At 75.9% G+C, this 57,671-nt stretch carries 40 protein-coding genes and 1 riboswitch (2 of these 41 cut by a window edge); of the genes, 20 read left to right on the top strand and 20 right to left on the bottom strand.

Going from position 1 to position 57,671, the window contains the following annotated elements; genetic code table 11:
* The 6 genes from hppD to AB0N04_RS00800 all read left to right on the top strand — a co-directional run.
* Positions 1 to 1,194, top strand: the 3' portion of a protein-coding gene (gene hppD / locus AB0N04_RS00825) for a 4-hydroxyphenylpyruvate dioxygenase (RefSeq protein WP_360205237.1). 21 nt of this gene lie to the left of the window's left edge; the window shows 1,194 of its 1,215 coding nt (coding positions 22-1,215); its start codon lies off the left edge, out of view; it ends in the stop codon at positions 1,192 to 1,194.
* A 71-nt stretch (positions 1,195 to 1,265) separates the two neighbouring features.
* A complete protein-coding gene (locus tag AB0N04_RS00820) occupies positions 1,266 to 2,468 on the top strand; it encodes a cupin domain-containing protein (RefSeq protein ID WP_360205234.1) in 1,203 nt (400 codons plus the stop codon).
* Positions 2,465 to 3,337: a hypothetical protein gene (locus tag AB0N04_RS00815; protein WP_360205232.1), complete on the top strand. Its 873-nt coding sequence runs from the start codon at positions 2,465 to 2,467 to the stop codon at positions 3,335 to 3,337. Before AB0N04_RS00820 ends, AB0N04_RS00815 begins: the two co-directional genes overlap by 4 nt.
* Positions 3,334 to 4,554 carry a fumarylacetoacetase gene (gene fahA / locus AB0N04_RS00810; protein WP_360205229.1) on the top strand — a complete coding sequence of 407 codons (1,221 nt, stop codon included), beginning with the start codon at positions 3,334 to 3,336 and terminating at the stop codon, positions 4,552 to 4,554. The genes AB0N04_RS00815 and fahA overlap by 4 nt, the downstream gene beginning before the upstream one ends.
* A 288-nt stretch (positions 4,555 to 4,842) precedes the next feature.
* Complete coding sequence (locus AB0N04_RS00805) at positions 4,843 to 5,877, top strand: enoyl-CoA hydratase/isomerase family protein (RefSeq protein ID WP_360205462.1); 1,035 nt, start codon at positions 4,843 to 4,845, stop codon at positions 5,875 to 5,877.
* Between the two features lie 195 nt (positions 5,878 to 6,072).
* Positions 6,073 to 6,852 (top strand): enoyl-CoA hydratase, encoded by a 780-nt coding sequence (locus AB0N04_RS00800; RefSeq protein WP_360205227.1) that lies wholly within the window; start codon positions 6,073 to 6,075, stop codon positions 6,850 to 6,852.
* A 192-nt stretch (positions 6,853 to 7,044) separates the two neighbouring features.
* Here AB0N04_RS00800 and AB0N04_RS00795 read toward each other — a convergent pair whose 3' ends face one another.
* The gene (locus AB0N04_RS00795) at positions 7,045 to 8,859 is read right to left on the bottom strand and encodes an NAD-binding protein (protein WP_360205224.1); all 1,815 of its coding nucleotides are present in this window, start codon (positions 8,857 to 8,859) and stop codon (positions 7,045 to 7,047) included.
* A 187-nt stretch (positions 8,860 to 9,046) separates the two neighbouring features.
* On the opposite strand from AB0N04_RS00795, the gene AB0N04_RS00790 reads away from it, so the two are divergent.
* Positions 9,047 to 9,646, top strand: a complete 600-nt coding sequence (locus tag AB0N04_RS00790) for a DUF308 domain-containing protein (protein WP_360205222.1) — start codon at positions 9,047 to 9,049, stop codon at positions 9,644 to 9,646.
* A gap of 112 nt (positions 9,647 to 9,758) precedes the next feature.
* Here the strand turns inward: AB0N04_RS00790 and AB0N04_RS00785 are convergent, their stop codons facing one another.
* On the bottom strand, positions 9,759 to 10,394 hold the full coding sequence (locus AB0N04_RS00785; RefSeq protein WP_360205219.1) for a DUF6461 domain-containing protein: 636 nt from the start codon (positions 10,392 to 10,394) through the stop codon (positions 9,759 to 9,761).
* Positions 10,395 to 10,544: 150 nt separating this feature from the next.
* Complete coding sequence (locus tag AB0N04_RS00780; protein WP_360205216.1) at positions 10,545 to 12,044, bottom strand: CoA transferase; 1,500 nt, start codon at positions 12,042 to 12,044, stop codon at positions 10,545 to 10,547.
* Positions 12,045 to 12,358: 314 nt separating this feature from the next.
* Between AB0N04_RS00780 and AB0N04_RS00775 the strand changes: the two genes are divergently transcribed.
* A complete protein-coding gene (locus AB0N04_RS00775) occupies positions 12,359 to 12,700 on the top strand; it encodes a DUF5713 family protein (protein WP_360205213.1) in 342 nt (113 codons plus the stop codon).
* A 22-nt stretch (positions 12,701 to 12,722) separates the two neighbouring features.
* On the opposite strand, the gene AB0N04_RS00770 is transcribed toward AB0N04_RS00775, so the two are convergent.
* Entirely contained in the window at positions 12,723 to 13,982 is a 1,260-nt protein-coding gene (locus tag AB0N04_RS00770; RefSeq protein ID WP_360205211.1) for a cytochrome P450, read from the bottom strand.
* A 354-nt stretch (positions 13,983 to 14,336) separates the two neighbouring features.
* Here AB0N04_RS00770 and AB0N04_RS00765 point away from each other — a divergent pair, with 354 nt between their 5' ends.
* Complete coding sequence (locus tag AB0N04_RS00765; RefSeq protein ID WP_360205208.1) at positions 14,337 to 15,209, top strand: hypothetical protein; 873 nt, start codon at positions 14,337 to 14,339, stop codon at positions 15,207 to 15,209.
* Positions 15,210 to 15,473: 264 nt separating this feature from the next.
* Here the strand turns inward: AB0N04_RS00765 and AB0N04_RS00760 are convergent, their stop codons facing one another.
* Entirely contained in the window at positions 15,474 to 15,743 is a 270-nt protein-coding gene (locus AB0N04_RS00760) for a zf-HC2 domain-containing protein (RefSeq protein ID WP_360205205.1), read from the bottom strand.
* Between the two features lie 55 nt (positions 15,744 to 15,798).
* Between AB0N04_RS00760 and AB0N04_RS00755 the strand changes: the two genes are divergently transcribed.
* The 3 genes from AB0N04_RS00755 (at position 15,799) to AB0N04_RS00745 (ending at position 18,435) form a co-directional block, all read left to right on the top strand.
* Positions 15,799 to 16,362 carry a sigma-70 family RNA polymerase sigma factor gene (locus AB0N04_RS00755; RefSeq protein ID WP_360205203.1) on the top strand — a complete coding sequence of 188 codons (564 nt, stop codon included), beginning with the start codon at positions 15,799 to 15,801 and terminating at the stop codon, positions 16,360 to 16,362.
* A gap of 170 nt (positions 16,363 to 16,532) precedes the next feature.
* A complete protein-coding gene (locus tag AB0N04_RS00750) occupies positions 16,533 to 17,342 on the top strand; it encodes a helical backbone metal receptor (protein WP_360205201.1) in 810 nt (269 codons plus the stop codon).
* A gap of 49 nt (positions 17,343 to 17,391) precedes the next feature.
* Complete coding sequence (locus AB0N04_RS00745; protein ID WP_360205198.1) at positions 17,392 to 18,435, top strand: lytic transglycosylase domain-containing protein; 1,044 nt, start codon at positions 17,392 to 17,394, stop codon at positions 18,433 to 18,435.
* 79 nt (positions 18,436 to 18,514) lie between these two features.
* On the opposite strand, the gene AB0N04_RS00740 is transcribed toward AB0N04_RS00745, so the two are convergent.
* The 3 genes from AB0N04_RS00740 to AB0N04_RS00730 all read right to left on the bottom strand — a co-directional run bounded on the left by AB0N04_RS00740 (position 18,515) and on the right by AB0N04_RS00730 (position 24,080).
* Complete coding sequence (locus AB0N04_RS00740) at positions 18,515 to 20,791, bottom strand: hypothetical protein (RefSeq protein WP_360205195.1); 2,277 nt, start codon at positions 20,789 to 20,791, stop codon at positions 18,515 to 18,517.
* A 205-nt stretch (positions 20,792 to 20,996) separates the two neighbouring features.
* Entirely contained in the window at positions 20,997 to 22,586 is a 1,590-nt protein-coding gene (locus tag AB0N04_RS00735; RefSeq protein ID WP_360205460.1) for a lipase maturation factor family protein, read from the bottom strand.
* A 420-nt stretch (positions 22,587 to 23,006) separates the two neighbouring features.
* Entirely contained in the window at positions 23,007 to 24,080 is a 1,074-nt protein-coding gene (locus tag AB0N04_RS00730) for a GAF domain-containing protein (protein ID WP_363362880.1), read from the bottom strand.
* A gap of 425 nt (positions 24,081 to 24,505) precedes the next feature.
* Between AB0N04_RS00730 and AB0N04_RS00725 the strand changes: the two genes are divergently transcribed.
* From AB0N04_RS00725 to AB0N04_RS00705, 5 genes are all read left to right on the top strand, one after another.
* Positions 24,506 to 25,774 carry an acyl-CoA dehydrogenase family protein gene (locus tag AB0N04_RS00725; RefSeq protein WP_360205457.1) on the top strand — a complete coding sequence of 423 codons (1,269 nt, stop codon included), beginning with the start codon at positions 24,506 to 24,508 and terminating at the stop codon, positions 25,772 to 25,774.
* A gap of 451 nt (positions 25,775 to 26,225) precedes the next feature.
* Positions 26,226 to 28,442 (top strand): ATP-binding protein, encoded by a 2,217-nt coding sequence (locus AB0N04_RS00720; protein WP_360205189.1) that lies wholly within the window; start codon positions 26,226 to 26,228, stop codon positions 28,440 to 28,442.
* Entirely contained in the window at positions 28,442 to 28,873 is a 432-nt protein-coding gene (locus AB0N04_RS00715) for a roadblock/LC7 domain-containing protein (protein ID WP_360205186.1), read from the top strand. Before AB0N04_RS00720 ends, AB0N04_RS00715 begins: the two co-directional genes overlap by 1 nt.
* On the top strand, positions 28,870 to 29,250 hold the full coding sequence (locus AB0N04_RS00710) for a DUF742 domain-containing protein (protein ID WP_360205183.1): 381 nt from the start codon (positions 28,870 to 28,872) through the stop codon (positions 29,248 to 29,250). The genes AB0N04_RS00715 and AB0N04_RS00710 overlap by 4 nt, the downstream gene beginning before the upstream one ends.
* Positions 29,251 to 29,346: 96 nt before the next feature.
* On the top strand, positions 29,347 to 29,922 hold the full coding sequence (locus AB0N04_RS00705) for an ATP/GTP-binding protein (protein WP_360205180.1): 576 nt from the start codon (positions 29,347 to 29,349) through the stop codon (positions 29,920 to 29,922).
* Positions 29,923 to 30,013: 91 nt separating this feature from the next.
* Here AB0N04_RS00705 and AB0N04_RS00700 read toward each other — a convergent pair whose 3' ends face one another.
* The 9 genes from AB0N04_RS00700 to AB0N04_RS00660 all read right to left on the bottom strand — a co-directional run bounded on the left by AB0N04_RS00700 (position 30,014) and on the right by AB0N04_RS00660 (position 47,054).
* On the bottom strand, positions 30,014 to 30,502 hold the full coding sequence (locus tag AB0N04_RS00700) for a MarR family transcriptional regulator (RefSeq protein ID WP_360205177.1): 489 nt from the start codon (positions 30,500 to 30,502) through the stop codon (positions 30,014 to 30,016).
* A gap of 98 nt (positions 30,503 to 30,600) precedes the next feature.
* Positions 30,601 to 32,679 (bottom strand): hypothetical protein, encoded by a 2,079-nt coding sequence (locus tag AB0N04_RS00695; RefSeq protein ID WP_360205175.1) that lies wholly within the window; start codon positions 32,677 to 32,679, stop codon positions 30,601 to 30,603.
* Entirely contained in the window at positions 32,676 to 36,431 is a 3,756-nt protein-coding gene (locus tag AB0N04_RS00690) for a DUF5682 family protein (protein ID WP_360205172.1), read from the bottom strand. Before AB0N04_RS00690 ends, AB0N04_RS00695 begins: the two co-directional genes overlap by 4 nt.
* Positions 36,432 to 36,435: 4 nt before the next feature.
* Positions 36,436 to 37,605 carry an AAA family ATPase gene (locus AB0N04_RS00685; protein WP_360205170.1) on the bottom strand — a complete coding sequence of 390 codons (1,170 nt, stop codon included), beginning with the start codon at positions 37,603 to 37,605 and terminating at the stop codon, positions 36,436 to 36,438.
* Positions 37,602 to 42,674, bottom strand: a complete 5,073-nt coding sequence (locus tag AB0N04_RS00680; protein ID WP_360205167.1) for a hypothetical protein — start codon at positions 42,672 to 42,674, stop codon at positions 37,602 to 37,604. Before AB0N04_RS00680 ends, AB0N04_RS00685 begins: the two co-directional genes overlap by 4 nt.
* Positions 42,671 to 43,519, bottom strand: a complete 849-nt coding sequence (locus tag AB0N04_RS00675) for a DUF4132 domain-containing protein (RefSeq protein WP_360205455.1) — start codon at positions 43,517 to 43,519, stop codon at positions 42,671 to 42,673. The genes AB0N04_RS00680 and AB0N04_RS00675 overlap by 4 nt, the downstream gene beginning before the upstream one ends.
* 296 nt (positions 43,520 to 43,815) lie before the next feature.
* Entirely contained in the window at positions 43,816 to 44,910 is a 1,095-nt protein-coding gene (locus tag AB0N04_RS00670) for a PQQ-dependent sugar dehydrogenase (RefSeq protein WP_360205164.1), read from the bottom strand.
* A 155-nt stretch (positions 44,911 to 45,065) separates the two neighbouring features.
* Positions 45,066 to 45,869, bottom strand: a complete 804-nt coding sequence (locus AB0N04_RS00665; protein ID WP_360205162.1) for an ABC transporter ATP-binding protein — start codon at positions 45,867 to 45,869, stop codon at positions 45,066 to 45,068.
* Between the two features lie 177 nt (positions 45,870 to 46,046).
* On the bottom strand, positions 46,047 to 47,054 hold the full coding sequence (locus tag AB0N04_RS00660; protein ID WP_360205159.1) for an iron-siderophore ABC transporter substrate-binding protein: 1,008 nt from the start codon (positions 47,052 to 47,054) through the stop codon (positions 46,047 to 46,049).
* Positions 47,055 to 47,171: 117 nt separating this feature from the next.
* Between AB0N04_RS00660 and fhuB the strand changes: the two genes are divergently transcribed.
* The 3 genes from fhuB to AB0N04_RS00645 all read left to right on the top strand — a co-directional run bounded on the left by fhuB (position 47,172) and on the right by AB0N04_RS00645 (position 51,668).
* A complete protein-coding gene (fhuB, locus tag AB0N04_RS00655; RefSeq protein ID WP_360205157.1) occupies positions 47,172 to 49,358 on the top strand; it encodes a Fe(3+)-hydroxamate ABC transporter permease FhuB in 2,187 nt (728 codons plus the stop codon).
* A gap of 104 nt (positions 49,359 to 49,462) precedes the next feature.
* Positions 49,463 to 50,581: an enterochelin esterase gene (fes, locus tag AB0N04_RS00650; protein WP_360205154.1), complete on the top strand. Its 1,119-nt coding sequence runs from the start codon at positions 49,463 to 49,465 to the stop codon at positions 50,579 to 50,581.
* A 155-nt stretch (positions 50,582 to 50,736) separates the two neighbouring features.
* Positions 50,737 to 50,804: riboswitch (guanidine-III (ykkC-III) riboswitch) on the top strand.
* 12 nt (positions 50,805 to 50,816) lie between these two features.
* The gene (locus AB0N04_RS00645; RefSeq protein WP_360205152.1) at positions 50,817 to 51,668 is read left to right on the top strand and encodes an MBL fold metallo-hydrolase; all 852 of its coding nucleotides are present in this window, start codon (positions 50,817 to 50,819) and stop codon (positions 51,666 to 51,668) included.
* A 64-nt stretch (positions 51,669 to 51,732) separates the two neighbouring features.
* Here the strand turns inward: AB0N04_RS00645 and AB0N04_RS00640 are convergent, their stop codons facing one another.
* The 3 genes in view from AB0N04_RS00640 to AB0N04_RS00630 are tightly spaced (each overlapping or abutting the next) and all read right to left on the bottom strand, a layout consistent with a single transcriptional unit that may run on beyond the window.
* Complete coding sequence (locus AB0N04_RS00640; RefSeq protein ID WP_360205150.1) at positions 51,733 to 53,133, bottom strand: DHA2 family efflux MFS transporter permease subunit; 1,401 nt, start codon at positions 53,131 to 53,133, stop codon at positions 51,733 to 51,735.
* Positions 53,130 to 53,315 (bottom strand): MbtH family protein, encoded by a 186-nt coding sequence (locus AB0N04_RS00635; RefSeq protein WP_360205147.1) that lies wholly within the window; start codon positions 53,313 to 53,315, stop codon positions 53,130 to 53,132. Before AB0N04_RS00635 ends, AB0N04_RS00640 begins: the two co-directional genes overlap by 4 nt.
* A protein-coding gene (locus AB0N04_RS00630) for an amino acid adenylation domain-containing protein (protein ID WP_360205144.1) crosses the window boundary here: on the bottom strand, positions 53,308 to 57,671 show its 3' portion. The gene runs 2,875 nt beyond the window's last position; the window shows 4,364 of its 7,239 coding nt (coding positions 2,876-7,239); its start codon lies off the right edge, out of view — the gene reads right to left on this strand; it ends in the stop codon at positions 53,308 to 53,310. Before AB0N04_RS00630 ends, AB0N04_RS00635 begins: the two co-directional genes overlap by 8 nt.

Genomic DNA, 57,671 nt, shown 5'->3' with positions numbered 1-57,671 from the left:
CTTGAGCTGACCCCCGAGGAGCGCGAGGCCGGCCTCGACGCCGAGCAGCTGCGCCGCCTCGTCGGCCTCGTCGAGCACGACCCGGCCACCGACCCGTTCCCCGTCACGGCCCAGGACGCGGTCGTCTTCGTGGTCGGCAACGCCACCCAGACGGCCCAGTTCTACCAGGCCGTGTTCGGCATGGAGCTGGTCGCCTACTCCGGCCCCGAGACCGGCCGCCGCGACCGCAAGGCCTTCGTGCTCCGCTCCGGCTCCTGCCGCTTCGTGATCAAGGGCGGCGTGCTGCCGGACAGCCCGCTGCTGGACCACCACCGCCGCCACGGCGACGGCGTCGTCGACCTGGCCCTCGAGGTCCCGGACGTCGACAAGTGCATCGAGCACGCCCGCGCGTCCGGCGCCACCGTCCTGGAGGAGCCGAACGACGTCTCGGACGAGAACGGCACCGTGCGCCGCGCGGCCATCGCCACCTACGGCGAGACCCGCCACACCCTGATCGACCGCTCCCGCTACAAGGGCCCCTACCTGCCCGGCTACATCGCCGCCGAGAGCAAGGTCCGCCACCCGGAGGGCTCGCCCAAGCGCCTGTTCCAGGCCCTGGACCACGCCGTCGGCAACGTCGAGCTCGGCAAGATGGACGAGTGGGTCTCGTTCTACAACCGGGTCATGGGCTTCGTGAACATGGCCGAGTTCGTCGGCGACGACATCGCCACCGACTACTCCGCGCTGATGTCCAAGGTCGTCGCCAGCGGCAACCACCGGGTGAAGTTCCCGCTCAACGAGCCGGCCGTCGCCAAGAAGCGCTCGCAGATCGACGAGTACCTCGAGTTCTACACCGGCCCCGGCTGCCAGCACATGGCGCTCGCCACCAACGACATCCTCACCACCGTCGACGTGCTGCGCTCGCGCGGCGTCGAGTTCCTCAACACCCCGGACTCGTACTACGACGACCCGGAGCTGCGCGCCCGGATCGGCAACGTCCGGGTGGACATCGACGAGCTGAAGTCCCGCGGCATCCTCGTCGACCGCGACGAGGACGGCTACCTGCTGCAGATCTTCACCAAGCCGATCGGCGACCGCCCGACCGTCTTCTACGAGTTCATCGAGCGCCACGGTTCGCTGGGCTTCGGCAAGGGCAACTTCAAGGCGCTGTTCGAGGCGATCGAGCGCGAGCAGGACGCGCGCGGCAACCTGTGAGCGGTCGGGGCAACCCGAGCACGGTCGACCGACGCGCGACCGGCTGAGCACGGTCGAGGAGGAGCAGGGAGATGGCGTACTACCGGCAGCTGGGCAGCATCCCGCCCAAGCGGCACACGCAGCACCGCACACCCGAAGGCGGGCTGTACTACGAGGAGTTGATGGGCGAGGAGGGGTTCTCCTCGGACTCCTCGCTGCTCTACCACCGGGGCATCCCCTCCGCCGTGGTGAACGCGGTGCCGTGGGAGCTGCCCGACCAGTCCACGGTGCCCAACCATCCCCTGCTCCCCCGCCACCTCAAGCTGCACGAGCTCTTCGCCGGCCAGGAGTGGAAGTCGGCGGACGTCGTGGGCAGCCGCCGGCTCGTCCTCGGCAACGCCGACGTGCGGATCTCCTACGTCGCCGCCGGGGCCCCGAGCGAGCTCTACCGCAACGGGCTCGGCGACGAGTGCGTGTACGTGGAGTCCGGCTCCGGCACGGTCGAGACGGTCTTCGGCTCGATCGAGGTCGGCCAAGGCGACTACGTGATCATCCCCCGCGCCACCACCCACCGCTGGGTGCCGTCCGGGGACGAACCGCTGCGCGCCTACTGCATCGAGGCGAACAGCCACATCACCCCGGTCAAGCGCTACCTGTCCAAGTACGGGCAGCTGCTGGAGCACGCGCCGTACTGCGAGCGCGACTTCCGCGGACCGGTCGGCCCGCTCGTGGTCGACGCCCCCGGGGACGTCGACGTGCTGGTCAAGCACCGCGGCCCGAACGGGGTCGCGGGCACCCGCTACACCGTGCCGCACCACCCGTTCGACGTGGTCGGCTGGGACGGCTGCCTGTACCCGTACGCCTTCAACATCGCCGACTTCGAGCCGATCACCGGCCGGATCCACCAGCCGCCGCCGGCCCACCAGGTCTTCGAGGGCAACAACTTCGTGATCTGCAACTTCGTGCCGCGCAAGGTGGACTACCACCCGCTGTCGATCCCGGTGCCGTACTACCACGCCAACGTGGACAGCGACGAGGTCATGTTCTACTGCGGCGGCGACTACGCGGCCCGCAAGGGCTCGGGCATCGGCCAGGGCTCGATCTCGCTGCACCCCGGCGGACACACCCACGGGCCGCAGCCGGGCGCCTACGAGCGAAGCATCGGCGCGGAGTTCTTCGACGAGCTCGCCGTCATGGTGGACACCTTCCGCCCGCTCGAACTGGGCGAGGGCGGCCGGGCCAGCGAGGACGGCAACTACGCCTGGACCTGGGCCGGTCGGGGGCCCGGGCGATGAGCAGCGCCACCGGCCCGATCCCCGAACTGTTCCACGGGCTCTTCGACGACGCGGCGGTGTTCCCGCCCGGGAACCTGCCGGTCGCCGAGGCGGTGCCCGCCCACCGGGCCCACCGCGCGGCCTGGTACGCCGAGGCCGTCGGTCCGCTGCTGTGCGGGGCCGGCCGGCTGGGCGAGCTGGCCGCCGCGGTGGCGGGCGGCGCGGCGACGGCCGGAGACCCGCCGCTCGGGGTCGGGCTCGTACTGCCGGGGGGCAGTGCCGAACTCGGCCCGGCGCTCGCCGCCGCCGCTCCCTTCCGGGTGGCCGGCGTCGAGCTGGCCACCCGGGACGCCGCCGAGGCCGTCGCCGAACTCGACCGGCTGCTGCCCCCGGACGTCCCGGCCGCCGTCGAGCTGCCGCGCGAACTCCTGCGCGGCGACGGCCTGGACGAGGTCCTGGACGTGCTGGTCGACAGCCCCTACCGGGCGAAGTTCCGCACCGGCGGGGTCGTCCCGGAGGCCTTCCCGGACGAGGCCGAGCTGGCCGCCTTCCTCACCGGCTGCGCCCGGCGCGGGCTGCCGTACAAGTGCACCGCCGGACTCCACCACGCCGTCCGGCACACCGACCCGGCCACCGGGTTCGAGCACCACGGCTTCCTGAACGTGCTGCTGGCCGCCCAGGAGACCGACCCGGCGGCCGCCGCGGCGGTGCTGGCGGAACGCGACGGCGCGGTGCTGGCGAAGACCGTGCGCGAACTGACCGATCGTCAGGTTACGGTGATCCGCAACTCGTTCACCGCGTTCGGCACCTGCAGCATCGCCGAACCCCTGGACGACCTGGCCGCGCTCGGCCTGCTGTCGCCCAGTCCACTGCCCCAGGAGGACCGTTGAGCACCCCCCGCAGCTGGCTCGCCAGCGCCCAGGACTCGCCGTACGGCGTGCACAACCTGCCGTACGGCGTCTTCACCGCCGCCGACCGGCCCGGACGGCGCCGGATCGGTGTGCGGGTCGGGGACTTCGTGCTGGACGCCGGGGCGGCCGCCCGCGCGGTCGGGGCGCCGTCCGCGCTGCTGGACGCCGACTCGCTCAACCCGCTGATGGCGGCCGGCCGGCCGGTGTGGACGCAGGTCCGCGCCGACCTCACCCGGTGGCTGACCGACGAGTCGCACCGCGAGGCGCTGTCGCCGGCGCTGCTGCCGGCCGGCGAGGTCGAGCTCCACCTGCCGTTCGAGGTCGCCGACTACGTCGACTTCTACGCCTCCGAGCACCACGCCACCAACCTGGGCCGGATCTTCCGCCCGGGCTCGGAGCCGCTCACCCCCAACTGGAAGCACCTGCCGATCGGTTACCACGGTCGGGCCGGCACGGTCGTCGTCTCCGGCACCCCGGTGGTACGGCCGCACGGGCAGCGCAAGGCGCCCGCCGACCCCGCGCCGACCTTCGGGGCGACCCGCCGGCTGGACATCGAGGCCGAGGTCGGCTTCGTCGTCGGCACCCCCTCGCAGCTCGGCCGGCCGGTGGCCCTGGCGGACTTCCGCGAGCACGTGTTCGGCGTCTGCCTGCTCAACGACTGGTCCGCGCGCGACATCCAGGCCTGGGAGTACGTGCCGCTCGGCCCGTTCCTCGGCAAGTCCTTCGCGACCTCGATCTCGCCGTGGATCGTGCCGCTGGACGCCCTGCAGGACGCCCGGGTCACGCCGCCGGCGCGCGACGTCGAGCCGCTGGCCTACCTGGACGACCGCGGCGGCGAGCCGTGGGGCCTGGACCTCGCGATGGAGGTCCGGCTGAACGGGCACCTGGTGTCCCGCCCGCCGTTCGCGTCGATGTACTGGACGGCGCAGCAGCAGCTCACCCACATGACGGTCAACGGCGCCTCGCTGCGGACCGGCGACCTGTTCGCCTCGGGCACCGTCAGCGGGCCGGAGCCGGACACCCGCGGCGCGCTGATCGAGCTGACCTGGAACGGCGAGGAGCCGCTGAAGCTCCCGGACGGCACCACCCGGACCTTCCTGGAGGACGGCGACGAGGTGGTCATCACCGCCACCGCCCCGGGGCCGGACGGCACCGTCGTCGGGTTCGGCGAGGTCGCGGGGCGGGTGCAGCCGTAACGCGCCGGACGAAGGACGGCTGACAGATGACAGCTGACAGATTTCAGATGACAGATTTCGTCGTCTGAAATCTGTCGGCTGTCATCTGTCGTTACCGCTGGCCGCGGCCGCGGCCGCGGCCGCGGCCCGGCACCGCTGACGTACCGACAGCAGCGGGAATCCGGGGCGGCGCCCCGGGCGGGCCCCGCCTCGTGATCACCGCGCCGGACCGCCCCGGTACGGTGGACGGCAGGAGTCGTCGACACCGAGGAACGACCGAGGACGGGAGCGGGCCCGATGAGCGCAGAGGTGGCGGAGGTCCAGGTCCTCCTGGACGGCGGGGTCGGACGGATCGTGCTCAACCGGCCGCGCGCCCTCAACTCGCTGACCCACGGCATGATCCGCACCGTCCACGCGACGCTGTCCGACTGGGCCGCCGACGACCGGGTACGCGCCGTCGTGCTGACCGGCGCCGGCGAACGCGGCCTCTGCGCGGGGGCCGACATCCGCGCGCTGCACGACGACGCCAAGGCCGGCGGGGCCGGCGCACGGGCCTTCTTCCGCGACGAGTACCGGCTGAACGCCCTGATCGCCCGCTACCCGAAGCCCTACGTCGCGGTGATGGACGGCATCACCATGGGCGGCGGCGTCGGCCTGTCCGCCCACGGCGCGATCCGGATCGTCACCGAGCGCTCCACCGTCGCGATGCCCGAGACCCGGATCGGACTCGTCCCGGACGTCGGCGGCAGCCGCCTGCTCGCCCTCGCCCCCGGCGAGACCGGTACCCATCTGGGGCTCACGTCGGCCTCGATGGGCCCCGGTGACGCCCTGCTGTGCGGCTTCGCGGACCACTTCGTCCCGTCCGCGGCCGTCCCGGCGCTGCTCGACGCGCTGGCCGGCGGCACCGACCCGGCCGACGCCGTCGCCGCGCACGCCGAGCCCGCGCCGCCCGCCCCGCTCGCCCGGCAGCGCGAGTGGATCGACGCCTGCTACGCGGCCGACACCGTCGAGGAGATCGTCGACCGGCTGGTGAACTCCGGTGTGCCGGAGGCGAAGGAGGCCGCCGGACTGATCCTCGGCAACTCCCCCACGGCCGTCAAGGTGACGCTGGCCGCGCTGCGGCGGGCCCGCACCCTGCCCTCCCTGGAGGCCGTGCTCGACCAGGAGTACCGCGTCTCCTGCGCCGCGCTGGCGGGGCACGACCTGGTCGAGGGCATCCGGGCGCAGGTGATCGACAAGGACCGCACCCCGCGCTGGTCCCCGGCCGCCCTCGCCGGGGTGACGGACGCGGACGTCGAGCGCTTCCTCGCCGTGCGCGAGGGGGACGAGTTGGGCCTGGCCTGAGCGCACCCGCGCACGCGCGCGCCGCACCGGCGCCAGGGCCCGTGTCCACGCCGGTGCCCGCGGCCGTGCCCGTGCCCGTGCCCGTGACGACCGTCTCGCATGCCAAGACTGGCGCGAGCCCGGGCGCGTCGTAGATCGTTGGGTGGTCAGGGCGCGCCCCAGCGGCGCCGAGCAGCGGAATGGGAGTCAACGGCGATGACCGAGACCTACGAGACGATCCTGGTCGAGCGCAAGGGCCGGGTCGGGCTGATCACGCTCAACCGGCCGAAGGCGCTCAACGCGCTGAACACCCAGCTGATGAACGAGGTGGTCGCGGCCGCCACCGCCTTCGACCGGGACCCGGAGATCGGCTGTCTGGTGATCACCGGCTCGGAGAAGGCCTTCGCGGCCGGCGCCGACATCAAGGAGATGCAGGGCAACCGGTTCCCGGACGTCTACCTGGACGACTGGCTGGGCCCGTGGGACCGCCTCGGCGCGCTGCGCAAGCCGGTCGTGGCGGCGGTGGCCGGGTTCGCGCTGGGCGGCGGCTGCGAGCTGGCGATGCTCTGCGACATCCTGCTGGCGGCCGACACCGCGAAGTTCGGGCAGCCGGAGATCAAGCTCGGGGTGATCCCGGGCATCGGCGGCTCGCAGCGGCTCACCCGGGCCGTCGGCAAGGCCAAGGCGATGGAGCTGTGCCTGACCGGCCGGATGATGGGCGCCGAGGAGGCCGAGCGGGCCGGCCTGGTCTCCCGGATCGTCCCCGCGGACCAGCTGCTGGCCGAGGCCCTCGCCACCGCCGAGACCGTCGCCGCGATGTCCGCCCCCGCGGCGGTCATGATGAAGGAGAGCGTCAACCGCGCCTTCGAGACCACCCTGGCGGAGGGCGTGCGCTTCGAGCGCCGGATGTTCCACGCGGCGTTCGCCACCGCCGACCAGAAGGAGGGCATGGCCGCCTTCGCCGAGAAGCGCCCGCCGTCCTTCACCAACCGCTGACCGCCGACGGCGAACAGATCACAGCTGACAGATTTCGTCATCTGAAATCTGTCAGCTGACATCTGTCACTCGTCATCTGTCGGGTGTCACCCGTCAGGTGCCATCCGCCGGTCGTCTGACGCCGGCCCGCTCGGACCGCCCCGGACGCCGCCCCGGACGCCGCCCGGGCACCCGCCCGGGCGGCGCCGCCCCTCACCCCTCCTCCACCAGTGCGGTGTTGAGGCGGGCGAGCCCGCTGCGGGTAGCGGCGACGACGATCCGGTCGCCCGGGGCGAGGCGGCGGGTACGGTCCGGGAAGTTCCACTGGAGCTGCGCGCTCCGGGCGAGCCGGACGGCGATCACCCGGACGCCCCCCGGGTCCTCCAGGTCGTGCCGGTTCATCCCGATCAGCCCGCTGCCGTCCTCGACCGTCAGCTCGGCGATCAGCAGCACGTGCCGGAACACCGACAGCATCCCGCGCACCTCGCGCCCCATCAGGGCCGCCGCGAAGGCGGGCGCGGCCAGGTAGGAGACCGACCGCGAGGCCGCGTTGTCCAGCGTGGCGTAGAAGTGCCCGGCGAAGTCGTCGTCGAACAGCCGCACCACCACCCGGACTTCGGGGTTCCCGTGGCGCGCCTCCAGGGCCGCCTCCAGGTTGGTGGCGTCGTCGCCGCTGACCGCGACCAGCGCCCGGCTGTGCTTCAGCCGGGCCCGGCGCAGCTGCTCCTCGAACGGCCCGTCGCCCAGCACCACCGGGATCCCGAGGGCCCGGACGGCGGCGATCCCGCGCGCCTGCGGGTCGCGCTCCATGCAGACCACCGGTACGCCCAGCTCGTGGAGTTGCGCCGCGACGCGGGTGCCGACGTTGCCGAGACCGACGACGATCACGTGGTCCCGGGTGCCTGCGCCGGGGTTGCGGGGCTGCCCGCGGCGCCCGGAGCCGAGCACCTCGACCGCGATGGCGGTGGCGACCGGCGCGAAGGTGATCCCGCAGATGGTGATCACCACCTGGGCGACCCGCTGCCAGAGGCCTCCCGTCCCCGTCCCGGCGGCGAGGTCGGCGGGCTGGTCGGGCTGGGCGGCGCCCGCGAGGTCGAGCAGCGAGACGTAGACCGTCCAGCCGAAGTCCCGGTTGAGGTACCAGAGGACCCCGAAGGCCATCAGCACCGCGGCGAGGGCGGTGAGCAGCACCAGCCGCATCCGGGCACTGGTGAAGAAGCGCATCGTGTCGAGGAGCCGCCAGCGCAGCCGCCGTGCCCAGCCGATCGGCTCCCGGGGTTCGATGCGCAGCGCCTGGAGGGCGGCCACGCCGCCCGGTTCCTCCTCCGCTCCGTTCCCCGACTCAGGTTCGCGGCGGACGCCGCCGGGGCGGACGGGACCGTCGTCGCCGAACTCCGTGGCGAGGCGGACGAAGTCGGCGGAGTCACCGCGCTGTTCGGGCAGCAGCCGGATCCTGCCGAGGTCCTGGCGGTCGATGTGGTCGGCCACCACGCAGATCCGGTCGGAGGTGACGGCGTCGTCGAAGGCGATGTGCAGGAAGCGTCCGCCGACCTCGACCGAGTGGGGCCGGCCGAGCGCCGCCGCGGCGAAGGCGGGTGCGGCGGTGGCGGAGCCGGAGAGCGCGGCGCCGTTCCTGAGCAGCCGTTCGATGTTCTCGCCGAGGCGCTGGTTGAACATCCGCAGGACGATCCGGATGTCCGGGTTGTGGCCCTGGGCGCTGAGCGCGGCGTGGATGTTGTCCTGGTCGCTGCCCTCGACGAGGGCGAGGCCGCGGGCCGTCTCGACGGACACCGCGCGCAGCGCCTCGTCGGTGATGCCGGCGAACTCGACGACGGCCGCGACGCCGGGCACCTCCTCGATCTGCGGTGCGTGGTCACGGGTCCGGTCGGCGACCAGCACCACGACCGGGACCTCGTAGTGCTCCACGAGCTCCAGGACCAGCCGGTGCGCCAGCGCATTGCCCCCGCAGACGATGTAGTGCTGGTTGATCGGCTCGACCGGAGGGGTCCCCCACCCTTCAGAAGTCATACCGCAGGACGATATCGACGGCGGGTGTCCGGAGGGTGTCGTTCCGGCGACCGGAGGACCATCAGTCGAACATCCGTACCGACCCGGGGTCGTCGCCCGGACGGCCGCACCCGGCGCGCCGTGCTCCGGCGACCGGGCCACGCTGGGCTTCGTCCCCTGCCCGTTCCCGGCCCGAGGAGTCGCCACCGTGGTCCCCCCGATCATCACCCCCGAAGGTTCCCCGGTCCAGGGACCGCTCGGCCTGCTCGCCAAGGCCGCCTGGCAGGTCCTGCTGGTCGCCGGGCTCGTCTCGCTCGGCCTCGGGGTCATCGTCTTCGCCTGGCCGGAACAGACCCTGCGGGTGGTGGGCGTGCTGTTCGGCCTCTACCTGCTGGTCATCGGCATCGTGCAGCTGGTCGCCGCGTTCGGCACCCACGCGACCACCGCGATGCGGGTGCTGGCCTTCATCAGCGGGGCGATCTGCGTCCTGCTGGGGTTGCTCTGCTTCCGCAGCGCGGCGGAGTCGCTGCTGCTGCTGGCGCTTTGGATCGGCATCGGCTGGCTGTTCCGGGGCATCACCCAGCTGTTCGCGGCGATCTCCGACCCGCTGATGCCGGCCCGTGGCTGGCAGGCCTTCGCGGGCGTGGCCAACACCGTGGCCGGCGTGCTGCTGATGGTCTGGCCGGTGGGCTCGATCACCGCGCTGACCGTGCTGGCGGGTTGCTGGCTGCTGATCCTGGGGCTGATCGAGATCGTGACGGCCGTGCGGGTGCGCGGTCAGGCCAAGCAGATCCCCGCCGGGGTCTGACGGGCTCACCGGCCCGGCCGCGGGGCCCCGGGGTGCCCCGCGCACCGTCGGGTGCCCCGCGCACCGTCGGGGGCCCCGGGCCCCGGGTTGGCGGCCGACGCTACCGCTACGGCTAAGGCCGCGGGGCGTAGCCGATCCGGAACGTCGCGGCCTCCAGCCGCTCCGGGCCGAGCCGGACGTCCGTCAGCCGTTCGGCCAGCGCGAAGGCGGCCTCGGTGTGCAGGTCGTACCGCTCCCCGTCGAGCTGGAAGCCGCAGGCGGTCAGCAAGTCGGGGATGCCGGGGGCCTCCGCGTCCGAGCCGTGCCGCTGGGTCGGGAACAGCGGTTCGAACTGGAGGCGGCAGCCGCCGCGCTCCCACCAGTTGAAGTGGTCCACCGCGTTGACGTTGCGGAAGTGCGAGACCAGCCGGGTGCCGTCCGCGAGCCGGGGGATGACCTCGTGCAGGCTGCCCAGGTACCCGTAGACCTCGACCGCGAGGGCCCAGCCGTCGAGGTCGGTGACGGCGACGAGCAGCCGGTCCTCGTCCTCGTCGAACAGGGCGCCGGCCTCCTCGTCCTCCCCGTCGTCGAAGGCCTCCCAGGCGGCGACCACCGCGTCCAGCCCGGTGACCTCCCGGCCGGGCAGGGCGTCGAAGCGGCGCAGCAGTTCGTCGGCGGTGATCCCCTCGACCTGGGTCAGGCAGTAGGCCTCACCGAGGACGGGGTAGCGCTGGTCGAACCAGGTGTAGTCGGTGGCGTGTGCGGTCATGCCCGGCATGCTGCCAGACGGCGGTGACAGCCGGGACACCCGACCCGGTCGTGGGCCCGGTCGGGGCCAGGCCGGGGCCACCCCGGCCGGGCAACGGGCGCGCCCGGGTGGCCGGGGAGGGCGCGGCGCACCCGGGGCCACCCGGTGGCGTCAGAGCCAGACCGGCTCGTCCGTCCCCCAGCGCCCCGGCGGGCGGGCCCAGTCGGTGGGCGCGCCCTCGTAGGCGACCGGCGGCAGGGCGTGGCGCAGCCGTCCGTAGGCGGAGTCCGTCTCGGCCAGCCAGCGCGCCGGGTCGTACGGCGGCGGGGCGGCACTTCCGGCAGCGGCTCCGGCCACCGGTCCGGCCGCGGCGGCGTCCGCCTCGGGTGCGATGCCGTGGAGCAGCCAGGAGGCGGTGCCGGCGAGGGAGTAGCGCAGGTGGCGGCCGCCGGGTCGGCCGGTGCGCTGGTCGGTGAGGGCGCGCAGGACGCCGGCGGCGATGAGGTACCCGGTGCCGTGGTCGAGGGCCTGGGCCGGCAGGACACCGGGGTGCCCGCCGGGGCCGGCCTCGTGGGCGGCGATGCCGACACCGGCCTGGACGAGGCTGTCGAAGCCCCGGCGGCCGGACCACGGGCCGGTCCAGCCCCAGGCGCAGAGCTGGGCGAGGACCAGGCCGGGGTGGCGCTGCGCCACGGCTTCGGCGGCGAGGCCGTGTGCGTCCAGGGCGCCCGGCCGGTAGGCGGTGACCAGGACGTCCGCGTCCGCGAGCAGGCCGTCGAAGACCGCGCGGTCGGCACGGTCCGCGAGGTCGAGACGGGTCGAGCGCTTGCCGAAGCCGGTGTCGGCGTGGGCGTCGTCGGCCTCGGGGATCCCGGGCGGGTCGACCCGCAGGACGTCGGCGCCGAGCAGGGCGAGCGTGCGGGTCGCGACCGGTCCGGCGATGACCCGGGTGAGGTCGAGGACGCGGAGCCCTGCGGCGGGCCGGGACACGTCGGCGCCTCCCAGCGGTCGGGGCGGTGCGGAGCCGACCACCCGGTGCTCCACCAGGGGGAGCTTGGCGTCCCGGACCGGCGCGACGGCCACGGCGAGCGCCCCCGCCGCATAGGCCCGCTCCTGGATCCGCTCGGTCGGCAGCCCGCCCAGCACGGCGGCGAGCTGCTCGGGCCCCGCGTCGGCGGGCAGGTCGAGCGCGGCGAGCAGCCGGGCGCGGTGGTGCGGGTAGTTGGCGTGGGTGCGGACCCAGCCGTCGGTGGTGCGCCAGAAACCGGAGTGCGGGGCGAAGCTGACGGGCGTACGGCCGTCGACCGTCAGGTGGCGCTCGCTGACGAAGGCGGTGGCGACGGCGCCCTCGTCCACCCGGACGGCCGGGACGGGGCCGCCGCTTCGGTGGGCGGCGAGTTCGGCGGCGGCCAGCGAGCAGGCGGCCACGGTGGCCCGGGCGAGCCGGCGCACCGGCAGGCCGGAGGGCAGCAGGTCGTCTGGGCCGTGGAAGGAGACCCTCTCCAGCAGGTCGGCCGCACCGCCGAGGGCGGCCCAGGCGTCGGCGGTGGGCCGGTCCGCGGACCCGGCCGGGGCCGGACGGGGTGCAGCCGCGGCCCGGACGGGTTCGGCGGGCTGCGCGTCGGGCCGCGCGGCGGCCCCGTTTCCTGGGGAGGTCGGACGCTCTGTCATGTCCCGCATTGTGCTCCCCTCCCGCGCTCCGCGCCGTGACGCCCGCCACCGCCGTCGGCACCGTCATCGGCACCCCACCGGGCCTGCGCCGACCGGCTGGTGGGGCCACCCGGACGTCGACCACTGCGGCGGCAACCCGCTGCCGGCCGGGACCCGGGTGCTGGTGCAGGCCGCCGAGCCGGCCACCGCCCGGCGCGGCGGCCACACCACCGACGCGCCGGAACGACAGTGCCGGACCGGATTGTCGGTGGCGTGGTGCACGATCGGCCCGACGGCCCGCACCCGACCGGGCCCTTACGGGAAGGGGAGGCGCCGTGGCGATCACGCACCCGCAGGTGGCGGAGCATGGGTTCCTTCGACAGCTGTACGCGGACGACTACTACCCCGACCACGTCCTCGACCGGGGCAGGGCGGTCCTGCTGCGGCTCTGCGAGCGGATCGAGGCCGAACGGCCGTCCGGCCTTGCGGAGCTGTACGTGCTGACGCAGGCCGCGACCGAGGAGTTCAACCGGCTGGAGGCGGAGTTCGAGGCGGCCGGGAGCGAGATCGAGACGGTCGCCCGGGAGGAGATCGCCGAGGACTTCTGGTTCGTCGCCTCGTCCTACGGCTTCGCGGACGCGGACGTGGAGGAGCTGATCGCCACCCGGGAGTGGTGAGCGGCGGCCCGGGCGGCCGACGTCAGTAGGTGAAGCGAAGCGACCGGACGCGGTGGTCGAAGCTGGACGGGACGAGCTCCGGTTCGCCCACCGAGCGCAGCTCGGGCAGGCGGGTGAACAGCTCGCGGAACAGTGCCTTCATCTCCTGCCGGGCCAGGTGCGCGCCGAGGCAGTAGTGCGGCCCGCCGCCGCCGAACCCCAGGTGCGGGTTGGGCGTGCGGGTGATGTCGAAGACCTCCGGGTCGGGGAAGACCGTCTCGTCCCGGTTGGCCGAGCCGAAGAACAGCGCGACCTTCTCCCCCGCCCGCAGCAGCGGCCCGCCGGGGCCGCCGAGCTCGTGGTCGACGGCGAGCGTCCGGCGGAACTGGACGATCGGCGTCGCGTACCGGACCATCTCGTCGACCGCGCCGCCCAGCCGCCCGTCCAGGTCGGCGAGGAGCAGGGCGCGCTGCTCCGGATGGACGGTCAGCAGGTGCAGGCCGTGTGCGAGGGCGTTGCGGGTGGTCTCCACCCCGGCGACCAGCAGCAGGGAGAAGAAGGCCCCGAGTTCGCGGCCGGAGAGCCGGCGGCCGTCCACGTCCGCGGTGACCAGCGCCGAGATGAGGTCCTCGGTGGGCCGGCGGCGGCGCTCGCGGCCGATGCCGGCGACCATGCCCTGCATCCGGGCGAGCGCCATCAGCCCGCGCCCCGGCACCCGGATCCGGCGGCGCAGCGGGCGGGCCACCCCCGCGTGCTCGGACGCGTGGTTGACCTGGTCGAGGATCGCCCGGCGCGGCCGCTCCGGGATGCCCATCATGGTGCAGATCACCTGGAAGGGGAGTTCGGCCGCCACCGAGGTGACGAAGTCGCCCGGTTCCTCGGGGCGCCGCCGCTCCAGGTCGTCGACCAGTCGGGCGGCGACCCGGCGGATGTCCTCCTCGACCTGGCCGAGCAGCCGGGGGGTGAAGGCCCGCGAGATGATCCGGCGCAGCTGGGCGTGCCGGGGGTCGTCGAGGTTGACCATCGAGTCGCCGAACAGCACCCGTACCCAGCGGACCGGCTCGGGGATGGTGACGCCCGGACCGCTGAGGAAGACGGCGGGGGTGCGGCTGGCCTCGACGACGTCGGCGTGGCGGACCAGCGCGTGGAAGCCCCGACCGGTGGCCGGATCGGCGAAGCGGACGGGGGCCGGGCGTCGGCGCAGTTCGGCGAAGGCGGCCGAGCGGGCGGGGGCCGGCAGCTGCCAGAAGCGGGGGTCGGCGAGGTCGACGGCCGGGGCCGCCGAGCCGGTCGAGGTCGCCATGGCCGGGCCTCCTGCTCGTGTGGTGTCGGGTGTCCTTGCGTCGCCCGGGCACCCGCCCGGCGGACACCCTCTGCGCCTGCGTGTGCACATTTAGTGAGCAACCGGGGGGAGATGTCAAACCGCGCTGGTAGTCGTACCGGCGCCGCCGGTCCGGGGCGGGGCCTCGGTGTACCGACAGGGCGGACGAGGCGGGGGGGTGGGGCCGACGGGGCGGGGGGGTGGGGCCGACGGGGCGGGGGACGGGGCCGATGGCTCCGACGGGGTCGACGGGGTCGACGGCCGGGCATGGTCTCACGGGGCGGAACCGGCCAATACCGGAGGGTGCGGTACGGACCGGGCCCGGCGAATGCGACGATGAGTGCCATCGTGATGACCGACCGGATCCGCCTGCTGCGCGCCGCGGTCTTCGCCGCGCTCTGCGTGGCGCTGGCCGCAGCGGCACACGTCGCCATGGCCGGGGCCGGAGTCTCGCCCCCGGTGCTGGCCGGCGCGTTCGCGGCCGTCCTCGGCCTGACCTGGCTGCTCGCCGGCGGGCGGCGCGGGCTCGGGGCGATCAGCGCGTGGATGGTCGCGGCACAGAGCGCGCTGCACCTGGTGTTCGAGCAGGCCGGGGCGCTCGGCGGCGGGAACGCCGGTCTCGGCCGGCTCGCCTCGACGGACTGGGCCGCCCTGCTGCTCTGCAACCCGGAACGGATCCCCGCCGGGCTCTCCCCCGCCGAGCTGGCCCGGATGGCGGGCCTCGATCCGGACGCGCCGCCCGCCGCCGGACTGCACCCGATGACCGGCATGCACCACGCGGCCGGTTCGCTCCCGGCGTCGGCGGCGGCTCCCGCCGCGACCGACGGCATGGCGATGGACATGGCCGGGATGGCGGGCATGCCGGGCCCGTCCGGGGTCTCCCCGGCGCACGGGATGGCGCACGGCATGGCCCACGGGATGTCCCTCGGGATGATCGCCGCCCACGCCCTCGCCGCCCTGGCCTGCGCCCTGCTGCTGTGGCGCGGAGACGCCGCGCTGGTGCGGCTCTTCGACCTGCTCGGCGCGCTCGGGTCGGTCGTCGCGGGCGTCCTGCTGTTCGCACTGCCGGCGCTCTTCGCGCGGCCCTTCGGCTACCGGCCGCCGGCCGCGCCCCGGCCTTCTCACGACCGGGCCCGCCCGCCGAGGTCGGTGCTCCTCACGCACGCCGTGGTGCGGCGCGGCCCGCCGGCCACCGCCCTCGCCTGCTGACGCGCCCGCCGCACTCCTCTCCGCTACGAGGTCTCCGCGACGGGCAGGTCGCCCTGCCGTCCGGTCGCGCCGTTGGCCGCCGCAGCGCCAGGGCCCGGGCCCGCGCCCGTCGTGCCGCCACCCCGACCGGGGTACGGCGCGCCGCGCGGTCGCCCACGGACACCGACGGCACCGCCCAGGGGCGGCCGCCGTTCCCAGCCCTCCCCTCAGGACCTCTCCATGCCCGACCACGACGGCGCACCGGCCTGCCCCGGCGCCACCGTCCTAGCGCTCCGCGGCCTCCGGCCCGTCCGGAGCCTGACCGCCCACCGCCTCCACCGGCCCGAGCCCGCCCAGCAGCCGGGCCGTCCACTCCTGCGACGGACCGTCGGCGGCGCCCGTGCGCACCAGCCCGTGCAGCCGCTCGGCCTGCTCCAGCCACTGCCGGCACCCGGCGCAGCGCGCGACGTGCTTGTCCAGTCGGCCGCCCGGCAGGCCGGTCGGCTCGCCGTCGAGCCGGGCCGACAGAGCGGTACGGAACTGCGCGCATCTCATACGACCATCGTCCCGCACGGCGGGGACGGCGCGGCCGACCGGGTCGGAGGACGCCGTGGATGACGAACAGCTCACCGCCCTCGCCCTGACCGCGCGCGCGGGCCGGGCACCCGACGTCGAGGCCTTCGTCCGCGCCACCCAGCGGGACGTCTGGCGGTTCGTCGCCCACCTCACCGACGTGCAGTCCGCCGACGACCTCGCCCAGGAGACCTTCCTGCGCGCGCTGCGCAGCCTGCCCGGGTTCGCCGGCCGCTCCTCGGCCCGCACCTGGTTGCTGTCCATCGCCCGGCGCACGGTCATCGACCGGTACCGGACGGCCGCGGCCCGGCCGCGCTGCGCCGCCCTGCCGGACTGGCAGGAGGCCGCGGAACGACAGGGAGTCGACCCGGCGGGCGGGTTCGAGGACGGCGTGGCGCTCGGCGACCTGCTCGACCGGGTGCCCGCCCAGCGAAGGGAGGCGTTCGTGCTCACCCAGGTGGTCGGCCTGAGCTACGCCGAGGCGGCGGAGGTCGCCGGGTGCCCGATCGGTACCGTCCGCTCCCGGGTCGCCCGCGCCCGGGAGGAGCTGGTAGCCCGGCTCCGGGCCGCCGAGAGCGGGGAGCTCGCGGCTGCCTGCTGAGGCAGGGCGGCGGGGGCGGGGGCGGGGACGTGTGGGCGGCCGCGCACCGACGCACGGGCGACGGGTAACAGATGACAGCAGACAGATGACAGATAACAGATTTCGAAAGCTGTCATCTGTTATCTGTCATCTGTCATCCGAGTCGCCGCCCCCGGGCATAGGGTGACGGGATGGCCGACCCCACCGTCCCGCGGGACGACCTCGACCTGCCCGTCCCGCTCGGCCCCCGCCCGCCGCGCCGGGTGGTGTCCCTGGTGCCGTCGCTCACCGAGGCGGTCGCCGCCACCGCCCCCGGGCTGCTGGTCGGCGCCACCGACTGGTGCAGCCACCCGGCCGACCTGGCCGTCACCCGGATCGGCGGCACCAAGAACCCGGACGTCCCGGGCGTCCTCGGCCTCGCCCCGGACCTCGTGCTGGCCAACGACGAGGAGAACCGGCGCGCCGACCTGGACGCGCTGCGGGCCGCCGGGGTCCCGGTGTGGGTCACCGACGTCCGTACCCTGGACGACGCCTTCCGCTCGCTCGACCGGATGCTCACCACCGCCTGCGGGCTCCCCCGCCCGGCCTGGCTGGACGAGGCCGAAGCGGCCTGGGCCGCCCCGCTGCGGCGTGCGCCCGGCGGCCCGCGGGCGGTCGTACCGATCTGGCGCCGCCCGTGGATGGTGCTCGGCCGCGACACCTTCGCCGGGGACCTGCTGCACCGCCTCGGCGTCCGGCTCGTCCACGCCGAGCACCCCGAGCGCTACCCGGCCGTACCGCTGCCGGAACTCCTCGCCTGCAGGCCCGACTTGGTCGTCCTGCCGGACGAGCCGTACCGCTTCACGGCGGACGACGGCCCGGAGGCGTTCCCCGGCGTCCCGGCGGCACTGGTCAGCGGGCGTCACCTGACCTGGTACGGACCGTCCCTGGTGACGGCACCTGCCGTCCTCGCGCGGGCATTGGACCACCCGTTCGTCCGGGGCACGGACGGCCCATCGTAGGATGACCGCCACTCGCCGGGACCGCCGGTGACAAGTGGGGGAACCTCAGATGACAGTCAGCACGTCCCGGCGCGCGCTGGTGATGGTGTCGGCCGCGGCCGTCTCCACCGCCGTGCTGGCCGGCTGCGGCAGCAAGCATGCCGACGACCACCAGAACGCCGCGGCCGGCACCACGGCCGTGGCGGCGACGACCACGCCGGCCGAGACGCCGAGCACCAGTCCGTCCGCGACCGCCACCACGAGCGCGAGCGCGACGCCGACCGCGTCGCCCACGGCGAGCCCCAGCGCCTCGCGCAGCGCGAGCCCGTCCGCGAGCAGGTCGGCCAAGCCCGGCACCACCAGCGCGGCCCCGAGCAGCGCCGCCCCCGGCCAGTCCGCCGCGGCCGCCGCGCCCACCACGCAGCCCCCGGTCGCCAAGCCCGTCGTCGCCGCCCCCGTACCGACCGCCAAGCCGGGCCCGGTCGCACCCCCGCCGCCGCCCGCGCTGGCCACGCCGCACGTCCCGCCGCTGCAGAGCGGCTGCCAGCCCTCCAAGCCCCAGCCGGACGAGCCCAAGGACGCCGTGGGCGCCGCCCTGGTCGCCGCGGCCGGGCAGAGCCGCACGCTCAACCTCAGCAGCGGAGGCACCGACAAGCTCCCGCCGCTGCCCGTCGCGCTGGTCAAGGCGATCGCCTGGCAGGAGAGCGGCTGGCAGTCCGGCATCCTCGCCTGCGACGGCGGGATCGGCACCATGCAGATCATGCCGAACACCGTCAGCTGGATGAACAGCAAGTTCGGCACCACGTCCGACCCGAAGACCCTCGCCGGGAACGTCCAGCTCGGCACCCAGCTGCTCGACTGGCTGGTCGCCTACTACGGCGACTCGTCCTTCGGCGGCAAGTACGACCTGTCCCCCGACCCGGCCACCGGCAAGACGCCGCTGCTCGACCTGGTCATCTCCGCGTACAACGCCGGTGCGGGCAACGTGCACTACAACACCGTCACCGACCCGACCACCAACCAGGTGGTCGGCAGTCTGGCCATCCCCAACCCGAGCTACGTGTCCAACGTCAAGGCACTGATGTCCGGGCAGCCGTGGAACAAGGCGGGCTGACCCCCACGGACGACGGAAGGGCCCGGGACGCGACATCCGCGTCCCGGGCCCTTCGTCACGCACCGTCCGCTCTCCGGGGTCAGCCCCGAGCGGCGGTGACGGCGGCGCCCAGCGCCTCCTTGATCCGCGGACCGAGGCGGGCGAAGCCCAGCTCCTTCATCGCCGCGCGCAGCAGTTCCTCCTCCGACCGCGTCTCGCCGTCGCCGTCCACCCACCGGACCACGGCGAGCAGCTCGTCGGCCGAGTAGGCGGTCACGGGCCGACCGGGCGTGAAGTCGGGCTTCGCGGGACGGCCGGCGGCGCCGGGCGCGGGCTCCGGCTCCAGCTCAGGCTCCGGCTCCTTCACCGGCTCAGCGGCCTGCTCCCGGACCGCCGGCTCCTCCAGGGCGACGGGCTCGGCGGCCTCCTCGACCACGGCAGCGGGGGTCTCGGTCTCGACCTCGACAACCTCGACCTCGGGCTCCTCCACAGCGACCGGCTCGACGGTCTCGTCGACGACCTCGACCTCCGCGGCAACCTCGGCCTCAGTGGCAACCTCGGTGACGACCTCGGCCTCGACGGTCTCAACGACGACGGGCTCCGCGGCGACCTCGGCCTCGGCCTCCTCCACAGCGACCGGCTCGACGGTCTCGTCGACGACCTCGGTCTCAGTGGCAACCTCGGCCTCAGTGGCAACCTCGGTGACGACCTCGGCCTCGACGGTCTCGACGACGACGGGCTGCTCGGTCACCTCCGCCTCGGCCGCAGGCGCCTCGGCAACCTCCGCCTCGGCTTCGGCAACCGGCTCGGCTTCCTCGACCGGATCGACGGTCTCCTCGACCGCCTCCGGCTCCGCAACCGCCTCGGCCTCGACGACCGGCTCGCTCGCGACGACGACCGGCTCCTCGACGGCGGGAGCCTCGGCGACGGCCTCGACCTCCGAAGCCTCCTCGACCGCTTCCTCCACGGGCTCGTCCGTCGCCACCGGCTCCGCGGTCTCCGACTCCTCCAGCGTCTCCGGGACGTCGGGGGCCTCCGCGAGCGCGGCGGTCGCGGCGGCCACCAGGTCGTCGGCAGCCGGGGACGGCGCCGGAAGAGTGACCACGACGGGCTGGGCCTCCACCGTCACCTCCTCCTCGGCGACCGCCTCGTGGACGTCCGTCTCCTCGGAGGGCTCGGCCTCGACGGCCACCGTCTCCGCAGCCACCTCGGCCTCGGCCTCAGTCTCGATCTCGGCCTCGGCGTCGGCTTCGGTCGCAACCTCGGAGACGACGTCGGTCGAGGGCTCCTCGACCGTCACCGGAGCCGTGGAGGACTCAGCGGTCTCCGGCTCAGCGGACTCGACCGACTCGACAACCTCCGACCCGGCGACCTCCGACCCGGCGGTGTCCGACTCGACGGTCCCCGCGGCGGTGCCCCCCGCGAGGCCGTCGCGCTGGCCGCCGGCCAGGGCCTGGCGGGCGGCGTAGGCGGCCTCGGCGGCGTAGCGGTCGGCGCGGGTGGCGGCGAGCTCGGAGAGGAGGTCGGCGAGACCGGCGTCCTCGAGGGTGGCGCGCAGCCCGCGGATGGTGGGCAGACGGTAGAGCGTGCCCTCGTCGGCGGCGAGGCGGTCGACGAGGTCGATCAGCCCGGCGAAGGCCAGCCCGTCGAGGTCGTGGCCGGGCAGCAGCCGGGCGAGCTCGCGCAGGCCGGTGTTGATGGACTCGAAGGTCTGGGCGGTCCGCTCGACGAGCGCGCCGTCGGCGGGTGCGGCCGGAAGGGTGCCGGAGGGGGCGAGGGCGGCCCAGGCGCGGCGCTCGATCTCGGCGGAGGTGAGCGCCTCGTGCAGGTCCTCGCGGCGGACGCGGCGGTCGGTGGCGAGCGCGGTGGCCTGCTTGCGCAGGGAGCGGGCGCGCAGCCACGACAGCTTGACGCCGTTCTCGCGGCGCCAGGCACCGTCGGCGGTGGCGGCGGCGAGGGCGCCGAGGTCGGCGTCGTAGGCGGCCCGGTGGAGGGTGGCGGCGGTCCGGTGCACGCGCTGGAGGAGTTCGACGAGCAGCACGGTCTTGGCGACGGTGTCGGGCTCGTCGAGCTTGGCCTCGGAGGCGAGGGCGGTGACGTCGTCCCAGGTCTGCTGGAGGTCGTGGCCGCGCAGCTCGGCGAGGGCCGTGGAGCCGGCGCGGGCGTCCTCGGGCGTGGCGACGGTGTCGACGGCCGCGTACCAGGCGTGGGTGTCGGCGGTGAGGGTGAAGGCGCCGAGTTCGGCGTAGCGGCCGAGGTCCTCGCGGAGGTCGGGCTCCGCCGTGGTGGCCTTGGCGTCCTGGGGGTCCTTGACGTCTGCGGCGGCGACGTCCGCCGGGTCGGCTGCGTCGGCGTTGCGCGAGTGAAGCACTGTCATGTGAGGTCCGGTTCTGGGCGGCGGCGGCGGGGCTGGCAGCGAGGGGGCGGCGGACCGGTTGCGCGGGGTGCCCCGGGGCGGGGGCGGGGGGGCGCGCGTGCGGGCCGCCGGTTGTGGACGCCCAGAATACGGGTGCCCGTTCGAGCCTTGCACGCACCCACCGCCCGACGGGTCGGTGTCGTATGCCGCACCGCCCACCTGGCCGCTACCGGGGAGGGCCGCCCGGGTGGCGGGGCGTGGGGCCGGACGGGTGGTCGGGGCCCGGGTGTGCGGTGCCGCCGGAGGGGTCGGCGGCCCGCCGGGCCGGGCGGCGCAGCCGGTCCAGGGGGACGGTTCGGGTACGTCGGCCGAGTGGCGGGCGGTGGCCGGCGCGGCTGAGGGCGGCGAGGTCGACCGGCGCGAGGTACTCGTGGAGGGCGGTCCGGTGCCACCAGGCGCCGGTGCGCCGCAGTTCGCGCCAATCGGTGAACCGGTAGAGGTGGAGGGTCGCCCGGACGTGGGTCGGCGGGGCGTCGGGGAAGGGGTTGTGGCGCAGCAGGCGCAGGGTGGCCGGGTCGCCGGCGAGCAGGCGGGCGACGAAGGGCAGGAACCAGGGGCGGGCGTAGGCGGGCGAGATGGCGGCGAACCACATCAGCCAGTCGAGCCGCAGGTGGTAGGGGGCGTACTGGCGCGGGAGGCGGTGCACGTCACCGGGTTTGCCCTTGAAGCCGTACTCGCGCCACACCGTGCGGGGGGTGGGGTGCGGCTCGTCGGTGCCCTCGATGACGATCTCCTGGCGGATCCGGTTGATGCTGCCGAAGGCGCCGTAGGAGTTGACGAGGTGCAGGCGGTTGAAGGAGCGGTTCATGACCTGGCGGCGGGAGATCAGGTTGCGGACCGGCCAGTAGCTGAGGACGGCGACGGCGACGGTCAGCGCGACCACCAGGGCCTCGAACCAGAGCGGGGCGGCGGGGCGGGGGTGGGTCCCGGCGGGCAGGCCGAGTCGGGAGGGCTCGACGGCGGCGAGGGCGAGCGCGATGGTCAGCCAGTTGAGCCAGGCGAAGTTGCCGGAGGCGATCAGCCACAGCTGGGTGGCGACGACGGCGCAGGCGGCGTAGGTCGCGACCGGTTGCGGGAGGAGGAGGCAGAGCGGGACGAGGAGTTGGACGACGTGGTTGGCGCCCGCCTCGATCCGGTGCAGCGGGTCGGGCAGGTGGTGGAAGAACCAGCTGAGCGGTCCGGGCATGGGCTGGGTCTCGTGGTGGTAGCGCAGGCAGGTGAGGTCGCGCCAGCAGCTGTCGCCGCGCAGTTTGATCAGTCCGGCGCCGAACTCGACGCGGAGGACCAGCCAGCGCATCAGCCAGAGCACCAGGGCGGGCGGGGCGGTGTCGGCGTTGCCGAGGAAGGCGGCGAGGAAGCCGGCCTCGAGCAGCAGCGATTCCCAGCCGAAGGAGTACCAGGTCTGTCCGACGTTGACGATGGAGAGGTAGAGGGACCACAGCACCGCCCACAGCAGGACGGAGGCCCAGAGCGGGACGGCGTCACCGAGTCCGGCGGTGACGGCGGCGGCGAGTGCGGCTCCGCCGAGGGCGACGGCGGCGAAGAAGCGGTCGCTGTAGTGGAGGTGGAAGATCCCGGGCGCGTGGCGGAAGGGGACGCGGGCGGTGAACCGGGGCACCGGCAGCATGCCGTCGGTGCCGATGAGGGGGCGGAACTGGGCGGCGGCGGCGAGGAACCCGGTCAGGTAGAGGGCGGCGATCAGTCGCTGGACGAGCAGCCGGCTGAGCCAGTAGTCGGGGGCGGCGAACCAGTCCATGCGGCCCATGCCTACCACCGGCGGCCGTCGGGCGGGCGCCGGCCGGGGGCGGGCGGTGGGCGGTTCACCCGCTCGGGCCCGGCGTCGGGGGCCGGGGCCGGGGCCGGCGCGGGTGCCGGGACAGTCGGCCCACGGCGGGTGGCCGGAGGCAGGTGGCCCGAGGCGGGCGGCCCCGGCTCGGCGGCCGGAGCCCGTCCGGCCGTCCGGTGGTGCGCGAACTCCGGCGCGCCGGGGGCGGGGTGTCCGCAACGGCACCGTGGCGGGGAGCCTCTCCTCGGGGGTGAGAGGCGCCCCGCCACGGTGGTGGACGGTGCCCGCCGGCGCGGTGCGCTGTGCGCCGGGCGGTCTGTGGTGGTGACGGTGCGGATGCGGGCGGCTGCGTCGCCGCCGGATTCCGGGTCGACGGGTCGGATCGGCGGCTCAGCCCGGCAGGACGAGGCCGGACTCCCCGGCGATGCCCGGGCGGCCGGCGGGGGTGGCGCCGTTCTGCTGGAGCCGGTCGACGAGCAGGGCGGCCAGCGTGCCGAGCTCCTCCTCGGTGCGGGACTGCGCGGTGACGTCCATGCCGACGGTGAGGACGCCGTTGACCTGGCCGGTGCGCGCGACCCGCAGCGGGGTGCAGGTGAAGCTGAAGATCTGCTGGCCGCGCTGGGCGTCGGGCCGGCTCGACTGGATCCGGACGTCGTTGAGGACGGTGCTGCGCCCGGTGTGGTAGGCCTCGGCGACGGCCTGCTGGAGACCGGCCGCGCCGAGCTGCGGGTAGGCGACGCCGATCGCGCCGTAGGCCACCGGCGCGCCGAAGGTGTCGGCGTGCTGGGCGTTGGCGTAGCGGATCTCCTGGCCGGGGCCGTCGGTGAGCATGATGGGGAACGGGGAGCCGTCGAAGGCGGCGAACATCTCCTGCTGCTGGGCGAGCAGGTTGTCGCGCAGCCGGATCTCGGAGAGCAGGGCCTCGGCGAGGTGCTGGATGTCGCGCAGCCGTTCGCGTCCCCACTGCCGGGGTTCCCGGTCGAGGACGCAGACGGTGCCGATGACGGTGTTGGTGTCGTCGACGAGCGGTGCGCCGAGGTAGGCGCGCACGCCCAGTTCGTCGACGACCGGGTTTCCGGAGAACCGGGGGTAGGCGAGGATGTCGTCGAGCGCGAGGGGGGAGCGCTGGGCGACGACGTGCGGGCAGAAGCCGTGACTCAGCGGCATCTGACGGGTGGGAAGGTCGAAGGCGATGCCCCGATCGGCCCACGAGGCGCCTTCTTCGACGGCGGCGTCGTTGGAGTTTGGCGGAATGTAGAGCCCCCGGAACATCTGGCGCTCGTCGTTGATGAAGTTGACCATCGCGATGGGAGCGCGGGTGATGCTGGCGGCCAGGTGGGCGAAGCGGTCGAAGGCCTCGTCCGCGGACGGTTCGTTGAGACCGAGGCTGCGCAGCCTGCGGGTCCGCTCGGACTCCCCGGGGGCACCCGGGAACTGGCCTTGAGTGCTCATCACATCAGTCATGGCGCACATGTAATCAGACATCCGGGCGCTGCGGTGCTCCCGGTCCGGTTCACCACCCCTGCTGATGAACAGTCAAAGCTGCACGTGAACGGACGCTCAGTAGGCGGCGACAGTGGGGGAAGATCACTTCCCACTTGGCGTCACGACAAAACACCCCAGAGTAAGGATGAACCGAATCCCGCCAATCCAAGATCGACTCTGGGTCGGCACAGGAGGCCCATATGACAATGAGCCCTGCCGAAGACACGGACGGTATTCCCAACCCTGGGAAGGCCGCCCCGAGTTCCGCACGCACCCGATGGCAAGGGGCAGTCGGCCGCCACCACCTCCACACACCCCACCTGTTCCCGGGGGCGGCCGGAGCGGCTTCGACGGCACGGACGGAGGCACGACACACCCGCTGAACGAGAGGACCCAGCATGGCGATGGACTACTTCACCGACGAGCGACACGAGAGTCTCCGGGTCGAGGTCCGGGAGTTCGCGGAGAAGGAGATACGCCCGCACGTGGCCAGAATGGAGGCCGATCGAACGGTCGAGTTCGAGCTCGCACGGGAGATCGCCCGCCGGGGCTGGATCGGTGTGACGATTCCGCGCGAGTACGGCGGACTCGGGCTCGGGCACCTCGCCAAGACCGTGATCGTGGAGGAGCTGGCCCGGGTCAGCGGCGCCATGGGCGCGATGGCCCAGGCCTCCCAGCTCGGCGTCGCCAAGGTCATCCACTTCGGCTCGCCCGCCCAGCGGCGCGCCTGGCTGCCGCGGTTCGCCTCCGGCCGGTCCCTGCCGACCATCGCCGTCACCGAACCGGAGTCCGGCGGCCACGTGCTGGGCATGGCCGGCACCGCCCGCCGCGAGGGCGACGAGTACGTGCTCAACGGCCGCAAGTGGTTCGTCGGCAACTCCCACATCGGCGACGTGCACGGCGTGGTCCTGCGCACCGACGAGGGCAGCCGGGGCCTGTCCGCGTTCCTGGTGGAGAGCGACCGCCCCGGCTTCCGCACCGGGGAACTCGGCTCGCAGAGCGGCCTGCACGGCTTCAGCTTCGGCGAGATCGTCTTCGAGGACTGCCGCATCCCGGTCGGCAACCGGCTGGGCCGCGAGGGGCAGGGCCTGGACGTCGCCTACTCCTCCTCGACCCTGTACGGACGGCTCAACCTCGCCGCCGTCGCCCTCGGCATCCACGTGGCGATCGTCGAGGACACCGCGCGCTTCGCCGAGGAGCGGGTGCTGTACGGCAAGCCGCTCAACCAGCTGCCCAACATCGCGCTCAAGCTCGGCGAGATGCAGTCCCGGCTGATGACCGCCAAGTTGGCCGCGTACCACGCCTCGCACCTGCTCGACCACGGCAAGGCCTGCGACGCCGAGCTGATGAACGCCAAGCTCATCAACACCGAGTACGCGCTGGACTCCGCGCGCAACGCCATGGAGATCCACGCGGCCCGGGGCCTGCAGACGGAGTTCGGCATCGAGCGCTACCTGCGCGACGCCACCCACGTCTACCCGCCGGCCGGCACCTCGGACGTCCAGCGGCTGCGGCTCGGCCAGGTCGCCTGCGGCACCTACGGCAAGCAGTGGTCGGCGGAGCTGTCCGGCCTGGCGAGCTGGGCGTGGACCGAACTGTCCCAGCACGAGGCCGCGGTGGAGGAGCAGGCCTTCCGCGGCGCGCAGATCGTGCCGATACCGCTGGCGGGCTGACCGGCGGCCGCCGTCCGGCCGGGCCGCGGTGCGCCCGCGTGCGGCGTCGGGTGTTCGTGTGCGGCGGCAGCGGAGGACCGCGAACGTTCAGCATAGCGACGGATTGACCTGTTCCTGACGGCTCTCCGGGAGGCTCCCCTGGCCCCCCGGAGAGCCGTACTCGTTCCCCCGGAACCGAGTTGAGCTGCGATGATGCGTCGGCGAACGCTTCGACCGGAATTGTGCGGCGACGCCAGAAGCCGTTCACATATCGTCAGTTGATGTTGCGATGAGGGCACCTGGGGCTGGTAGCGTTCCTGCCGTCGGCGGCCGTGCTGCACCCCGTCCGGACGATGACACCGCGTCAACCCGTCCGGCCACCCCGGCCGTGGCGCCCTGAAGCCCCGGCCGAACCGCGCACGGGCCGACCCGCCGTTCGGCCCAGCGACCCGGCCCTGCAACAAGGAATCAGATGCCAGGCATATCGGCCCCCCGCACGGGCCACCGCGCCGGCCGGTCCGGCTCGCTCCGCAGCTCCCTCCTCGCCCTCGTGCTGGTCCCCAGCCTGGGCCTCGCCGCCGCCTGGGGCTACGCCGCCTACCTGCTGCGCGACGCCGAGCACCGCACCGCGCTGGTCGTCGGCAGCGCCGTCGTCGCGGTGGTCCTGCTGGTCAGCCTGGTCCGCGGCGTCCGGGCCGCCCGGGCGCTGTCCGCCCGCCTGTCCGGACTGCGCTCCGACACCCTCGCGCTCGCCCAGCAGGAGATCCCCGAGGTCGTCGACCGGCTGCGCGCCGGCGAGCCGGTGCCCACCCCGCCCGCCTGGTCGCCCTCCCGCCGCGCCGGCGACGAGGTCCAGCAGACCACCGACGGCCTCGCCGCCGTGCGCCAGGCCGCCGTCGCCGCCATCGTGCACCAGGCCCAGGGCCGCGAGGGCACCAAGAAGGTCTTCCTCAACATCGCCCGGCGCACCCAGATCCTGATCCACCGCCAGATCAGCATGCTCGACGCCCTGGAGCGCGAGCACGAGGAACCCGAGCTGCTGCGCGAACTGTTCGCCGTCGACCACCTCGCCACCCGGATGCGGCGCAACGCCGAGAACCTCGTCATCCTCGGCGGCGCCCTGCCCGCCCGGCGCTGGCGCAACGCCGTGCCGATGGTCAACGTGCTGCGCAGCGCCGTCTCCGAGACCGAGAACTACGCCCGCGTCGTCGTCCAGGGCGTGCCGCGCGCCTCGCTCAGCGGGCAGGCCGTCGCCGACGTCATCCACCTCATCGCCGAGCTGATCGAGAACGGCACCACCTTCTCCCCGCCGTACACCCAGGTGCAGGTCTCCGCGCAGGAGGTCACCAAGGGCCTCGCCGTCGAGGTCGAGGACCGCGGCCTCGGCATGGGCGAGGAGGAGTACGAGCGGCTCAACGACTACCTGGCCAACCCGCCCGAGCTGGACGTCTCCGCCCTCGGCGACGACCTGCGCCTGGGCCTGTTCGTCGTCGCGCGGCTCGCCGCCCGGCACGACATCCAGGTGACCCTGCGGCCCTCGCCGTACGGCGGCACCCGGGCCGTGGTGCTGGTGCCGTCGGTGCTGCTGGAGCAGGCCGAGCAGCCGGCCTCGGTGCCCGGGCTGCCCTCCGGCGCCCGGGTCACCCGGACCCCGGTGCCCGAGGCGACGGCGACGGCGACGGCGGACGACGCCGCGGCCGCGGAGCTGTCGGGCGCGCTGGCCGGGGTGCTCGGCGGGCTGCTGGGCGGGGAGCCCGGCGCGGCTCCCGGGGGCACGGGCGCTCCGGGCCGGGACGGCGGGTCCGACTCTGCCGGTCCGGCTGGGTCGGCCGGTGCGCCCGGGCTCCCTGGGGGTCCCGACGCCGCGGTGGTCACCGGAGCGCCGGATGCGCCGGGGGTTCCCCGTCTGCCGGGTCTGCCGGGTGCGCCGGGCGGTCCCGACGGGCCGGGTGTGCCGGGTCTGCCCGGCCTGCCGGGTGGCCCCGGGATCCTCGGCGAGGGCAACAGCGGTGTGATCATCGGTGAACTGCTCGCCCAGTACCCCGTGGACCCCGGGCCCGAGGACGGCACCGCCCAGGCCCCGGCCAACGGCGGGCTGCCGGTCGGCGCCGAGATCCCCGGCCTGCCCGGTGCGGTGGTCGTCCCCCGGCCCGCCATGCCGAGGCCGTACGACCTCCCGGGCGGCGAGTCGGCCACCGGACCGGACACCGCGGTCGAACCCGCCGGGCCGCCCTTCGACGGCGTCGGCGCCGACCGTGGCACGCCCACCCACGAGCGAGCCGAGGAGGCCCCCCTGGAGCACGGGCCCGACGGCGAGCTGCGCACCCCGCGGATCCTGCCGCAGCGGGTCCGCAACGCCAGCCTCGCCGAGCAGCTCCGCGAGGCCAACGCGCCCGGCGCCATGATGCCCCCGGCGGCCGGTCTCCCGGCTCAGGCGGGCCCGGCGAACGCCCCGCGGACCGGCCCCCGGCACCTCGGCGCCGAGATCGACGACCCGTCACCGCAGCGCTCGCGCGCCACCATGGCCGCCATCCAGCGCGGCACCCGGACCGCCCGCGCGGCCGACCACGAACCGGACGGGCCCGCCACGCCCGCCGCCCCCCAGGCACCGGCCGCGCCGCACGCCCCGGCCGCACCCGCCGCCGCCCAGGAAGCCTCCGCCGTTCAGGAAGCCAAGGATCAGCAGTGATGACGCAGCACACCGACACCCAGCGCGACCTCAACTGGCTGCTGGACCAGCTGGTGGCGCGGGTCCCCGAGACCCGCCACGCCATCGTCCTCTCCGAGGACGGCCTGCTGGTCGGCATGTCGCAGGGCCTCGACCGGGCCGACGCCGAGCACCTGTCGGCCGTCGCCTCCGGCCTGCAGAGCCTCGCCCGCGGCGCCGGGCACCGGTTCAACGGGGGCCGGGTCCGGCAGACCGTGGTCGAGATGGACCAGCTGTTCCTCTTCGTCACCACCGCCGGCCAGGGCGCCCGGCTCGCCGTCCTCACCAGCGAGCAGGTGGACGCCGGGCTGATGGCCTACGAGATCAACATGCTGGTCAAGCAGGTCGGCCAGTACCTCACCGCGGCGCCGCGCAGCGACGCCGGCCAGGCCGGCGCGGGTGGCGGTGCGTGACCGCCGACGCCGACGAGGCCTGGTTCTACGACAAGGACGCAGGCCATCTGGTCCGCCCCTACGCCATCACCAACGGGCGTACCGGTCCGGTCCGTGACGGCTTCGCGCTGATCACCCTGGTGGTCACCGCGGACCCGCGCACCGACACCAGCCGGCTCACCCCCGAGCCGGCCGCGATCATCGACCTGTGCCGCGAACGCCCGCTGGCCGTGGCCGAGATCGCGGCCACGCTCGACCTGCCGGTGAGCGTGGTCAAGGTGCTGCTGGACGACCTGGCCGAGGCCCGGCTGATCCTCACCCGTGCCCCGGTGGCGCTCGCCGAGGCACCGGACATCGCGCTGATCCAGGCCGTGATCGAAGGCGTCCGCCGGCTCTGACCGGGCGGCTGCCGACCGTTCCCCGCAGCTCTCCCCAGCTCCGCCCAGTCCTCCCCAGCTCTCCGCACACTCCAGCAGCACTCCAGGAGACCCGAATTGACGACCCAGAGCCTGGTGCCGGGCGCGGTCAAGATCCTCGTCGCCGGTGGCTTCGGCGTCGGCAAGACCACCATGGTCGGATCGGTCAGCGAGATCGAACCGCTCCAGACCGAGGAGCGGATGACCCGCGCCAGCATCGGGATCGACAACCTCGACGGTGTCCAGGGAAAGTCCACCACCACCGTGGCGATGGACTTCGGGCGGATCACCGTCCGCGAGGACCTGGTGCTCTACCTGTTCGGCACCCCCGGCCAGTTCCGGTTCTGGTTCATGTGGGATGACCTCGCCCTCGGCGCGCTCGGGGCGATCATCCTCGCCGACACCCGGCGGCTCGAGTCCAGCTTCGCCGCCGTGGACTTCTTCGAGCAGCGCGGCATCCCGTTCGCGATCGGCGTCAACTGCTTCCACGGCCGGCGCGACGCCAGCCCCGAGGACGTCCGCCGCGCCCTCGACCTCGGCCCCGAAGTCCCGATCGTGCTCTGCGACGTCCGGGAGCGCTCGTCCAGCAAGGAACTGCTGCTCGCCCTGCTCGACCGGGTCCGCCAGGACGCCCTGGCCGCCGGTCGACGCTGAGCACCCGCCGACCGTCGGGGCCACCGGGGCCACCGCGACCGGCAGACCCGGCAGACCCTCGCGGCCCGGCCTCGGTCGGCCCGGGCGGCGGTCAGGCCCGGGCGGCGGCCAGCCCGGGGCCGGCCTCCGCGGTGGCCTCGTCGTCGAGCTCGGCCAGGCCGCGCACCAGCGGGGCCAGTTCGGGGAGTTCGGCGGCCTGCGCCAGGGTCGCCTCCAGGGCCGCGTCGTGCACCGGACGGGCGGCCTCCAGCAGGGTGCGGCCCTCGGGAGTCAGCTCGGTGTAGATGCCGCGCCGGTCGTCGGCGCAGAGGTAGCGGGCGAGCAGCCCGCGGTCCTCGAGCCGGGTGACCAGCCGCGTGGTCGCGCTGCTGCTCAGCGCCGCGGCGCGGGCCAGCTGCTGCATCCGCATGTGCCACCCGTCCTGGCGCGAGAGCGCGTCCAGCACGGTGTACTCGACCACCGAGAGCCGGTGCTCCGACTGGAGCGCCTTCTCCAGGGCGGTCTCGATCAGGCCGTGCAGCGCGGCGAGCGTCCGCCAGCCACGGGCCCGGACCTCGGCCGCGTCGTCACGGATCCCCATCGCCCGCCGTCCCTTCCGTCCTCCGGTGCCGCCGTGCTTCCCACAACGCTCCGGCTGCGACCAGTATGCCAGCCGACGCCGATTACCTGTCCGTGCAATTAGCTCCCCGCGGGCATCTCCTCCGGCCTCCCCTCCGGTCTCCCCTCCGCGGCCGGAACCCGGTCCGCCTCCCCCGACCAGCCGGCGGCGCAGAGCGCGGTGGCCACCGCCTCGGTGTAGCAGGCCGCCGCCAACCATGCTCCGGCGAAGGCCTCGTGGTCGTCCGCGACCACCCGGCCGAACACGTCGCGCCGCTGGTCGGCCGCCGCCGACCGCAGGACGTCGAGCAGCTCGGCGGCCGTGCCGAGCCCGGCGGCGCGCAGCAGCTCGCGGTCGGCCGCCGCCGTGGCCGCACTCGGGGCCGTCGCGTGCCGCCCGGTGGTGACCGTCTGGTCGACCCGGCGGCCCAGCACGTGCACCGGCGGGCCGTAGGGCGCCGCGGCGGGGAGGTCACGAGGAGCGGCGCCGGTGGGGGCGGGGCCGGTGGGGGCGGCAGCCGTCCGGTCCGCGCCGGCCAGGTCGGCGGTCTGGAGGCGTTCGAGGCCGAGGTTGACCCGGTCGGCCCGGTCCACGGGGAGGGCGAGGGCCGGGGCACCCTGCGGGTCGTGGTCGCCGGGGGCCCGGGGCGGCGCCGGGGGCGTGCCGATCGCCAGCAGGCGCAACGCCGGGCGCTCCGCGCGCTCCAGGCGCCCGATCACGCGCAGCCGCAGGCCGGGCGCGGTGGCCAGCAGGGCGAGGTTCGCCCGGAAGGCCAGCCCCGGGTGCTCGTGCCCCGGCCGCAGCGCGAGCAGCAGGCCCGGCCCGTCCGCGCCGGGACCGGCGTCCGCACCGTGCCCATCCTCCGCGCCGTCCGTGCAACGGGCCAGCAGCTGCGGTGCGCCGCCCGGGCCGTCCGGCACGGCGCCCAGCAGCGTCACGTCCAGGAACAGCAGGTCGCTCCCGGCCCGCCGGGTGTCGTGCGGCTCCTCCTCCGCCTCCAGCGCCCGTGCCACCTGGACGGCGGCCGGCTCGGCCCAGAGCGCCGCCACCGGCTCCGCCGTCCACGCCGCGCCCGACGCCCGCACGGCCCGGACGGCGGCACCCGCGCCCAGGCGCCCGGCGGCGGACCTGGTCGCGCCCTGGACGAGCAGCCCCGCCCGGCTGAACTCCCGGTGGCTGAGCTGTGCCTCACCCAGCCGGACCGCCCGGTTGCCCGCCCCGACCGCCTGCGCGGCGGCCGCCGCCGCGTCCCCGTGCGGCACCACCTCGGCGATCGTGCTCAGCCGGCCCGCGGCGTCCACCGCCCAGCTCAGCGCGCCCGCGTGGGTGGCCGTCAGCACCGGCTCGGCGAACAGCCCGTGCAGCCGCAGCCCGCCCTCCTCCTCGTACACCTGACGGGCGGTGCCGCGCAGCCCGGCCACCGGGCCGACGCCGCAGGTCAGCGCCGTGGTGAGGGCGAGCAGCTCGCGCAGACCGGCCACCAGGTCCGCCAGGCGGTACTCCGGTGCCCCGGACCGGGCCGCGCGGACCCTGGTCACCACGGTGACCGCGGCCGCGGCCGGGCGGTACAGACCGGCCAGCCGGGCCCGGTGGGCCGCCCGCAACAGCTCGGCCTGGGCGACGGCGCCCGCGCCGCTCACCCCCGCCGCCAGGATCGCGCACCCGGCGCGGTGGAGGTGGCGGGCGGCGGCCGACTCGGTGCCGGTCAGGGCGGTGCCGGTCGGTTCGGTGCCGGTCGGTTCGGGGTCGGCCGACTCGGTGCCGGTCGGTTCGGGGTCGACGGGCTCGGCTCCGGTCCGTTCGGGGCCGGCCGGGGCCGGTGCGGCGGACTCCCCGGCGGGTTCCTCGACGGGTTCCTCGGCCAGCGGGCAGAGCATGACGGCCGCCGCCCGGTGCACGCAGGAGGGCGCGAGCAGACAACCGCAGCGGACGTCGGCCTGGTCGGCCACCACCGCACCCGCGGCGTGCAGGACCAGCGCCGCCTCCTCGTCCACCTCCACCCGCCACTCGTCGCCGGTGCGCAGCACCGGGCGCTCCGCCAGCTTCGCCGCCGCGGCGTCCAGCCGCTTCTGCAGCCGGACGCTCAACCCGGCCACCACCTCGGCGACCACCTCCGGCCGGACCGCCGGCCAGCCGACCGCCTGTTCGGACACGCTCATCGCACCTTCTCCCCCACCCAACGGGCCAGTTCCAGCGGACTCAGCGCCGCCACGGGCATGCCGGCCGCGACCAGCCGGCCCGCGACCGCCTTCGAGTAGCGGGCCGTGCCGGAGTCGTCCAGCGCGGCGCAGCCCAGCAGCTGCACGCCCGAGTCCACCAGCGCCCGGGTCTCGGCCAGCAGCGCGCCCAGCGGGCCGCCCTCCTCGAAGTCGCTGACCACCACGACCAGTGTCCGGGAGGGCACCGACACCAGCTTCCGCGCGTAGCGCAGGCCGGTCGCGATGCTGGTGCCGCCTCCGATCCGCACCTCCAGCAGCAGGCTCAGCGGATCCTCCACCCGCTCGGTCAGGTCGACGACCTCGGTGGAGAAGGCCACGAAGTGGGTGCTCAGCGCCGGTACCCCGGCCAGGATCGAGGCCGTCAGCGCGGCCCAGACCGTGGACGCCTCCATCGACCCGGAGACGTCCACCACCAGGACCAGCCGCCAGTCGGCCGCCTGCCGGGCCCTGGTCCGGAACACCGGGCGCTCGGGCACGATCAGGGTGCCGCCGCCGTCCGACGGGCGGGCGGTGGCGAGATTGGCCCGGATGGTCCGGTCCAGGTCCAGCCGACCGCCCGGGCGGCGGGTCGGACGCGGCACGCTGATGCCGGTCAGGGCCGGGCGCAGCCTGGTCGCCAACGCGCGGGTCAGTTCGTCCACCAGGCGGCGCACGAGCGGGCGCAGCCGGGCGATCCGCGCCTCCGGCAGCCCGCCCGCGTGCTCCAGCACCGTGCGCAGCAGGTCGACCGAGGGGCGGACGGCACCCGGCTCGATCGCCTCCAGGGCGTCGGTGCGCCCTTGGGCGACCGCGGCCGCCAGCACCTCCTCCCGGATGCCCGGCCCGAACAGCGCCGAGAGCTCCTCGGCCCACTCCCGCACCCCCGGGTAGGGCGCCTCGCGGCCGCCCCGGCCGGCGCGACTGTCCAGACCCGGGCCGGACCCCTCGCCGTGGCCGGTGCCGTACAGCTCGTCGAGGGCGGTGGCGAGTCGGGATCCCCGACCGCTCAGGCCTCCGCGGCCCGGGCGGCCGAGCAGCAGCCGCCAGCGCTCGGCGGGGGCGAGGGTGTGGGCCGGGCCGGGTGCCGGGGCCGGAGATGGTGCCGGGGCCGGTGATGGCGCCGGGCCCGGGGGCTCAGCGGGCGGCGTCGGCAGCAGGCCGCGGCGGGCCAGGGCCGCGCGGGCGGCGAGGTCCGCGCGGACCCAGCCGGCGACCACGGCGGGGTCGACGTCCTCGGGCAGGCCCGTCAGCCGGGCGCCCAGGCGCTCCTCCACCAGCGTCAGCAGGCGCTCCCGGGCGGCCGGGCTGAGGGTGTCGAAGCCGCCGCGCAGGGCCGGCAGCCGGTCCAGGAAAGCTGCGTCCGGCAGCGCGGTGACCCGCTCCAGCAGCGGTTCGAGGGCCTCGGGTGCGGAGTCGAACAGACCCTCGGCCGCCGTCAGCAGGCCGGTCAGTCCGCGCCCGAGCGCGTGGCGGGCCTGCGGACCGGTCGCGCCGTCCACCCAGGAGGCCGCCCGGCCGCCCAGGGCCGCCGCGGGCTCCTGGCCCAGCAGCACCCGGACCGCGCCGGCCGCACCGCGCACCAGCGGGCTGCCGTGGTCGGCGAGGTCGGCCAGCACCTTCCCCAGCCGCAGGCCGCCGTCGCGGTCCGCCCGCCGCGCCAGCTCCACCAGCGCGCGGGCGTCCGCCGGATCGTCGGACCCGCCGAGGCCCTCCAACTGCCGCACGGCCGCGACCGTCAGCAGCTCGCGCACCGCGCCGAGCCGTGCGGCCGTGCCCGCACCGGGCGGGGCGGGGGCGCCGCCCCCGGCGTCGTCCGCAGCCTCGACACCGTCCGCGCCGACCGGGGCGCCCGCCGGCGGCCCGCCGGGCACGGGGTAGCCGGCGACGTGGCCGGCCAGCAGGCGGTCGAGGAGCGCGAGGGCGTCGAGGAGGTCGGGGAGCGCGCCGGAGGCGGGCAGGACGGCGGCGAGTTGGCCCAGGCGGGTGTCGGCGAGCACCGGCAGACCGCAGGCGGCCGCGTCCGCGAGGCCCTGGACGACCTCGCGGGCGGTCGGCTCCTCGCGCAGGCGTTCGCGCAGGGCGCCCTCGGCGGCCTGCGCCGGGGTGACACCACGGGTGCCGGCGACGGTGAGCACGGCGGCGGTGGCCGGGGTCCAGTGGAGCCGCCAGCGGGTGCCGATGGCCTCCGTGCCGCCCGCGCCGGTGGTCGGGACCGGGTCGGCGTAGCTGACGCCGCAGGCGGCGAGGCGCCGGAGCAGGATCTCGCGGCGGCGGTCCAGCGGGGTGCGCAGCGGGTCGAGGCGTACCTCCCGGGGGCCCGGGTCGGTGGGGCCGGGCAGGCCGAGGTCGTCGAGGAGGCGCTCGACGGCGGGGGCGAGGCCGCTGCGCGGGGCCGCCGGGGTGGCGCGGCCGGTGCGGGTGCCGACCAGGACGCGTTCCAGCGCCCGGGCGACGGCACGGCCGCGGCCGAGGGGCTCGCCCTGGGCCAGGACCGTCTGGACGGCTTCGACGAGTTCGCCGCGGCCGGGGGCGGCGTGGCCGCGCAGGCGGGCGAGGTCCCCGGCGAGGCGGACGATCTCGCGGGCGTCGGCCGGCCCGGAGGGGTGGTCCTGGTCGCGCAGGGCGGCGCAGATCCGGACCGCGGTGGTGGTGAGGGCCCGGGCGAGGCGCTCCGGGTCTCCCGCGGCGTCCAGCACGGTGTGCTGCCACTCCGGGTCACGGATGCCGGCCGGGTAGCCGGAGCGGGCGTCCAGCAGCGGGTAGGTGTAGGGGATCAGCGAGAGGACGTGGCCCGGGCCGGACAGCTCCGCCTCGGCGGTGCGAACGGCCGGCCGGCCGGGAGCGTCGCGGAGGTCGGGAGCGCCCGGGAGCTCGGGATCGTCGAGCAGGGCCGGGGCGTGGAAGGCACCGACCACGGCGGCGACCCGGCGGCCGCCCGCCGCGGCGGCCCGGATCCGGGACCGCATCCAGGCCTCGCGCCGCAGGTCGTACCCGTCGACCCCGGGGCCGGCCGCGGCGTCGCGGCGCAGCGCCCAGCCGACCAGCAGGGCGGCGCGCCGGACCGCCTCGGGGGTGGAGCCGGGGGCGGCCGTCTCGACCAGGCGGTCCCACAGGTCGTCGTCGGTGTCGCGTCCGGAGAGCCGCCGGCGCAGCGCGTCGGCGACGCCGGGCTCCCCGGGGACGGGTGCGCCGACTCCCCGCCCTCCGGGGGTGGCCGGAGCGTCGCCGCCGGCGGTGCGGCGGTGTGCCAGCGGGAGGTCGCAGGCGACCGCCTCGACGCCGTTGCGGCGCGCCCAGCGCAGGGCGGCCAGCTCCGGGGAGAAGTCCGCGAACGGGTAGAAGGCGGGGCCGTCGGCGCCCCCGGCCTCCTCGGGGCCGGAGGGCGCGGCCGCGAGGGCGACCGGTGCCTCGGTGGCCTCGTCCGCCAGCCAGCCGAGCCAGGGCTGGAACTCGGCGGGGAGTTCGACCAGCAGCACCTCCGGTCGGGCCGCGTCGAGCAGCGCGGGGACGACCGCGCTGAGCGACGGCGCGTGGTGACGCACGCCGATCAGGTAGGGCCCGGGCCGGTCGGTGCCGGAGGCGGCCAGCCGGTCGGCCTCCGCCCGGACGGCCCGGCGCGGGTCGTCCGGGCCGGCGCCGCCTGCGGGCGCCGGGCCGCCCGGTCGTGCCGGGCCGAGGGGGACCGCCGGGGCGGGCGTCACCGCGCTGCTCATCGGATCAGGCCTCCAGTGCCGGGCGGAGGTCCCACAGGGTGCGCCAGGTGGCGGCGCCCTGTTCGGCGCGGCGGCGGACCGGGCCGTCCCAGTAGCCGAGGAGCCGGGCGGCGTCGGCCGGGTCGTCCTTGCGGACGACGCCGATGAGCTGGCCGGGGAGGCGGCCGAGCAGGTCGCCGCCGTCGGGGAGGTAGGCGGCGGTGACGCCGAGGGCCGTGGCGACGGAGACCGCCTCGGCGGTGCTCATCACGGTGGAGGGGCGTTCGACGTCCCAGCCCTCGGTGGAGCGCCCGGTGCGCAGGTCGCGGAAGGCGGTGACCAGGGCCTCCAGGACGGCGTCGTCCACCGCGTAGGGCGCTCTGGCGCGGGCGACGGCGGCGGTGGACTGCCGGCGGACGAGCTCGACCTCGGCGGCGAGGCTGCCGATCGGGCCGACCGTCTCGAAGTTGAACCGCCGCTTGAGCGCCGCGGACATCTCGCTGACGCCCTTGTCCCGCAGGTTGGCGGTGGCGATCAGGGTGAAGCCGGCGGCGGCGTGCAGCTGCCCGTCCGGGCTCCCGGCCAGCTCGGGCACGGCGATGCGCCGTTCGGAGAGCAGGGAGACCAGGGCGTCCTGCACCTCGGGCAGGCAGCGGGTCACCTCCTCGACGCGGGCGACCGCCCCGGTGGTCATCGCGGTGAGCACCGGGGAGGGGACGAGGGCCTCCCGGCTGGGCCCCTTGGCGAGCAGCAGGGCGTAGTTCCAGCCGTACTTCAGCTGGTCCTCGGTGGTGCCGGCGGTGCCCTGGACGGTGAGCGCGCTGGTGCCGCAGACGGCGGCGGCGAGCAGTTCGGAGAGCATGGACTTGGCGGTGCCCGGCTCGCCGACGAGCAGCAGGCCGCGCTCCCCGGCGAGGGTGACGACGCAGCGCTCGACGAGGGCCCGCTCGCCGACGAACTTCTGCTCCACGACCAGACCGCGGCGGCCGGCCTTGAGCTTCTCGCCGTCGCTGCCCATCACGAAGGTGACGACGGCGCGCGGGGTGAGCCGCCAGCCGGGCGGGCGCGGGCCGGTGTCGTGCGCGGCCAGGAACTCCAGTTCGGCGGCGTACCGCTCCTCGGGCGGGACGGTCTGGCGGACCGCGACGGTGCCGTCGGCCCCGCCCGGGGCGGTGGTGGCGGTGGTGGTGCTCATCGGCGGGCCTTCCTGCGCTTGCTGGTCCGGAGCTCTTCGTAGCCGGGGGTGTCGCCCTCGACCGTCCGCTGCCAGGCCCGGGCGAACAGCTCCGGGACGGGCTGCAGCGGCAGCGCGGCGTCGTGGGTGGTCGGCCCGTACAGGGCGGCCTTCCAGGTCTCGACGGGCAGGGCGGGTGACCTGGCCTCCTGCCAGCCGCCGGGCAGGAAGAGCGAGCGCCCGGCCCGGGCCCGCTTGGCCTCCAGGACCAGCCCGGTGCCGGCGAGTTCGGCGCGGGCCCGCTTGAGCCGGGCGGGCTTCCAGCCCGTCCAGCGGGCGACGTTGCGGTCGGTGGGGTCGGGAAGGGCGAGCAGCTGGAGGTAGAGCGCGGCCGCGTCCTCGCCGAGGCCGTGGGTGCGGGCCGCCTCGGTGACCAGCGCGGGCACGGTGAACTGCGGGTTCTGCAGCCACGCGGGGCCCTCGGTGTCGGCTGGGGCGGGGACGGCGGCGGCACCGGATCCGGCGAGGCGCTCCGCGTCGCCGCGCAGGACGGCCGCGATGGCGACCCGCTCGGTGCCGAAGTAGTAGCCCTGGCCGAGCCCGGCGAGCAGGTCGAGCACCGGGTCGTCGGGCCCGGTGAGCCCGGCTGGGCGCAGCCAGACCCGCTCGTACTCGTTGTGGTAGGGCGTCAGGACGAGGGCCGGACCGCAGCGGACCAGCCCGTCCGGATCGGCTCCGCCCTCGGCCGGGAGGCCGAAGTGGGGGCGCAGCACGGCCGCCAGCGACCCGCCCTTGTCGGTGTGGACGAGGTGGAAGTCGAGCAGCAGCTCCGGGTCGGCGAGGCGGGTGCGCAGGGCCTCGGCAGCGGTGGGCAGCAGCGGACGCAGCGGGCTGTCGGCGGGCAGGTGGTAGGCGAGCCAGCGCAGCGCGGCGAGGGTGTGGCCGATGTCCCCGGCGTCGGGTGCGGCGCTCGGGTCCTCGGCGGCCAGGCCGGAGTCGGTGGGCCGGAAGGCGGTGGTGCGGGTGAGCCACGGGCTCCGCGCGGGGTTGAGCACCGTCTCGACGTGCTCGATCCGCGCGCCCTTGACGTTGGCCTGGTCGGCCTCGGGCAGGGTGACGAGGCGTCCGAAGTGCCGCACCCAGGCGGCGGCCCCCGCCTGGAGGTCGGGGCCCTCCGTCCAGAGGGCCTGCGGGTCGGCGGGCAGCAGGGCGCCCCACACGGCGGCGAGGCCGTCCCGGGGGTGCCCGCGCAGCCAGTTGCGGGCGGCCTTGGCCTCGGTGGCCTTGAGGCCGTACTCGGCGAGGCGCTCGGCGGGCAGGACGGAGCTGTTCCAGTGGAAGAGCGCGGGCGGCGGGCTGAGCAGCAGGCCGGCGCGGGCGGCGCCCATCCCGGTGAGCTCGCCGAAGGCGGTGCCGCGGGCGGGCTGCCAGGGGACGCCCCCGTACTCGGTGACGGCCCGCCGGAAGGCGGTGGCCCAGGCGGCGTCGATCCGCTCCTCGGTGCCGCGTTCCCGGACCGTGGTGAAGTGGGCCACCGGGCCGAACTCGCCGCTCGGGTCGTGGTCGGCGGCGAGCCAGTGCGAGGTGCCGTCGTGGGTGTGCTGCCGGCCGAGGATGACGACGGTGCGTGCGCCGCGGCGCAGCACCTGGCCCTGGCGGTGGTCCCCGGCCCGGCGGGCGGTGCCGGTGTCCTCGGGTTCGGCGAGCACCGTCTCGCGCAGGGTGGCGCCGCGGTCGGCGAGCACGCCGCCGGTCAGCTCGCCGAGCAGCAGGAGCAGGCTGGAGCGGTGCTCCGGCGTGGTGAGCGGGGCGGCCGCCGCGTAGGCGAGGACGTCGAGGCGGCCGAGCAGGTGCAGCCAGGCGTGGCTGTCGTCGCCGCCCTGCAGGGTGACGGTGGCCGGGGTGCTCCAGCCGTCGCCCGCGGCGGCCGGCGGGTCGGCGAGGACGGCGGTGACGGTGCGCAGGTTGTTCACCACCCGCCAGCGCGCGGTGCCCCAGCCGCCGAAGCCGCCGACGTCGGGCAGCAGGGTGGCGACGGCGTCGCGCAGGTCGTGGTCACGCCCGTGGTCGGGCCGGAGTTCGGCCGCCTCCGCCCGGGAGGGCTTCTCCGCCTCGGGCTGCGGGACGAAGCGGGCCGTCCGGTAGAGCAGGTCGGCGGCGGCGCGGGCGAGGCCGGCGACCCCGGCGAGCAGCAGCGGGTGGCCGATGCCGGGCAGGACGTCGCCGACCGCCCGGACCGGCAGGGTGCGACGGGCGTCGCCGCGCTGGGCGACCGGCCGCCGCACGCCCTGGGTGGTGATCCAGCGCTGGTCCTCCTCGGGCACCGGCTCGGTGTCGACGGGCCAGGCGGCGTCGATCAGTCGGGCGGCCCGCTCGGCGTCGACGGTGCGCAGGACGCGCGAGCCGGCCTCGTCGCGGGGCCGCAGGGCGTGCCAGTGCTCGAGCGGCGGGACGAGTGCGGTGCCGGCGGCCGCGAGGTCACCGGCCCGGCAGGGGCGCAGGTCCGCGGTGCGGTCGGTGTCGGCGGTCAGGTCGGGCAGGGTCAGGGCGAGGGCGTCGCCGCCGTTCTCGGTGACGACCGGTCGGGCCCGGCCGGGGAGGGTGAGGCGGCCGACCGGGACGGCGCCCGGGTGGCGGCCGGTGAACGGCAGGACGATGGCCTCGCCGGCGGCGGTGCCGGTGGTGACGGCGCGCCCGGGGTCGATCCGGACCCAGCTGCCGAGCACGGTGCCGTCGGTGCCGAGCGGCGTCCCCTCCAGGCCCGGCTGGAGCGGCAGCAGCCGGGTGCGTGCGGTGTCCAGCCGGCCGGCCGCCGAGGTGGCGGCGACGATCGGCGGTTCGGCGGTGCGGCCGAGCGCACCGGTGTGCGGGTCGAGTTCGCGCAGGGCGGGTCCGCCCTGGCCGTGGCGCAGCGTCCAGTGGCCGGTGCCGTCGCCGAGGACGCGGTGTTCGGCGGGCAGCCGGGTGTCGCCGGGGTGCAGCGGGCGCTCGCCGGTGGTGCGGCCGCCGCCGGGCAGTGGCAGGGAGGGCGTCTCCGGGGTGCGGTCGCCGTAGTGGTAGCCGGCGATGTGCTCGCCGCCGAGTTCGAGCGTCTCGTCGGGCCGGCTGGACCAGTAGCCCCGCTGCTTGCCGTCCTGCTGCCAGACGACGAGGAGTTCGCCGTCGACGTGGCGCAGCCGGGGCCGGTTCCAGCTCTCCAGCTTGGGCACCCGCAGGGTGTGTTCCAGGACGACGCCCTGCGGACCGACCACGACGGCCTTGTCGTGGCGGGTGAGGATCAGCTGCGGCCAGGAGTCCTCGACGCTCAGGCCGAGGAGGCCGCCGGCGGTGTGGCCGGGGGTGTCGGTGGGCCGGGCGTCCGGGTCGGCACCGTCCGCCGGGTCGGCGAGGGCGGCCAGGGCCTCTTCGAGGGCGGGCCAGCCGAGTTCGTCGAGGATGCCGGCGCCGAGGGCCGCGGCGAGCAGGCCCGCGACGTCGAGGGCGGCGATCCGTTCGGCGGCGGCCGGGGCGACGTCCCGGATCGCGGTGCGGTGCGGGGTCAGCGCGCGGACCAGATCCGTGGCGGCGGCCAGGCCGCGGACGGCGGAGAGCTCCTCGGCGCGCTGCTCGGCCCACTCGGCGAGCAGCTCGCGCAGCAGCGGCAGGGCCGGTACCCGGTGCGTGACGGCGGCGTCCCAGGCGGCCGGGGTGGCGGCGCGCAGGGCGGGCCGGAAGCGCGGGTCGGCGGCGACGGCGGCGAGGGTCGCGCCGGCGGGGCCGCACTGCTCGACCCAGCCCTTGAGCTCGAAGCGGTGCTCGGGGGCCGGGTCGGCGACCGGGACGCCGTCGGCGAGCAGCCGGTCGAGCAGGTCGAGTTGGGTGTGGCTGCGGCGGACGCCGGTGTGGAGGTCCACCGGGACGCCGTCGGCCCGCAGCCGCTCGGCCATCCGGCCGGCCAGTGCGACGGTGGCGGCGCAGCCGGGCCGGCTGCGCCAGCCGCGGCCGAGGTGGTTGGTCCAGCGCTGGAGCCAGGCCGCGGCGGGCTCGGCACCCTCCGGACGCGGACCGGTGAGCAGCTGTTCGGCGCCCGTCCCGGCGAGGACGGCGAGCCAGCCGGCGTCCTGCGCGGCCGGGTCGTTGCCGCCCGGGTCGGGGGTGAGCTCCAGCAGGCGGGCCCGGGTGGCCCGGTCGCGGGTGCCGAGTTCGAGCAGCGCCCCGTGCCAGGACTTCCAGAACGCGGCGGGCGCCCGGTTGGCGCCGGGGGCGGCCAGCAGTTCTGCGAGCAGGGCCTGTTCGTGTTCGGTGCGGTCGAGCCCGGCGGCCCGGAGGAGGGCGCGGGCGTCCTCGGCGATCCCGGCGTAGGGCGCCATGCCGGCCGCGGAGCGCTCGGTGCAGAGCTGGCGGAAGCGCTCCCAGGCGGTGACCGGGTCGAGCCGGCCGGCGAGCTCCTTGACGTACTGGCGCAGGGACTTGACGGTGAGGGCGCCGGCGAGGGCGAACTCCAGGAAGACGGCGCGCAGCCGCTCCTCGTCGACGGCCAGGCCGTGGGTGCGCTCGGCCTCGCGGGCCTTGCCGAAGTACCCGGCGGCGTAGGTCTGGTTGCCGTGGGCGAGGAAGATCCGGCCGACCTCCTCGCAGAAGGTGGGCAGGAAGTGCGGGACGGCCCGGCCCAGCCGGGTGGCGAGCTCCTCGAAGCCGTCCTTGGCGGCGCCGGGCTTGGACCTGGCCTGGCGGCCGAGCCGCTCCATCTCCTTGACCAGGGCGAGCGCGTGGTGCCCGTTGGCCGGGTCGTGGACCAGCGCCCAGGCGGGGAAGCCGAGCGCCTCCTGGCGGACCTGGCCGACCTCGGCGGGAGCGCCGTCGGGGGCCAGCCCGAGGAAGTCGACGGCGAGGTCCTCGGCCGCTCCGAGGGCGCCGGGGACCAGCCGGACGATCCGCCGGCCGTCGAGCGCGGGGTGGGTGTAGGTGCGGGCGGTGAGGACGTCGGCGGCGCTGTCGGGGCGGCCGGCGCCGGGCACGGTGCCGGGCGGCAGCACGGCCCCGGCGTCGAGCAGGCGCTCGTGCGCGGCGGTGCCCCGGGCGGCCTGCTGGTGGGACGCGGTGGCGGTCATGCGGCTTCCTCCCCCTCGATCGTGCGGCCGGCGTGCAGCGCGGCGGCCATCCTCATGCCCTCGGACCAGGCGACCGGCCCGACCTCGGCGAGCGGCAGGGCCCGGCCGTCCGGCCCGGCCCAGCTGAGTGCGCCCGTCTCGCAGGCGTCGTACTCGTAGTAGTCGCCGACCCAGACGCGGGCCTCGACGCTGCGGCCCGCCTCCACCACGGTCTGGACGGCGTGGCCGCCGCGCACCCGGTGGCCGAGCCGGGCGCAGCGCCCGACCAGTTCGCGCAGCTCGCGGTAGCGCCCGCCGGCGTAGGTCGTGACCTCGGTGCCGGCCGGCGGCTCGGCCGGGCGGTGCCAGACCTCCCGGTAGAGCTGCTGGACCCGCTGCGAGACGCCGAGCTCGACGGCGAACTCGCGCAGCTCGTCGAGGTCCTGGAGCAGGACCGGGTGGGGTATCAGGACCTCGCCGTCGATGAGGCGCACGGTGTCGCCGTCGAGGTCGACCAGGCCGAGGCCGCGCTCGGCGTCCGCGCCGCGCAGGAAGCCGGCGACGGTGCCGTCCGGGCCGGTGACCACGAGGTCGCGCAGGACGGCCCGCCAGGCCTCGTCCGCCCAGACTTCGGTGAGCACGGCGGCGGGCACCGGCAGGGAGCGCACCATCCACCGCTCGACGTCGTCCAGGCAGCTCCGCTCGTGCGCGGCCAGCCACTCGGCGAGCTGCTTCAGCTGGGCGACCACCGGGTCGTCACCGAGCTTCGGCGGCAGGGACTTCAGCTCGCGGCCCGCCGCGTTGCGGCAGACCACCCGCCCCTCCCCGTCGAGCGTCACGCGGTAGCCCCCCGCGCCCGTTTCCACCCATGCCACGGCCGTTCTCCTCCCACCTGCTGGTCAGCGATGCGAGGAACGTAGCGAGGCCCACTGACACACCACCGCGGAGGGGGTGCCCGTACGGCGGCCCACGACCCCCAAACCCGTCGAACGAGTGAACGGGCGGCCGGGGATCCGGGGTCACGGGCCCCACGGGAGCGACCGGTTGCCGGCCCCGGCCGCCCGGCGTCCCCCGGCCGCCACGGCGGCGACGGCGACGGCGACAGCGGCGACGGCGACGGCGACGGCGGCGACCGCGACAGCGACAGCGGCGTCAGCACCCGCTACGGCGACGGCGACAGCCGCAGGACCCGGTCGTCGCCCGGGCGGGGCTCGCCGCGGCCGTCGGTGTTGTCGGTGGCCAGCAGGAGGCTGCCGTCCCGGTCGGCGACGACGGTGCGCAGCCGCCCGTAGTCCCCGTCGAGGAAGCCCTGCGGCGGCCCGGCGAGCCGGTCGCCGGTGATCGGGACGCGCCACAGCCGGGTGCCGCGCAGGGCGGCCACCCACAGCGCGCCGTCGGCGTAGGCGAGGCCGCTCGGGGAGGCGTCGGCCGGGTGCCACTCGACGACCGGGTCGAGGTAGGCGGGGTCGCGGCCGACGCCCTCGACGGCGGGCCAGCCGTAGTCACCGCCGGGGCGGATCAGGTTGAGCTCGTCCCAGGTGTCCTCGCCGAACTCGGTGGCCCAGAGCCGGCCGCCGTCGTCCCAGGCGATGCCCTCGACGTTGCGGTGGCCGTAGGAGTAGACGGGCGAGTCGGGGAACGGGTTGCCCGGGGCGGGTGCGCCGTCGGGGGTGAGCCGCAGGATCTTGCCGCCGAGCGAGCCCTTGTCCTGGGCCAGCGCGGGAGTGCCGCTGTCGCCGGTGGTGGCGTAGAGCAACCCGTCCGGGCCGAAGGCGATCCGGCCGCCGTTGTGCCGCGGGCCGCGCGGGATGCCGGCCAGCAGGACGTCGGGGGCGCCGAGCCGGGCGCCTGCGGGCTGCTCCGGGTCGTAGCGCAGCCGGACGATCCGGTTGTCGGTGGCGGTGCTGTGGTAGGCGTAGAGGAGGTGGTCGGCGGCGAAGTCGGGGGACGTCGCGATGCCGAGCAGTCCGCCCTCTCCCCCGGCGGTCACCCCGGGCACGGTGCCGGCCTCGGTCGTGGCGCCGCCGGCCGCGGCGACCAGGACGATCCGCCCGGCGTCCCGTCCGGAGACGAGCAGGTCGCCGTCGGGCAGCAGGGCCAGGCCCCAGGGCACCGGCAGGCCGTCGGCGACGGTGGCCCGCACCACCGGACCGCCCGCGGTGGGCGAGCCGGAGCCGGCGGGGGCCGGCGCGGTGGAGGAGCAGGCGGTCGGCAGCAGCAGGGCCAGCAGGACGGCGGCGAGTCGGCGGGGGTGCACGGGGAGGCCTCCGTGGACGTCGGGCGCTTCGGCGCGGGGGTGCCCCAGCACACCACACCGGCCCGGGCCCGCCCCCGCAACCCGCCGCAGGCCGCCGGTGGTGGACGGCGGCCGGCAACGGGCGGGCCGGTGCGGCGCCGACCGCCCGTCAGCCGTCAGTCCGCCGCGACCCGCAGGGCGGTCGCCGGCGCCCGCGGGACGATCACCGGCGCGCCGTCGCCCGGCGCGGCCAGTACGTCGCTGTCGATGTCGTACAGCGCCCGCACCAGCGACGCGTCGACCACCTCGCGGGGCGGGCCGCAGGCCACCACCGAGCCGCCCCGCAGGGCGACCACCAGGTCGGCGTAGCGGGCGGCCGCCGCCAGGTCGTGCAGCACCATGACGACGGTCCGCCCGCCGGCCGCGACCTCGCGCACCAGCTCCAGCACCTCGACGGCGTGGCCGAGGTCGAGCGCGCTGGTGGGCTCGTCGAGCAGCACCACGGGCGCGTCCTGGGCCAGCACCATGGCGAGCCAGCAGCGCTGCCGCTGGCCACCGGAGAGGCGGTCGAGCCGGCGGTCGGCGAGCTCCTCGACGCCGGTGGCGCGCAGCGCCCGCGCGGTGAGCCGCTCGTCCTCGGCCGACCACTGGCGGAACAGCCCCTGGTGCGGGTGCCGGCCGTAGCGGACCAGCCCGGTGACGGTGACCGCCTCGGGGGCCTGCGGGCTCTGCGGGAGCAGCGCGACCCGGTGCGCGGCCTGCCGGGGCCGCAGCCGCCAGAGGTCCTCCCCGCCGACCAGGACCCGCCCGCCGTCGGGCCGGTGCAGCCGGGCGGCGGCCCTCAGCAGGGTGGACTTCCCGCAGCCGTTCGGGCCGACCACGGCGACCACCCGGCCGGCCGGGATCGTGAGGTCGACGCCGTCGAGCACCGGGCGGCCCGGGCCGTAACCGGCGGTGAGGCCCTGGATCGTCAACTCCATCGCGGGTTCCTTCGGTCGGGGAGGGTGCCGGGAGCCGCGGGGCTCCCGGCACGGGCCTCGTCGGGGCGGGCCCGTCGGGACGGAGCCCATCGGGACGGCCGGGCCAGGACGGCCGGGTCGGGACGAGGCGGGTCAGGACGAGGCGGGTCAGGACGAGGCGGGTCAGGACGAGGCGGGTCAGGACGAGGCGAGCGCCTTGGAGATGTCGCCGATGACGACGTCGGCCGCGAGCGGGCCGCCGCGGGTGGACCAGACCGAACCGTCCACGGTGACGGCGTGGTTGTTCTTCACGGCGTTCAGCTCCTGGTAGGCGGGCTTGGACTGGACGTCCTTGAGCGCGGCCTTGCCGTCGTCGGTGAGGGTGGAGAGGAACAGCCAGTCGCCGTCGATCTCGGCGAGCTTCTCCAGGCTGAGCGCGGGGCTGTGGGCGTTGCCGTCCTTGTCCTGCGCCTTGGGGCGGGTGAGGCCCATGTCGAGGGCGACGCCGCCGGCGAACTGCCTGCGCTCCATCCAGCTGGGCCCGGTCGGGTTCCAGCGGACGATGGAGACCGCCGCGCCCTTGTTCTTGCCGAGCTCACCGCCGGCCTTGGCCGCCTTGGCCTCGTAGTCGGCGATCACCTTGTTGGCCTGGTCCAGCTTGTTGACGGCGTTCCCGATCCCGCGGAAGGCGAGCTTCCAGTCGTCGGTGGGCGCCATGGTGACGAGCGTGGCGGGGGTGATCTCGCGCAGCTGCTTGAGCACCTGCTCGTCCTGCATGTCGCCGGCCAGGATGAGGTCGGGCTTGGCCGCGATGACCTTGTCCATGACGGGCTGGAGCAGGTTGCCGACCACCGGCACGCCCTGGACCTTGTCCTTGAGGTACGCCGGCGGCTCGTTGAGCCCCTGGCCGTTGGTGATGCCGGCCGGCTTGACGCCGAGGGCGAGCACCGCGTCGAGGTCCTCCTGGGTGAGGGTGACGATCCGCTGGGGCGAGGCGGGGATCTCGACGGCCTTGCCGGTGGCGTCCTTGACGGTCCGCTTGCCGCCGGCCTGGTCCGGGGCGGCACTGCCGGCGGCGGACGACCCGCCCGCGGCGGGGGCGGAGGAGCCGCACCCGGCGAGCAGGAGGGCGGCGGCCCCGGTGACGGCCAGCACCTGGACCGCACGGCGGCGGACGGCGGGGAGCGGGCTCTGGGCAAACGGCATGGGTGCCTCCGGGCAGCGGTGTTGCGGGAGTTGAACGGCGTCCGGACGGATCGGCGCGGTGACGGTGCCCCGGCGGCGCCCCACAGGACGGTACAACCATTAGGTTAGCCTTACCTTATGACATCGTCGCAAGTGGGCGAACCCACGGCGTCCCGCACCGCACCCGACGCCCCGCCGCCACCCCGGCCGCCGGAGCCTGAGCCGGCGCAGGCGGACGACCGCCGCCGGCCCGTCTGGCCGATCGCCCTCGGCACGGTGGCCGCCCTGCTCGCGCTGGCCGCGCTCTCGCTGTCGGTCGGCGCCGGCGAGGTCGGCGCCGGGCGGGTGCTGGACTACCTGCTCGACCGCGGCGGCGCCCGCGGCGACGGCCGGCTCGCCCTCGTCGTCGGCGACCTGCGACTCCCCCGCACCGCCACCGCGCTGCTGGTCGGCGCCGCCCTCGGCGTCGCCGGGGCCCAACTGCAGTCCGTCACCCGCAACCCGCTCGCCGAGACCGGACTGCTCGGCGTCAACGCCGGTGCCTCCCTCGGCGTCGTGCTCGGCATCGCCGCCCTCGGCGTCCAGACCTCCTACGGCTACCTGGCCTGCGCGTTCGGCGGCGCCGTCCTCGCCAGCACGCTGGTGCTGCTCATCGCCGGCGCCCGGGGCGGCGGATCACCGATGCGGCTGGTCCTCGGCGGGTCCGCGGTCGGCGCCACCTTCGGTGGACTCACCGGCGTGCTGATCGTCAACTCTCCCGAGACGTACGACCGGTACCGGGTCTGGGTGCTCGGCTCACTCGCCGGCGTGGAGGGCTGGGCGACCCTGCGCCAGCTCGCGCCCGTCCTCGCCGCCGGCTTCCTCCTCGCCCTGCTCGCCACCCGCCCGCTCACCGCGCTCGCCCTCGGCGACGACCTCGCCCGCGGCCTCGGCCGCCGGCCCGGCGCCACCCGTGCCACCGTCGCCATCGCCGTCACCCTGCTCACCGCCTCGGCCGTCGCGCTGGCCGGGCCGATCTCCTTCCTCGGCCTGCTCGCCGGCTTCCTCGCCCGCGCCGTCGCCGGACCCCGGGTCGGACGGCTCACCCTGTTCGCCGCGCTGTTCGGCGCCGCCGCGCTCACCGGGGCGGACGTGCTGGCCCGCGTGGTGGCCAGGCCCTTCGAGGCGCCGGTGTCGGTCATCGTCGCCCTGGTCGGCGCCCCGGCGCTGATCGCCATCGTCCGCTCCCGCCGCACGGCCGCCCTCGACCTCACCGACCCGGCCGAGGCCGCCCGCCCCCGGCAGGCCGAACCGCCCGCGCCCGCACCCGACCTGGTGCTGCGCCGCGGGGCGTGGTCCCTGCTGCTCCCCCGCCGGTCGCTGCTCGCCGCGCTCGGCCTGGCAGCCGCCCTGCTGACCGCCGTCGTCGTCTCCGCCCACGCCGGGCAGAGCGAACTCGGCCTCGGCCGCACCTTCCAGGCCGTCTTCGGCTACGGCGAGCGGCTCGACGTGCTGCTGGTCCAGAGGTTCCGGCTCGGCCGGATCGTCGCCGGACTCGCCGCCGGCGCCGCCCTCGGCCTCGCCGGGTGCCTCACCCAGACCCTCGCCCGCAACCGGCTCGCCACCCCCGAACTGCTCGGCGTCAACGACGGCGCCACCGCCGCCGTGCTCATCTCCGCCACCGCCTCCGGCACCTTCGGCGCCTGGTGGGCCGGACCGCTGGGCGCCCTCGTCGCCGTCCTCGTCGTCGCCCTGGTCTCCGGCGGCCTCGGCGCCCGCGGCTACCGGGTGCTGGTCGTCGGCCTCGCGATGTCCGCCCTGGCCTCCGCCGTCATCCAGGTCGCCCTCGCCCGGCGCTCGCTCAACTCGGCCGGATCGCTGTACGTGTGGACCTCCGGCAGCCTCAACGGCCGGGACTACGCCGTCGCCACGCCCGTCCTGCTCGGGCTGGCCGTCCTGGTGCCGCTCGCCCTCGTGGTGGCCCGGCGGCTCGCCGTGCTGCGGTTCGACGACAGCGTCGCCGCCTCGCTCGGCGTCGACCCGGGGCGGGTCCGGCTCGCCTGCCTGCTGCTGGCCGTCGCCCTGGCCGGGCTGGCCGTCGGCGTCTGCGGACCGGTCGGCTTCGTCGCCCTCGCCGCGCCCGTCCTCGCCGGGCGCCTCGCCGGGCCCGCCCGGGTGCCCGTGCTCGGCTCGGCGCTCACCGGCGCCCTGCTCGTCGTCCTCGCCGACACCCTCGGCCGGGTGCTGATCGGCGGGGTCGAGATCCCGGTCGGCATCGTCACCACCGTCCTGGGCGGGCCCTTCCTGCTGTGGGTGCTGCTCGGCCGCCGCGGCGACCCGGCGTAGCCCCCGTCCCGTCGCCCGACCCCTGCCCCTGCCCCGCTCTTGCCCGCCCTTCCCTGCCCTTGCCCGCCCCGCCCTTCCCGCCACCGAGTCCCGGAGTGCTGCCCGTGGAACCCCACCCCCTGGTCGAACCCGACCCGCACGACCCCGCGTACCGGCTGGTCACCTTCGTCCACGAGCCCGAGCCGGACCAGCCCTGCGACGGCGTGCTCGCCCTCCTGCACACCGTCACCGACAAGGACCGCCACGCCGGCGACCTCACCCCGCACCTGATGGACCGTACGGCCGACGGCCGCTGGACCATCACCTACCGGCTGCGCGCCGACCACCGCGCCTCCTACCAGCTCCACCCCTACCGCGGCGCCGCCCCCGGCACCGCCCGGGCCGACTGGCTGCACGTCCTCGACCACGCCCGGCCGGACCCGCTCGACGAGCAGCCCCGGCTGCCCGCCCGCGACGGGCGCCACCCCTCCTCCGTGCTCAGCCTCCCCGGCGCCCCCGCCCAGCCGTACGTCCGGCGCCGCGACGGCGTGCCGCGCGGCCGCACCGTCGCCGCCGAGCACGCCGGCCGGCGGGTCGACGTCCACCTGCCCGCGGGGCACGGGGCCGGCCCGCATCCGGTGGCGGTGCTGCTCGACGGGGAGATGTGGGGCGAGGTGCTGTCCGTCGGCGACACCCTCGACAACCTCACGGCCGACGGGGCGATCCCGCCCACCGTCGCGCTGCTCGTCCACACCATGGGCCCCGGCCGGCCCGAGGACCTCAGCTGCAACCCGGAGTTCGTCGACCTCCTCGCCGACCGGCTGCTGCCCTGGGCCGCCGGCCGGTTCGGCGCCACCACCGACCCGGCCGCCACCGTCATCGCCGGCCAGAGCGCGGGCGGACTCACCGCCGCGTTCGCCGCCTACCGCCGCCCGGACCGGTTCGGCAACGCGCTCTCCCAGTCCGGCTCCTTCTGGTGGCCGGACGGCACCGACTTCGACGAGGGGAGCGAGTGGCTCACCCGCCGCTTCGCCGCCGACGAGCGGCGCCCGGCCCGCTTCTACCTGGAGGTCGGCCTCCAGGAGTGGATGCTGCTCACCCAGAACCGGCACCTGCGCGACGTCCTCGTGGCGCGCGGGTACGACCTCGAGTACCGGGAGTTCAACGGCGGCCACGACTACGCCTGCTGGCGCGGCGGCCTGGCCGACGGGCTGGCGCACCTGCTCGGCGGCCCGACCGGCTGAGGGCCCGGCGGGAGGCGCCCCCTCGCGGCACCGGGCCCTCACGACACCGGCTCATGACACCGGCCGCTCACGACTCCGGCCCCTCGACACCGGCCCCTCACCGCACCGGCCCCCGCGGGGCCGGACCGCCGCCGCGGGCGCGTGCTAGCGTCCCCGTGGCGGCGCGTCGGCGCCGGCCCCGGACGAGATGTGCGCCGTACCCGGCCCGCCAAGACGACGCACGCTGGGAGGCGTCATGGCTGCCGGTACCCCGGTCGCCCGTCCGCTGGACGTGCGGTGGATCCACGGGTCCCCGTCGGCGAAGCACGACACGGACCCGGAGATCCAGGTCTACGAGTACGACGAGCACACCGTCATCCTGCGGCAGAACATGGCGGTCAACTACGAGGCGCCGTTCCTGTTCCTGCTCTTCGGGGACGAGCGGGCGGTGCTCATCGACACCGGGGCGACCCCGGAACCCGCGTTCTTCCCGCTGCGCACGGTCGTCGACGGGCTGATCGACGCATGGCTCGCCCGCAACCCCCGCGACGGCTACCGGCTGCTCGTGCTGCACACCCACCCGCACGGCGACCACGTCGCCGGCGACGGACAGTTCACCGGGCGGCCCCTCACCACCGTGGTCGCGGCGGACCCGGCCACCGCCTGGGCCCACTTCGGCTTCGACCGCGACCCGGAGGCGGTGGCCCTCGTCGACCTCGGCGGCCGGGTCCTGGAGTGCCTGGCCACCCCGGGACACCACCCGGCGGCCGTCACCTTCCACGACCCGCACACCGGCTTCCTGCTCACCGGGGACACGGTCTACCCCGGCCGGCTCTACATCGACGACTGGCCGGCCTTCACCAGGACCATCGACCGGCTGATCGCCTTCGCCGAACGGCGACCGGTGACGCACGTGCTCGGCTGCCACATCGAGATGACCCGCACCCCCGGCGTCGACTACCCGATCCGCTACACCCACCAGCCCGACGAGCCGCCGCTCGAACTGACCGTCGACCACCTGCACCGGATCCGCGCCGCCCTCACCGAACTCGGCGGCCGCCCCACCCGCCACGCGCTCGCCGACCTGATCCTCTGGCCCAGCGACTGAACCCGCCCCTCGGGCGGGCGGGCAGACGGGGGCGGCGCCGGTCAGCGCCGCCCCCGGGCCCCGGTCAGTCCTCCGGGGGCGGCGGGGCCGGCGGCTCCACCGGGAGGCGCTGCGCGACGAGGACGCCGACCGCGACCAGGCCGGCGGTGCCCAGCAGGGCGACCCGGTAGGGGCCCGCCGAGCCGGCGTCGTCACCGAGGGCCCCGATCACGGCGGCCGCGGCGGCGATCCCCAGAGCCCCGCCCAGCGTGCGGACGATGGTGAACAGGCCCATCGCCCGGCCCATCGCGGGCGGCGGGACGTCGGCGAAGCCGGCGATCTGGACGGTGAGCACGGCGGTGCCGAGGACCAGCCCGACCGCGAACATCAGCGCCCGCACCGCCCACGGGTTCTCGGCGAAGCCCAGGGCGGCCAGCACGAGCGCGGCCAGCAGCAGGGCGGGCCGGGCGAGGCGGCGCGGACCGAACCGCGGCAGCAGGCGGTCGACGACCTGGGAGGCGGCCATCAGGCCGAGCGCCTCCGGGAAGACGCTCAGGCCGGCGTCCAGCGCCGAGGCCCCGAGCGCCGCCTGGTAGAGCAGCGGGAGCGCGAACAGGGCGCCCATCAGGCCGGCCGAGGTGAGCAGGGCGAGCCAGGTGGCGGCGCCGTAGGCCCGGTCGGCGAGCAGCCGCACGTCCACCAGCGGTTCCTCGGCCCGGAGTTGGTGGCGCACCGCCGCGCCGAGCAGCAGCAGTCCGGCCAGTCCGCCGAACGCCACGCCCGGCGAGGACCAGCCGTGCGCCGGGCCGAAGCCGAGCGCGTAACTGAGCAGCCCGAGGCCGGGGGTGGCGAGCAGGAATCCGGTGGTGTCGAAGCGGCCGGCGGGCGGCTCGGCCTCGGCCCGCAGGCCGGCCAGGCCGGTGACCAGCGCCGCGACCCCGATCGGCACGTTGACCAGGAACAGCCAGTGCCAGGAGAGGTGTTCGGTGAGGAAGCCGCCGAGCGGCGGCCCGAGGGCGGGCATCAGGGCCGTGGGCACGATCAGCACGCGGCCGAGGCCGGCCCGCTCGTGCGGGGCGAACGCCCGGAACAGCAGGGTCATCCCGACCGGCGTGAGCAGCCCGCCGGCCACGCCCTGGACGGCCCGCGCGGCGGCGAGCGCGCCGAGGCCGGGAGCGGCGGCGCAGAGTGCGGAGGCGAGGGTGAAGGCGGCCAGCGAGCCGAGGAAGACCCGCTTGACGCCGTACCGGTCGCCGAGCCAGCCGGCGACCGGCAGGCCGACGGCGAGTCCGACCAGGAAGGCCGTCTCCACGGCGTTGGCCGCCGAGACCGGCCGGCCGAAGTCCTCGGCGATGGTGAACAGCGCGGGGTTGACGATGGTCGAGTCCAGGCCGTTCATGCACATCGCGGCGGTGTAGACGACGACCACCGCGGCGCGCCCCGCGAGGAGGGGGCGCGCCGGGGCCCCGGCGGCGGGAGGGGTCACAGGTCGGTCCAGTGGGCGGTGATCCAGGCGAGCGCGTCGGCGCGCCCGCAGGGCCCGTGGGAGACGTCCCAGCCGGCCGGGACGGCGGCGAACGCGGGCCACAGCGAGTGCTGGCCCTGGTCGTTGACCAGCGCGAGGAACCGGCCGTCGGCGTCGAAGGGGTTGGTGGGGGCGTCACTCATCGGAGGACTTCTCCAGGTGGTCGGAGATCACGCGGGCGATGTGCGCGATCGGGGCGGGCAGGGTCATGTCCTTGTGCGAGCAGGCGACGTCCGTGTTGTCGATCCGGCCGGACACGTACGGGGTCCACAGCTCGGGGACGAGGGTCTCGTCGATGGTGTCGACGGTGGCCCGGAAGAACAGCACGTCCCCGTCGAAACGGCGGTGGTCGTAGCCGCGGACCAGGTCGTTGGTGTTGAGGTAGATCCGGTTCAGCGCGGCCACGGTGGCGTCGTCGAGCCCGGCCAGCGGGCTGCCCTCGCGGCGCAGCAGTTCGGTGACGGCGCCGAGTTCGAGCGGCCGGCCGTCCAGGTCGGCGGGGCCGTAGCCGCCCATGGTGAGCAGCGCCTCCAGGGCCTCGGCCTGGTCGGGGACGGGCAGGTCGCGGAAGCCCTCGGCGGGGTAGGCGTCCAGGATGGCCAGCAGGTCGACGCGGTGGCCGAGTTCCTGCAGCCGGACGGCGACGGCGTGGGCGATGATCCCGCCGGTGGACCAGCCGAGCAGCCGGTAGGGGCCCTCGGGCTGGACCTCGCGCAGCCGGTCGGCGTAGTGCGCGGCCAGCTCCTCCAGGGTGCCCGGCAGCGGCAGGCCGGCGGTGGCGGCGCCGACGCCCTGGGCCTGGAGGCCGTAGATCGGCTGGTCGGCGGGCAGGTGGCGGATCAGGCCGGTGTAGCACCAGCTGAGGCCGCCGGCCGGGTGGACGGCGAACAGCGGGGTTCGGCGGCCGGGCGCGGCGGGGCGCAGCGGCAGCAGCACGTCGAGGGCGTCGGCCTGCCGGGCGCCGCCGGACAGGGCCGCGTCGAGGGCGGCGACGGTGGGTGCCTGGAACAGGGTGCCGATGCCGGCCTCCAGTCCGAGCACCTCGCGGATCCGCCCGGCGAGGCGGACGACCAGCAGCGAGTGGCCGCCGAGGGCGAAGAAGTCGTCGTCGACGCCGACCGAGGGCACCCCGAGCACCTCGGCGAACAGCTCGCACAGCTGCTGTTCGCGCGGGTTGCGCGGGGGGCGTCCGCCGCCGCCGGCCGGCGCCTCGGGGGCGGGCAGGGCCCGGCGGTCGAGCTTGCCGTTGGCGGTGAGCGGCAGCCGGTCGAGCAGGACGACGGCGGAGGGCACCATGTGGACGGGGAGTTCGGCGGCGGCGTGGGCGCGCAGCTGCTCGGGGGTGACGGCCGCCGGGGCGGGGTCGGGCCGGTCGGCCGACCGGGCGGCGACGGCGTAGCCGACCAGTCGGCGGTCCCCCGGCGCGTCCTCGCGGACGACGACGGCGGCGTCGGCGATGCCGGGGTGGGCGGCCAGTACGGCCTCGATCTCGCCGAGTTCGATCCGGAAGCCGCGCAGCTTCACCTGCTGGTCGGCGCGGCCGAAGTACTCCAGCACGCCGTCGGCGCGGCGGCGGGCGAGGTCGCCGGAGCGGTACATCCGGGTGCCGCGCTCCCCGAACAGTTCGGCGTACGGGTCGGCGACGAAGCGCCCGGCGGTGAGCTCGGGGCGGCCGAGGTAGCCGCGGGCCAGACCGGCCCCGGCCACGTACATCTCGCCGGTGACGCCGGGCGGGACGGGCTGCAGGTACTGGTCGAGCACGTAGACCCGCAGGTCGGGGATGTTGACCCCGATGGTGCTGCTGCTGCCGGCGGCGGCGCTCGCCCGGTCGAGGGCGATGTGGGACACGTGCACGGTGGTCTCGGTGATGCCGTACATGTTGACCAGGGTGGGCGCGTGCTCGGGGTGGCGGTCGTACCAGTCGTCCAGCCGGGCGAGTTCGAGCGCCTCGCCGCCGAACACCACGTAGCGCAGGGCGAGTTCGCTGCCGGGGCGGTCCCGGTCGGCGGCGCTGAGCTGGTAGAAGGCGGACGGGGTCTGGTTGAGCACGGTGACGCGTTCGCGGGCGAGCAGGTCGAGGAAGGCCGCCGGGTCCCGGCTGACCAGGTGCGGGACGACGACCAGCCGGCCGCCGTGCAGCAGGGCTCCCCACAGCTCCCAGACGGAGAAGTCGAAGGCGTAGGAGTGGAAGAGGGTCCAGACGTCGTCGGCGCCGAAGCCGAACCAGTGGTCGGTGGAGCGGAAGAGGCGCACCACGTTGTGGTGGGTGACGGGCACGCCCTTGGGCCGGCCGGTGGAGCCGGAGGTGTAGATGACGTAGGCGGTGTCCTCGGGGCGCAGCGGGCGGGTGCGCTCGTGCTGGGCGGGCGGGGTGGCCGGGTGGTCGCCGTGGTCCGGTCCGTCGACGAGCAGCCTGGGCAGGTCCTGGGCGGGCAGCCGGGGCTCGGTGGCGCGGTCGGTGAGCAGGGCGGCGGGGGCGGCGTCGGCCAGCATGTAGGCGAGGCGGTCGGCCGGGTAGTCGGGGTCGAGCGGCAGGTAGGCGGCGCCGGACTTGGCCACCGCGAGGAGGGCGACGACGAGGTCGAGCGAGCGCGGCAGGGCGAGGGCGACGATGGCGCCGGGGCCGATGCCGTCGGCGATCAGCCGCCGGGCCAGCCGGTCGGCGCGGGCGCCGAGTTCGGCGTAGTCGAGCTGCTCGTCGCGGTGGCTGACGGCGACCGCGTGCGGGTGGGCGGCGGCCGCGGCCTCGAACAGCTCGGGCAGGGTGGTGTCCGGGGCGGACGGGGCGGGAGTGCCGTTCCACTCGACCAGCGCGCGCGTCCGTTCCTGCTCGTCGGTCAGCGGGAGCCGGCCGATCGCCGTGTCCGGGTCGCCGGCGGCGGCGGTGAGCAGTCGGGCGAGCCGGGCGGCGAGGGCCTCGGCGGTGGCGGCGTCGAACAGGTCGGTGCGGTACTCCAGGAAGCCGCCGATGCCGCCGCCGGGCAGCTCGCCCGCGTTGAGGGTGAGGTCGAACTTGGCGGTGCCGCTGGGGACGGCGGCGATCCGGGCGGTGAGGCCGCCGCCCATCGGGTGGGTGTCGTCCGGTCGGCTCTGCCAGGCGAGCATCACCTGGAACAGGGGGTGGCGGGCCAGCGAGCGGGGCGGATTGAGCTCCTCGACGAGCCGGTCGAACGGCAGGTCGGCGTGCTCGTGCGCGGCGAGCACGGTGCCGCGGACCCGGTCGAGCAGTTCGCGGAAGGTCGGGTCGCCGGAGGTGTCAGTGCGCAGGACCAGGGAGTTGACGAAGTAGCCGACCAGGTCGGCGGTGGCCGGATCGTCGCGCCCGGCGACCGGGGTGCCGACGGGGACGTCGGTGCCGCAGCCGTGCCGGGTGAGCAGGGCGGCGAGCCCGGCCTGGACGGCCATGAAGACGGTGCCGCCGCAGGCCCGGGCGAGGGCGGCGAGGGCGGTGTGGGCCCCGGCGTCGAGGGCGAACGGCACGGTGGCGCCCCGGTGGCCGGCGACGGCGGGGCGCGGCCGGTCCGCGGGCAGCTCCAGCTGGTCGGGCAGGCCGGCCAGGGCGGTGCGCCAGTACTGCGCCTGCCGGGCGGCCAGCGGGCTGGGCCGGTCGGCGGTGCCGAGCAGCTGCCGCTGCCAGGCCGCGTGGTCGGCGAACTGCAGGGCCGGCGGCGGGAGGTCCGGGGCGCGGCCGGCCAGCCGGGCGGTGTAGGCGGCGGCCAGGTCGCGGGCCAGCGGGGTGGTGGAGGCGCCGTCGCCGGCGATGTGGTGCAGCAGGAGCAGCAGGGTGTGCTCCTGCGGGCCGTGCGCGAACAGGGTGGCCCGCAGCGGCGGTTCGGCGGCGAGGTCGAAGCAGTGCCCGACGGCTTCGGCGAGCGTGCCGCCCGCGCCGCCCGTGCCGCCCGCGCCGCCCTCGTGCAGCTCGACGGGTGCGGCCGGGAGGATCCGCTGGTACGGCGTGCCGTCGGACTGCTCGCCGTAGACGGTGCGGAGCACCTCGTGGCGGGCGCTGACGTCGCCGAGGGCGAGGGTGAGCGCGGCGCGGTCGAGCGGGCCGGTCAGGGTCAGGGCGAGCGGGATGTTGTAGGTGGCGCTCGGGCCCTGGAGCCGGTTCAGGAACCAGAGTCCGCGCTGGGCGGCGGAGAGCGGCATCCGCTCGGTGCGCGGCGCCGGGACGAGGGCGGGGCGGGCCTCCGGGGCGGCGTCGGCGGAGCCGTCCAGCAGGTCGGCGAGCCCGGCCGGGGTCGGGTGGCGGAAGACGTCGGCGAAGCCGACGGGCGTGGCGAAGGTCTCGCGCAGCCGGGCGGCGAGCCGGCCGGCCAGCAGCGAGTGGCCGCCGAGGTCGAAGAAGGAGTCGTCCCGCCCGGGGGCCGCGGGCAGGCCGAGCACGTCGGCGAACAGCCCGCAGACCAGCTCCTCCCGGGGTGTGGCGGCCGGTGCTCCGGCGGCCGGGAGGGCGGCGGCGGGTTCCGGCAGGGCACGGTGGTCGAGCTTGTCGTGGG

This window comes from Kitasatospora sp. NPDC051702 (assembly GCF_040681575.1).
Lineage (GTDB): Bacteria > Actinomycetota > Actinomycetes > Streptomycetales > Streptomycetaceae > Kitasatospora.
Note: the sequence above shows the minus strand (reverse complement) of the source record. Positions and strands in the feature narration are given on the sequence as shown.

Bases quoted from the DNA above. Each gene is read 5' to 3' on its own strand.
- AB0N04_RS00715 (WP_360205186.1), top strand. From the start codon at position 28,442: ATGACGCAGCACACCGACACCCAGCGCGACCTCAACTGGCTGCTGGAC.
- fhuB (WP_360205157.1), top strand. From the start codon at position 47,172: ATGACATCGTCGCAAGTGGGCGAACCCACGGCGTCCCGCACCGCACCC.
- AB0N04_RS00815 (WP_360205232.1), top strand. From the start codon at position 2,465: ATGAGCAGCGCCACCGGCCCGATCCCCGAACTGTTCCACGGGCTCTTC.
- AB0N04_RS00645 (WP_360205152.1), top strand. From the start codon at position 50,817: ATGGCTGCCGGTACCCCGGTCGCCCGTCCGCTGGACGTGCGGTGGATC.
- AB0N04_RS00735 (WP_360205460.1), bottom strand. From the start codon at position 22,586: ATGGACTGGTTCGCCGCCCCCGACTACTGGCTCAGCCGGCTGCTCGTC.
- AB0N04_RS00750 (WP_360205201.1), top strand. From the start codon at position 16,533: ATGGCCGACCCCACCGTCCCGCGGGACGACCTCGACCTGCCCGTCCCG.
- AB0N04_RS00665 (WP_360205162.1), bottom strand. From the start codon at position 45,869: ATGGAGTTGACGATCCAGGGCCTCACCGCCGGTTACGGCCCGGGCCGC.
- AB0N04_RS00760 (WP_360205205.1), bottom strand. From the start codon at position 15,743: ATGAGATGCGCGCAGTTCCGTACCGCTCTGTCGGCCCGGCTCGACGGC.
- AB0N04_RS00660 (WP_360205159.1), bottom strand. From the start codon at position 47,054: ATGCCGTTTGCCCAGAGCCCGCTCCCCGCCGTCCGCCGCCGTGCGGTC.
- AB0N04_RS00820 (WP_360205234.1), top strand. From the start codon at position 1,266: ATGGCGTACTACCGGCAGCTGGGCAGCATCCCGCCCAAGCGGCACACG.
- AB0N04_RS00725 (WP_360205457.1), top strand. From the start codon at position 24,506: ATGGACTACTTCACCGACGAGCGACACGAGAGTCTCCGGGTCGAGGTC.
- AB0N04_RS00780 (WP_360205216.1), bottom strand. From the start codon at position 12,044: ATGACAGAGCGTCCGACCTCCCCAGGAAACGGGGCCGCCGCGCGGCCC.
- AB0N04_RS00685 (WP_360205170.1), bottom strand. From the start codon at position 37,605: ATGAGCACCACCACCGCCACCACCGCCCCGGGCGGGGCCGACGGCACC.
- AB0N04_RS00720 (WP_360205189.1), top strand. From the start codon at position 26,226: ATGCCAGGCATATCGGCCCCCCGCACGGGCCACCGCGCCGGCCGGTCC.
- AB0N04_RS00690 (WP_360205172.1), bottom strand. From the start codon at position 36,431: ATGAGCAGCGCGGTGACGCCCGCCCCGGCGGTCCCCCTCGGCCCGGCA.
- AB0N04_RS00785 (WP_360205219.1), bottom strand. From the start codon at position 10,394: ATGACCGCACACGCCACCGACTACACCTGGTTCGACCAGCGCTACCCC.
- AB0N04_RS00800 (WP_360205227.1), top strand. From the start codon at position 6,073: ATGACCGAGACCTACGAGACGATCCTGGTCGAGCGCAAGGGCCGGGTC.
- AB0N04_RS00740 (WP_360205195.1), bottom strand. From the start codon at position 20,791: ATGACAGTGCTTCACTCGCGCAACGCCGACGCAGCCGACCCGGCGGAC.
- AB0N04_RS00795 (WP_360205224.1), bottom strand. From the start codon at position 8,859: ATGACTTCTGAAGGGTGGGGGACCCCTCCGGTCGAGCCGATCAACCAG.
- AB0N04_RS00695 (WP_360205175.1), bottom strand. From the start codon at position 32,679: ATGAGCGTGTCCGAACAGGCGGTCGGCTGGCCGGCGGTCCGGCCGGAG.
- AB0N04_RS00635 (WP_360205147.1), bottom strand. From the start codon at position 53,315: ATGAGTGACGCCCCCACCAACCCCTTCGACGCCGACGGCCGGTTCCTC.
- AB0N04_RS00765 (WP_360205208.1), top strand. From the start codon at position 14,337: ATGAGTGCCATCGTGATGACCGACCGGATCCGCCTGCTGCGCGCCGCG.
- AB0N04_RS00730 (WP_363362880.1), bottom strand. From the start codon at position 24,080: ATGACTGATGTGATGAGCACTCAAGGCCAGTTCCCGGGTGCCCCCGGG.
- AB0N04_RS00680 (WP_360205167.1), bottom strand. From the start codon at position 42,674: ATGACCGCCACCGCGTCCCACCAGCAGGCCGCCCGGGGCACCGCCGCG.
- AB0N04_RS00770 (WP_360205211.1), bottom strand. From the start codon at position 13,982: ATGGCGACCTCGACCGGCTCGGCGGCCCCGGCCGTCGACCTCGCCGAC.
- AB0N04_RS00745 (WP_360205198.1), top strand. From the start codon at position 17,392: ATGACAGTCAGCACGTCCCGGCGCGCGCTGGTGATGGTGTCGGCCGCG.
- AB0N04_RS00700 (WP_360205177.1), bottom strand. From the start codon at position 30,502: ATGGGGATCCGTGACGACGCGGCCGAGGTCCGGGCCCGTGGCTGGCGG.